General features: G+C 60.2%; 46 protein-coding genes and 2 pseudogenes. 24 read left to right on the top strand and 24 right to left on the bottom strand.

All coding sequences use genetic code 11. The annotated features are described in order from the left end of the window. Positions 1-2,117: malate synthase G (locus tag ACIQVE_RS00175; RefSeq protein ID WP_402803375.1), on the top strand; the 2,117-nt coding region annotated here is incomplete at its 5' end. A 274-nt stretch (positions 2,118-2,391) separates the two neighbouring features. Here the strand turns inward: ACIQVE_RS00175 and ACIQVE_RS00180 are convergent. Further along, on the bottom strand, positions 2,392-2,838 hold the full coding sequence (locus ACIQVE_RS00180; RefSeq protein WP_402803377.1) for a response regulator: 447 nt from the start codon (positions 2,836-2,838) through the stop codon (positions 2,392-2,394). 253 nt (positions 2,839-3,091) lie between these two features. Here ACIQVE_RS00180 and ACIQVE_RS00185 point away from each other — a divergent pair, with 253 nt between their 5' ends. From ACIQVE_RS00185 to ACIQVE_RS00220, 8 genes are all read left to right on the top strand, one after another. Next, a complete protein-coding gene (locus ACIQVE_RS00185) occupies positions 3,092-5,032 on the top strand; it encodes a putative nucleotidyltransferase substrate binding domain-containing protein (RefSeq protein WP_402803379.1) in 1,941 nt (646 codons plus the stop codon). Continuing rightward, positions 5,029-5,736 carry a PolC-type DNA polymerase III gene (locus ACIQVE_RS00190; protein ID WP_402803381.1) on the top strand — a complete coding sequence of 236 codons (708 nt, stop codon included), beginning with the start codon at positions 5,029-5,031 and terminating at the stop codon, positions 5,734-5,736. The genes ACIQVE_RS00185 and ACIQVE_RS00190 overlap by 4 nt, the downstream gene beginning before the upstream one ends. 359 nt (positions 5,737-6,095) lie before the next feature. Continuing rightward, a complete protein-coding gene (locus ACIQVE_RS00195) occupies positions 6,096-6,614 on the top strand; it encodes an RNA polymerase sigma factor (protein ID WP_402803383.1) in 519 nt (172 codons plus the stop codon). Beyond that, positions 6,611-7,585, top strand: a complete 975-nt coding sequence (locus ACIQVE_RS00200) for a FecR domain-containing protein (RefSeq protein WP_402803385.1) — start codon at positions 6,611-6,613, stop codon at positions 7,583-7,585. Before ACIQVE_RS00195 ends, ACIQVE_RS00200 begins: the two co-directional genes overlap by 4 nt. A gap of 266 nt (positions 7,586-7,851) precedes the next feature. Beyond that, the gene (locus ACIQVE_RS00205) at positions 7,852-10,290 is read left to right on the top strand and encodes a TonB-dependent siderophore receptor (protein ID WP_402803387.1); all 2,439 of its coding nucleotides are present in this window, start codon (positions 7,852-7,854) and stop codon (positions 10,288-10,290) included. Positions 10,291-10,481: 191 nt separating this feature from the next. Next, positions 10,482-11,612: a PepSY-associated TM helix domain-containing protein gene (locus ACIQVE_RS00210; protein ID WP_402803389.1), complete on the top strand. Its 1,131-nt coding sequence runs from the start codon at positions 10,482-10,484 to the stop codon at positions 11,610-11,612. Continuing rightward, positions 11,609-11,788: a hypothetical protein gene (locus ACIQVE_RS00215; protein WP_402803391.1), complete on the top strand. Its 180-nt coding sequence runs from the start codon at positions 11,609-11,611 to the stop codon at positions 11,786-11,788. The genes ACIQVE_RS00210 and ACIQVE_RS00215 overlap by 4 nt, the downstream gene beginning before the upstream one ends. Positions 11,789-12,064: 276 nt before the next feature. After that, on the top strand, positions 12,065-12,694 hold the full coding sequence (locus tag ACIQVE_RS00220) for a glutathione S-transferase (protein WP_402803393.1): 630 nt from the start codon (positions 12,065-12,067) through the stop codon (positions 12,692-12,694). Between the two features lie 343 nt (positions 12,695-13,037). Here the strand turns inward: ACIQVE_RS00220 and creD are convergent, their stop codons facing one another. The 4 genes from creD to ACIQVE_RS00240 all read right to left on the bottom strand — a co-directional run bounded on the left by creD (position 13,038) and on the right by ACIQVE_RS00240 (position 17,190). Beyond that, positions 13,038-14,408: a cell envelope integrity protein CreD gene (gene creD / locus ACIQVE_RS00225; protein WP_402803395.1), complete on the bottom strand. Its 1,371-nt coding sequence runs from the start codon at positions 14,406-14,408 to the stop codon at positions 13,038-13,040. A gap of 109 nt (positions 14,409-14,517) precedes the next feature. Further along, positions 14,518-15,936, bottom strand: coding sequence for a two-component system sensor histidine kinase CreC (gene creC / locus ACIQVE_RS00230; protein WP_402803397.1), 1,419 nt, complete (start codon positions 15,934-15,936; stop codon positions 14,518-14,520). Then, the gene (gene creB / locus ACIQVE_RS00235) at positions 15,936-16,616 is read right to left on the bottom strand and encodes a two-component system response regulator CreB (RefSeq protein ID WP_402803399.1); all 681 of its coding nucleotides are present in this window, start codon (positions 16,614-16,616) and stop codon (positions 15,936-15,938) included. The genes creC and creB overlap by 1 nt, the downstream gene beginning before the upstream one ends. Before the next feature lie 67 nt (positions 16,617-16,683). Further along, positions 16,684-17,190 (bottom strand): ATP-dependent zinc protease, encoded by a 507-nt coding sequence (locus ACIQVE_RS00240; protein ID WP_402803401.1) that lies wholly within the window; start codon positions 17,188-17,190, stop codon positions 16,684-16,686. A gap of 321 nt (positions 17,191-17,511) precedes the next feature. Here ACIQVE_RS00240 and ACIQVE_RS00245 point away from each other — a divergent pair, with 321 nt between their 5' ends. Next, a complete protein-coding gene (locus ACIQVE_RS00245; RefSeq protein WP_402803403.1) occupies positions 17,512-18,399 on the top strand; it encodes an acyltransferase in 888 nt (295 codons plus the stop codon). A 1-nt stretch (position 18,400) separates the two neighbouring features. On the opposite strand, the gene ACIQVE_RS00250 is transcribed toward ACIQVE_RS00245, so the two are convergent. Continuing rightward, positions 18,401-18,958 carry a DUF2780 domain-containing protein gene (locus ACIQVE_RS00250; RefSeq protein WP_402803405.1) on the bottom strand — a complete coding sequence of 186 codons (558 nt, stop codon included), beginning with the start codon at positions 18,956-18,958 and terminating at the stop codon, positions 18,401-18,403. Between the two features lie 148 nt (positions 18,959-19,106). Between ACIQVE_RS00250 and ACIQVE_RS00255 the strand changes: the two are divergent. Continuing rightward, positions 19,107-19,741 (top strand): annotated as a pseudogene (locus ACIQVE_RS00255) (sigma-70 family RNA polymerase sigma factor). After that, on the top strand, positions 19,738-20,412 hold the full coding sequence (locus ACIQVE_RS00260; protein WP_402803407.1) for an anti-sigma factor domain-containing protein: 675 nt from the start codon (positions 19,738-19,740) through the stop codon (positions 20,410-20,412). The pseudogene ACIQVE_RS00255 and the gene ACIQVE_RS00260 overlap by 4 nt, the downstream one beginning before the upstream one ends. Before the next feature lie 43 nt (positions 20,413-20,455). On the opposite strand, the gene fdhA is transcribed toward ACIQVE_RS00260, so the two are convergent. The 8 genes from fdhA to ACIQVE_RS00300 all read right to left on the bottom strand — a co-directional run bounded on the left by fdhA (position 20,456) and on the right by ACIQVE_RS00300 (position 30,787). Then, on the bottom strand, positions 20,456-21,655 hold the full coding sequence (fdhA, locus tag ACIQVE_RS00265; protein ID WP_402803409.1) for a formaldehyde dehydrogenase, glutathione-independent: 1,200 nt from the start codon (positions 21,653-21,655) through the stop codon (positions 20,456-20,458). Between the two features lie 201 nt (positions 21,656-21,856). Next, positions 21,857-22,714: a formyltetrahydrofolate deformylase gene (gene purU / locus ACIQVE_RS00270; protein WP_402803411.1), complete on the bottom strand. Its 858-nt coding sequence runs from the start codon at positions 22,712-22,714 to the stop codon at positions 21,857-21,859. A gap of 248 nt (positions 22,715-22,962) precedes the next feature. Next, entirely contained in the window at positions 22,963-23,595 is a 633-nt protein-coding gene (locus tag ACIQVE_RS00275; protein ID WP_402803413.1) for a sarcosine oxidase subunit gamma, read from the bottom strand. A 181-nt stretch (positions 23,596-23,776) separates the two neighbouring features. Beyond that, a complete protein-coding gene (locus ACIQVE_RS00280) occupies positions 23,777-26,794 on the bottom strand; it encodes a sarcosine oxidase subunit alpha (RefSeq protein WP_402803415.1) in 3,018 nt (1,005 codons plus the stop codon). Continuing rightward, a complete protein-coding gene (locus ACIQVE_RS00285; protein ID WP_402803417.1) occupies positions 26,791-27,120 on the bottom strand; it encodes a sarcosine oxidase subunit delta in 330 nt (109 codons plus the stop codon). Before ACIQVE_RS00285 ends, ACIQVE_RS00280 begins: the two co-directional genes overlap by 4 nt. A 156-nt stretch (positions 27,121-27,276) precedes the next feature. Then, the gene (locus ACIQVE_RS00290; RefSeq protein ID WP_047303829.1) at positions 27,277-28,527 is read right to left on the bottom strand and encodes a sarcosine oxidase subunit beta; all 1,251 of its coding nucleotides are present in this window, start codon (positions 28,525-28,527) and stop codon (positions 27,277-27,279) included. Between the two features lie 20 nt (positions 28,528-28,547). After that, positions 28,548-29,801: a serine hydroxymethyltransferase gene (gene glyA, locus ACIQVE_RS00295; protein WP_402803419.1), complete on the bottom strand. Its 1,254-nt coding sequence runs from the start codon at positions 29,799-29,801 to the stop codon at positions 28,548-28,550. A 275-nt stretch (positions 29,802-30,076) separates the two neighbouring features. Further along, a complete protein-coding gene (locus ACIQVE_RS00300) occupies positions 30,077-30,787 on the bottom strand; it encodes a TraX family protein (RefSeq protein ID WP_402803421.1) in 711 nt (236 codons plus the stop codon). A gap of 127 nt (positions 30,788-30,914) precedes the next feature. Here ACIQVE_RS00300 and ACIQVE_RS00305 point away from each other — a divergent pair, with 127 nt between their 5' ends. Further along, positions 30,915-31,955, top strand: coding sequence for a low specificity L-threonine aldolase (locus tag ACIQVE_RS00305; protein WP_402803423.1), 1,041 nt, complete (start codon positions 30,915-30,917; stop codon positions 31,953-31,955). Between the two features lie 269 nt (positions 31,956-32,224). Next, positions 32,225-33,049: an SDR family oxidoreductase gene (locus tag ACIQVE_RS00310; protein WP_402803425.1), complete on the top strand. Its 825-nt coding sequence runs from the start codon at positions 32,225-32,227 to the stop codon at positions 33,047-33,049. Between the two features lie 220 nt (positions 33,050-33,269). On the opposite strand, the gene gbcB is transcribed toward ACIQVE_RS00310, so the two are convergent. Next, positions 33,270-34,370, bottom strand: coding sequence for a glycine-betaine demethylase subunit GbcB (gene gbcB / locus ACIQVE_RS00315; protein WP_402803427.1), 1,101 nt, complete (start codon positions 34,368-34,370; stop codon positions 33,270-33,272). Between the two features lie 295 nt (positions 34,371-34,665). On the opposite strand from gbcB, the gene gbcA reads away from it, so the two are divergent. Next, positions 34,666-35,961, top strand: coding sequence for a glycine-betaine demethylase subunit GbcA (gbcA, locus tag ACIQVE_RS00320; RefSeq protein WP_402803429.1), 1,296 nt, complete (start codon positions 34,666-34,668; stop codon positions 35,959-35,961). Between the two features lie 1,011 nt (positions 35,962-36,972). Here the strand turns inward: gbcA and ACIQVE_RS00325 are convergent. From ACIQVE_RS00325 to ACIQVE_RS00350, 6 genes are all read right to left on the bottom strand, one after another. After that, positions 36,973-37,743 carry an electron transfer flavoprotein subunit beta gene (locus ACIQVE_RS00325; protein WP_402803430.1) on the bottom strand — a complete coding sequence of 257 codons (771 nt, stop codon included), beginning with the start codon at positions 37,741-37,743 and terminating at the stop codon, positions 36,973-36,975. Positions 37,744-37,752: 9 nt separating this feature from the next. After that, positions 37,753-38,973 (bottom strand): electron transfer flavoprotein subunit alpha/FixB family protein, encoded by a 1,221-nt coding sequence (locus ACIQVE_RS00330; RefSeq protein ID WP_402803433.1) that lies wholly within the window; start codon positions 38,971-38,973, stop codon positions 37,753-37,755. Beyond that, positions 38,973-40,922 carry a dimethylglycine demethylation protein DgcB gene (gene dgcB, locus ACIQVE_RS00335; RefSeq protein ID WP_402803435.1) on the bottom strand — a complete coding sequence of 650 codons (1,950 nt, stop codon included), beginning with the start codon at positions 40,920-40,922 and terminating at the stop codon, positions 38,973-38,975. Before dgcB ends, ACIQVE_RS00330 begins: the two co-directional genes overlap by 1 nt. Positions 40,923-41,084: 162 nt before the next feature. After that, positions 41,085-43,145, bottom strand: a complete 2,061-nt coding sequence (dgcA, locus tag ACIQVE_RS00340; RefSeq protein WP_402803437.1) for a dimethylglycine demethylation protein DgcA — start codon at positions 43,143-43,145, stop codon at positions 41,085-41,087. 15 nt (positions 43,146-43,160) lie between these two features. Further along, complete coding sequence (locus ACIQVE_RS00345) at positions 43,161-43,691, bottom strand: DUF5943 domain-containing protein (RefSeq protein WP_005792152.1); 531 nt, start codon at positions 43,689-43,691, stop codon at positions 43,161-43,163. 105 nt (positions 43,692-43,796) lie between these two features. Beyond that, positions 43,797-44,774, bottom strand: coding sequence for a dipeptidase (locus ACIQVE_RS00350; RefSeq protein WP_402803440.1), 978 nt, complete (start codon positions 44,772-44,774; stop codon positions 43,797-43,799). Positions 44,775-45,008: 234 nt separating this feature from the next. Here ACIQVE_RS00350 and ACIQVE_RS00355 point away from each other — a divergent pair, with 234 nt between their 5' ends. Beyond that, positions 45,009-45,410, top strand: coding sequence for a lysozyme inhibitor LprI family protein (locus ACIQVE_RS00355; RefSeq protein ID WP_402803442.1), 402 nt, complete (start codon positions 45,009-45,011; stop codon positions 45,408-45,410). 47 nt (positions 45,411-45,457) lie between these two features. Continuing rightward, the gene (locus tag ACIQVE_RS00360; RefSeq protein WP_402803444.1) at positions 45,458-45,874 is read left to right on the top strand and encodes a DUF3010 family protein; all 417 of its coding nucleotides are present in this window, start codon (positions 45,458-45,460) and stop codon (positions 45,872-45,874) included. A gap of 138 nt (positions 45,875-46,012) precedes the next feature. Here ACIQVE_RS00360 and ACIQVE_RS00365 read toward each other — a convergent pair whose 3' ends face one another. Continuing rightward, a complete protein-coding gene (locus ACIQVE_RS00365; RefSeq protein WP_402803446.1) occupies positions 46,013-46,957 on the bottom strand; it encodes a GlxA family transcriptional regulator in 945 nt (314 codons plus the stop codon). 192 nt (positions 46,958-47,149) lie between these two features. On the opposite strand from ACIQVE_RS00365, the gene choX reads away from it, so the two are divergent. The 5 genes from choX to ACIQVE_RS00390 all read left to right on the top strand — a co-directional run bounded on the left by choX (position 47,150) and on the right by ACIQVE_RS00390 (position 51,611). After that, positions 47,150-48,094: a choline ABC transporter substrate-binding protein gene (choX, locus tag ACIQVE_RS00370; protein ID WP_402803448.1), complete on the top strand. Its 945-nt coding sequence runs from the start codon at positions 47,150-47,152 to the stop codon at positions 48,092-48,094. A 74-nt stretch (positions 48,095-48,168) separates the two neighbouring features. Next, positions 48,169-49,056, top strand: a complete 888-nt coding sequence (locus tag ACIQVE_RS00375) for a 3-keto-5-aminohexanoate cleavage protein (protein ID WP_402803450.1) — start codon at positions 48,169-48,171, stop codon at positions 49,054-49,056. 213 nt (positions 49,057-49,269) lie between these two features. Further along, positions 49,270-50,235: an L-carnitine dehydrogenase gene (locus tag ACIQVE_RS00380; RefSeq protein WP_402803452.1), complete on the top strand. Its 966-nt coding sequence runs from the start codon at positions 49,270-49,272 to the stop codon at positions 50,233-50,235. A gap of 241 nt (positions 50,236-50,476) precedes the next feature. Next, positions 50,477-50,953 (top strand): thioesterase family protein, encoded by a 477-nt coding sequence (locus tag ACIQVE_RS00385; RefSeq protein WP_402803455.1) that lies wholly within the window; start codon positions 50,477-50,479, stop codon positions 50,951-50,953. 394 nt (positions 50,954-51,347) lie between these two features. After that, the gene (locus ACIQVE_RS00390; RefSeq protein ID WP_402803458.1) at positions 51,348-51,611 is read left to right on the top strand and encodes a hypothetical protein; all 264 of its coding nucleotides are present in this window, start codon (positions 51,348-51,350) and stop codon (positions 51,609-51,611) included. A 114-nt stretch (positions 51,612-51,725) separates the two neighbouring features. On the opposite strand, the gene ACIQVE_RS00395 is transcribed toward ACIQVE_RS00390, so the two are convergent. Together ACIQVE_RS00395 and ACIQVE_RS00400 are read right to left on the bottom strand one after the other, a co-directional pair. Next, the gene (locus tag ACIQVE_RS00395) at positions 51,726-52,829 is read right to left on the bottom strand and encodes a GlxA family transcriptional regulator (RefSeq protein ID WP_402803460.1); all 1,104 of its coding nucleotides are present in this window, start codon (positions 52,827-52,829) and stop codon (positions 51,726-51,728) included. A gap of 607 nt (positions 52,830-53,436) precedes the next feature. Then, positions 53,437-54,813 carry an L-serine ammonia-lyase gene (locus ACIQVE_RS00400; RefSeq protein WP_402803462.1) on the bottom strand — a complete coding sequence of 459 codons (1,377 nt, stop codon included), beginning with the start codon at positions 54,811-54,813 and terminating at the stop codon, positions 53,437-53,439. Between the two features lie 433 nt (positions 54,814-55,246). Between ACIQVE_RS00400 and ACIQVE_RS00405 the strand changes: the two genes are divergently transcribed. After that, positions 55,247-56,197, top strand: a complete 951-nt coding sequence (locus tag ACIQVE_RS00405; RefSeq protein WP_402803464.1) for a choline ABC transporter substrate-binding protein — start codon at positions 55,247-55,249, stop codon at positions 56,195-56,197. Between the two features lie 77 nt (positions 56,198-56,274). Continuing rightward, positions 56,275-56,795: pseudogene (locus ACIQVE_RS00410) on the top strand (ABC transporter permease subunit); the annotation flags it as partial.

Consider the following 56,795-nt stretch of genomic DNA (forward strand, 5'->3'; position numbering starts at 1 on the left):
ACAACGAAGCCATTCCCGGTACCGGCCTCACCGCCGACAAATTCTGGGAAGGTGCCGACAAGGTCATTCACGACCTGGCACCGAAGAACAAAGCCCTACTCGCCAAACGCGATGACTTCCAGGCTCGCATTGATGCCTGGCATCAGGAACACGCGGGCCAGGCGCACGACGCCGTGGCCTATAAAGCCTTCCTGCAAGAAATCGGTTATCTGCTGCCAGAAGCGGCTGATTTCCAGGCAACGACGCAAAACGTCGATGACGAAATCGCCCGTACCGCCGGCCCGCAACTGGTTGTGCCGGTGATGAATGCGCGCTTTGCCCTCAACGCCTCGAACGCCCGCTGGGGTTCGCTGTACGACGCCCTCTACGGCACCGACGCGATCAGCGAAGACGGTGGCGCGGAAAAAGGCAAAGGCTACAACAAGGTGCGTGGCGACAAAGTCATCGCCTTCGCCCGTGCGTTCCTCGACGAAGCCGCGCCACTGGCTGCCGGCTCTCATGTCGATTCGACCGGCTACAAGATCGCTGACGGCAAACTCGTGGTCACCCTCAAGGGCGGCAGCAACAGCGGCCTGCGCGACGACGCTCAACTGATCGGCTTCCAGGGCGATTCCAATGCCCCGATCGCGATCCTGCTGAAAAACAACGGTCTGCATTTCGAAATCCAGATCGATGCCAGCACCCCGGTAGGCCAGACTGACGCTGCCGGCGTCAAAGACGTGCTGATGGAAGCGGCGCTGACCACCATCATGGACTGCGAAGACTCCGTGGCTGCCGTCGATGCCGACGACAAAGTGGTGATCTACCGCAACTGGCTCGGCCTGATGAAGGGCGATCTGTCGGAAGAAGTCGCCAAGGGCGGCCAGACTTTCACTCGCACTATGAACCCGGACCGCAGCTACACCACGGTCGATGGCGGTGAAGTAACCCTGCATGGCCGCTCGCTGTTGTTCGTGCGCAACGTCGGTCACCTGATGACCATCAACGCGATCCTCGACAAAGACGGCAACGAAGTGCCGGAAGGCATCCTCGACGGTCTGATCACTTGCCTCGCGGCAATGCACAACCTCAACGGCAACACCTCGCGCAAGAACACTCGCACTGGCTCCGTCTACATCGTTAAACCGAAGATGCACGGCCCGGAAGAAGCGGCGTTCACCAACGAGCTGTTCGGTCGTATCGAAGACGTGCTCGGCTTGAAACGCAACACCCTGAAAGTCGGGATCATGGACGAGGAGCGCCGTACCACGGTCAACCTCAAGGCCTGCATCAAGGCGGCCAGCGAGCGCGTGGTATTCATCAACACCGGTTTCCTCGACCGCACCGGCGACGAAATCCACACCTCCATGGAAGCCGGCCCGGTTGTGCGCAAGGCGGATATGAAGGCGGAAAAATGGATCGGCGCCTACGAAAACTGGAACGTCGATATCGGTCTGAGCACTGGCCTGCAAGGTCGTGCACAAATCGGTAAAGGCATGTGGGCAATGCCCGACCTGATGGCGGCGATGCTCGAACAGAAAATCGCTCACCCGATGGCCGGCGCCAACACCGCTTGGGTGCCATCGCCGACCGCCGCCGCGCTGCACGCGCTGCACTACCACAAGGTCGACGTGTTCGCCCGTCAGGCCGAGTTGGCCAAACGCGCTCGCGCCTCGGTGGACGACATCCTGACCATCCCGCTGGCGGTCAACCCGAACTGGACGCCAGAGCAGATCAAGAACGAACTGGACAACAACTCCCAGGGTATTCTCGGCTACGTGGTGCGCTGGATCGACCAGGGTGTTGGTTGCTCGAAAGTGCCGGACATCAATGACGTCGGCCTGATGGAAGACCGTGCAACGCTGCGTATCTCCAGCCAGCACATCGCCAACTGGCTGCGCCACGGTATCGTCACCGAAGCGCAAGTGATGGAAAGCCTCAAGCGCATGGCGCCGGTGGTTGATCGTCAGAACGCCAACGACTCGCTATACCGTCCGCTGGCACCGAACTTCGACAGCAACATCGCCTTCCAGGCGGCGGTCGAACTGGTGATTAAAGGCACCAAACAGCCGAACGGTTATACCGAGCCGGTCCTGCACCGTCGTCGTCGCGAGTTCAAGGCTGCCAACGGCCTGTAATTTTGCGTAGATGCCGGACATGAAAAAGCCCTGATCGAAAGATCAGGGCTTTTTTTTGGGTTCGGTTTGGCATTTGTGGTGTGGCTGGGATCCTACCCCCTCACCCCAGTCCTCCCGAAACGTCGGACCGCCCCCAAGGGGGCGAGGGGGAAGGGAGCCAATCTTCATGCTGTTCAAACCGGAGCTCGACCGAAAACTTTCAGGTCGGTGTACCTCGAACATTCACCGCGGTCAGTCCCCTCTCCCCCCGGGAGAGGGCTAGGGTGAGGGGCTTCTAGGGCTCAATCCCCAATTCATGCTTCACCAACCCCAGCAACTTGCCCGTATCAATCGGCTTGAGCAGAAAGTCCACAACACTCAAATGCATCGCCGCGATCGCGTCCTTCACATCAGCATCACCCGACACAATGATGATCGGCATCGCCGCCCTCACCGATTCGCGCACCTGACGAATCAGATCCAGCCCGTCGATATTGCCCATGCGCAAGTCAGTGATGACCAGCCCGATCGAAGGTTTCTCATCCAGCATTTTCAGTGCAGTTTCGCCACTGGCGGCGGTCATGCAGCGAATGCCGTCCAACGCCAGAATCTCCGCGAGCAGCTCGCGGGCGTCCTTGTCGTCATCGACGATCAGTACGCGCTGCGGCGGCAGGTCGGGTTCGAGCATGACAGCGCTGAGCGCTTCACGCTCGGCGTCGCTCAAAATATCGTGGTCGGACATGGCGTTCTCTACGTTTCCAAATCAATCACCTGGCACAGTCGTCAGACATCGCTAAGCAGAACTTCAATGTGCACTTCGTCGGATTTATTTCCAATAGCTGAGCGTGCGAATTTCCGACTGAATTTGTAGGTCACTTCCCAAATACGCCCAACGGCATCGCCAACCTAGACTTACGTCCAATGGGCACCCCGGCCGCAGGGGTCGACCATGGCTGCAACGATCCGACAACAACAATTCGAAAAAGACTGCGGTAATGGTTATGAGTAAAGCGGACGCCTTCACCCAGGCAGGGAAAACCGCGGTGTTGCAGAACATTCAGGGCACTCTGCAATTCCTCCAGCGCTTCCCGCCCTTCAATCAGATGGAACACGCCCACCTCGCCTACCTGGTGGAGCAGTGCCAGTTGCGCTTCTACGGTCAGGGCGAGAGCATCATCAAACCCGCCGACGGCCCGGTGGACCATTTCTACATCGTCAAACAGGGCCGCGTGGTCGGCGAACGTCCGCACACGGCCAAGGGCGGCACTGAGACCACGTTTGAAATCACCACTGGCGAATGCTTTCCATTGGCTGCGTTGCTGGGTGAGCGGGCAACGCGCACCGAGCATCTGGCCGGTGAAGATACTTTCTGCCTGCAACTGAACAAACAGGCATTCATCAAACTGTTCGCCCTCTCCAACACCTTTCGCGACTTCGCCTTGCGCGGGGTCAGCAGCCTGCTTGATCAGGTCAATCAGCAAGTCCAGCAGAAAGCCGTGGAAAATCTCGGCACCCAGTACTCGCTGAACACCCGCCTCGGCGAGTTGGCGATGCGCCATCCGGTGACATGCAGCCCCGAAACACCACTGCGTGAAGCGGTGAAGTTGATGCACGAGCAACAGGTCGGCAGCATCGTCGCGGTGGATGAGCAGAAGGCGCCGCTGGGCATTTTCACTCTGCGCGATCTGCGCCACGTGGTGGCCGAAGGCGTCGGCGATTTCAGCGAAGCCATCGAGCGCCACATGACCCGAGCGCCGTTCTATCTTTCACCGGATCACAGCGCCTTCGATGCCGCGATTGCCATGACCGAACGGCACATCGCCCACGTCTGTCTGGTCAAGGATCAGCGCCTGTGTGGCGTGGTGTCCGAACGCGATCTGTTTTCCCTGCAACGGGTGGATTTGGTGCATCTGGCCCGGACCATCCGCAGCGCTCAACGCGTCGAACAACTGGTGACCCTGCGCGGCGAAATCGGCCAATTGGTCGAGCGCATGCTGGCTCACGGTGCGTCCTCGACGCAGATCACGCACATCATCACCCTGCTCAACGATCACACCGTGTGCCGGGTGATCGAACTGACCCTCGCGGAACGAGGTGATCCCGGCGTGCCGTTCAGTTGGCTGTGTTTCGGCAGTGAAGGCCGGCGCGAGCAAACGCTGCACACCGATCAGGACAACGGCATTCTGTTTGACGCACGCGATGCGGCGCATGCAGCGGAGATTCGCGGCAAGCTGCTGCCGATTGCCCAGCAGATCAACCAGAGCCTGGCGCTGTGCGGCTTCACGCTGTGCAAGGGCAACATCATGGCCGGCAACCCCGAACTGTGCCTGTCCCGGGCGGAATGGGCACGGCGTTTTGCTTCGTTTATTCGTGAGGCGACGCCAGAGAACCTGCTGGGGTCGAGCATCTATTTCGATCTGCGCGTGGTATGGGGCGATGAACAGGGCTGCGCGCAATTGCGCCGGGGGATTCTCGACCAGGTCGGCGACAACCGTTTGTTCCAGCGCATGATGGCCGACAACGCCCTGCGCAATCGCCCGCCAGTGGGGCGCTTCCGCGAGTTTGTACTGGCGCGCAAGAACGGCGAAAAAGCCACCCTCGATCTGAAAGTCCAGGGCTTGACGCCGTTCGTGGATGGCGCCCGATTGCTGGCGCTGGCCAACGGCATCGATACCAACAATACGTTGGAACGCTTCCGTCAGTTGGTGGAGAAGGAAATCATCGAGCGACTCGACGGCGCGGCCTATGAAGAGGCTTATCACTTCATTCAGCAAACGCGCATGCAGCAGCATCAGATCCAGAGCCGGGAGAACCTGCCGTATTCCAACCGGGTCGATCCCGACAGCCTCAACCATCTGGACCGGCGCATCCTGCGTGAATCCCTGCGTCAGGCCCAACGCCTGCAAAGCAGCCTGACGTTACGGTATCAGTTATGAGCCTGTTTTCGTGGCTGCGTCCGGCCGGCCCGGTAGTACCGGCGGATCTACAACAACGTCTGGCGAAGCTGCCGGCGATCCATGAGCTGGGCGATTGCAGCCTGCGCGAACAACGCTGGGTGGTGCTCGACCTGGAAACCAGCGGGCTGAACCTGAACAAGGATCGGCTGTTGTCGATTGGCGCCGTGGTGATCGAGGACGGTGCCATCGACTTCAGCCAGCAGTTCGAACGCACGCTGCAATGCCCGCAGGTGAAACTCGGCCCCAGCGTGTTGATTCATGGCCTGGGGCCGAATGCGATTGCCGCCGGCAGCGACCCCGCCGAGACGCTGGTGGAGTTCATGGAGTTTGTCGGTGACAGCCCGGTGTTGGCGTTTCATGCACCGTTCGATCAGCACATGCTCGGGCGGGCGCTGAAGGAACATCTGGGGCACAAACTGCAGCATGTGTTTCTGGATGTCGCCGACATTGCGCCGCTGGTGTGCCCACAGGCGAACATTCGCGAGGCCGGGCTGGATGAATGGATCGACTGGTTCAAGCTTGAGGTGTTTGAGCGACATAACGCGAGTGCTGATGCGCTGGCGACGGCGGAACTGGCGTTGATACTTTTCAGTCGGGCGCGGGTGCAGCAGATTCATAGTCCGCTGAACTTGCAGCAGCGCTTGAGCCAGTGGAAGCGCCGGCAGCAGGCGCCTTCTTTCTAGACCTTCTTCAAAATCAAAAGCCCCTCATCGGAACGCCGCCCGCCCAGCCCTCTCCCCGAGGGAGAGGGGGCCGACCGAGGTGTCTTGAGCTATCCATTGACCTGAAAGTACGCGGCGATTATGGATTAGCCACGGCATCAGATCTGGGCCGATCATGGATTCGGCACAGCCCGTTCAGGTCGGCGTATTTCTGAAGCATCCCCCAATCAGTTCCCTCTACCTCTGGGAGAGGGCTAGGGTGAGGGCCGCCGTTGCCGTTGACCGCCAACCCGACCAGTGGCCAATTGCTAACCATTCCCACCTCTGCCACAATCGCGAACAATTCGCGTTAGTTAATATTTCCCAATCGGTGATGTCCGGTGTCGTCAGTCCCAAGCCCTCACAGTGAGCTCGTCGGTGCGATGTATCGCGACCATCGCGGTTGGCTGCTGGCGTGGCTGCGGCGCAATGTGGCGTGTCCGCAGAGGGCCGACGACCTGAGCCAGGACACTTTCGTGCGTTTGCTCGGCCGCGATGAACTGCTGACACCGCGCGAGCCCCGGGCCTTTCTGGTAGCAATCGCCAAAGGGCTGCTGTTCGACTACTTCCGCCGCGCGGCGCTCGAACAGGCCTACCTCACCGAACTGATGCTGATCCCCGAAGGCGAGCATCCGTCGGTCGAAGAACAGCAACTGATCCTCGAAGACCTCAAGGCCATCGACCGCCTGCTCGGCAAATTGTCGACCAAGGCCCGCGCCGCTTTCCTTTATAACCGCCTCGATGGCTTCGGCCATGCCGAGATCGCCCAGAAGCTCGGCGTATCGGTACCGCGCGTGCGCCAGTATCTCGCGCAAGGCATTCGTCAGTGCTACATCGCGCTGTACGGTGAGCCGATATGAGCCCGGCCAGTTCCAGACCAGTTCCAGCGCATGTGCTGGACGCGGCGATTGCCTGGCAACTGACTCTCGATTCCAGCAGTCCGCTGGAGCGTGAAGAATTCGCCAAGTGGCATGCGGCCCATGAAGAACATGCCCGCGCCTGGCGCCAGTTGGGCATGCTCGATCAGCGCTTCAGCGTCGCCAAAGGGCCGGCCCGCAGTGCGTTGCTGCAGTCGCGCGAAAGCATTCGCCGCCGCGTACGCAAATTGGGGAGTGGTGTGGCCAGCGTTGTCGCGGTGGTGGGTCTGGCCTTGTTTGCCGGTGAACGCTATCTGCCGCTGGATTACTGGCTGGCCGACCAGCGTACCGCCACCGGCGAACAGCGCACTGTGCGGTTGGCCGACGGCACTTTGCTCAACCTAAATACCCACAGCGCGGTGGACGTGCGTTTCGATGACAAGCAGCGCCTGATTGTTTTGCAGGAAGGCGAAATCCTCATCGAAACCGCTCACGGCGACACGCGACCTTTTATTGTCGAGACCCGTGAGGGCAGCATGCGCGCGCTCGGTACACGGTTTCTGGTCAAGCGCGAGGAACAAGGCACGCGCCTTAGCGTGCTGCAGTCGGCCGTGGCAGCACACACACAGTCGAATCCTGAAGAACAAATCCTGCGCGAGGGCCAGCAAGTGCTGCTGCGCAGTGACGGGCTAGACTCGATTGTCGCCCTCAATCCCGGCGCGGATGCCTGGACGCGCGGGATGCTGGTGGTCGACAACGCGCGACTGAGCGATCTGGTGCATGAACTGGGTCGCTATCGCCGCGGGCATTTGGGTGTGGCACCGGAAGTGGCCGATTTGCGCATTACCGGCAGCTTCCCATTGCATGACACTGATAAAGCCCTGAGTGCGCTGCTGCCGACCCTGCCGGTGCAGATTGAGCAGCACACGCCGTATTGGGTCACCGTCGCGAAGGCTGAGCCAAAGCCTGATTGATGCGGTGCCTGAGCGGCCGCCATCGCTGGCAAGCCAGCTCCCACAGGATTCTGCGGTAAACGTTAATACTGAGTACAGCAATGGAAACTGTGGGAGCTGGCTTGCCAGCGATGAGGCCGCCAGCTGCTTAAAAAAACAAGGGTTGCCCCAAGCATCAGCAGCCCCACTTCAAGTAAATCGAAATTATTTTCATCCAGCCCTATCACTTTTTGATTTTCATCCGGCACACAGGCAATTGAGAAATATTTTCATTCAGGAGCCGCCGTATGTCCCGTTCGCTAGACACCTTGTTGCGCCCCAGTCTGTTGGCAGTCGCCATCGCGCTCAGCGCGCCGCTGATCAGCAGCCCGTTGCTCGCCGCTGAACAAGCGTCCAGCGTTCGCGCGTACAACCTGCCGGCCGCGCCGCTGTCGACCACACTGAACCAGATCGCCAGCCAGGGCGGCCTCGCGCTGTCGCTGAACCCGGCGCTGGCGGCGGGCAAGACCTCGGCGCCCGTGAGCGGCCAGTACGACGCCGCCGGCGCTTTGCGTGTGGCCCTGCGTGGCACCGGCCTGCAACTGGAACAAAGCAGCACCGGCACGTACACATTGGTGGCCGTACCGGAAGGCGTGATGGCGCTGCCGGAAACATCGGTCATCGGTGTGGAAAACCTGGAAACAGCCTGGAGCCCGGTTGAAGGCTACACCGCCACCCGCACCGCCGCCGGCAGCAAAACCGACACCGCGCTGGCCGAAGCGCCACGTTCGATCTCGATCGCCACCCGCCAGCAAATGGAAGACCGTGGCGTGCACAGCCTCGATGATGCCGTGCGCTACATGCCGGGCATCACCGCCAGCAGCTACGGCAGCGACACCCGCGCCGACTGGCTGCGCGTGCGCGGCTTCGAACCGACCCAGTTCCTCGATGGCCTGCCGCTGCCAAAAGGCGTATACGCCAACCCGAAACAGGAAACCTGGAACCTCGACCGCCTCGCCCTGCTGCGCGGCCCGGCTTCGTCCGTCTACGGCCAGACCCCTCCGGGCGGTTTGCTGGACATGGTCAGCCGTCGCCCAAGCGATGTCGCCAGCAGCGATGTTCAGTTGCAGTACGGCAGCGACAATCATCGCCAGATCAACTTCGCCAGCACTGGCAAGATCGACGAGGCCGGTCAATTTCTGTATGGCATCAGCGGCGTGGTGCGTGATGGCGGGACACAGATCGACCACATCGATGACAAGCGCTACAACATTGCGCCGAGCCTGACGTGGAACATCGACGAAGACACCAGGCTCACCCTGTTGAGCCAGTTCACCCGAGACGATACCGGCGTCACCAGTCAGTTCTACCCGATCCAGGGCACCAAGATCGACATGCCGTTCGGCAAGATTTCCCACCACAAGAACCTCGGCGATCCTGACTACGATTTCTACGACCGTACCTACTACGCACTTGGCTATGCCTTTGAACATCGCCTCAACGACGTGTGGCAGTTCAAGCAGAACCTGCGCTACACCAAGTCGGATCTGTCGTTCCAGACCGTGACCGTCAACAGCTACAACACGCAATTCGCCGGTTACACGGTTGACGATCAAGGCAACGTTGGTCGCGGTACCACCAACGTCGATGAGGACATCAGCCAGTTCGCCGTGGACAACAACTTCCAGGCCGACTTCACCACTGGCGATATCCGCCATACCCTGCTGCTCGGTCTGGATCATCAGCGCAGCAACACTAATTACACGTCGATCTTCGGCACCGCGCCGAGTATCAACGTCAACAACCCGATCTACGGCCAGCCAATCGTGCGTCCGGCGCGCTCCACTGCGTTCTACGACTACAACCAGAAGACCTACCAGACTGGTCTGTACGTGCAGGATCAAATGGCCCTCGATCAATGGCGCCTGACCCTCGGCGGCCGTGAAGACTGGGTGCACACCAGCACTCAGTTCATCAACAAGGGCGACGCCACCAACACCCAGCGCGACAAGGCGTTCAGCGGCAATGCGGCGCTCAGCTATGTATTCGACTCGGGCTTCGTGCCGTACCTGTCGTACGCCGAATCCTTCCAGCCGACCACTGGCGCCGACGCAACGTCCACCGGTTCGCTCAAGCCAACCGAAGGCAAGCAATGGGAACTGGGGATCAAGTACCAGCCGCCGGGCAGCAAAACCCTGCTGAGCGCCGCTATATATGACCTCACCCAGAAAAACGTCGCGGTCAACACCTTCGTCGACGGCGTATCGATCACCAGCCAGACCGGCGAAGTGAAAGTCAAAGGCCTGGAGCTGGAGGCGGTTTCCGACGTCACCGAGAACCTGAAAGTCATCGCCGCCTACACCCTGGCCAAGTCCGAAGTGCAGAAAGGCGCCGATAAAGGCAATCGCCTGCAACTGATGCCGAACCAGCAGGCTTCGTTGTGGACCGACTACACCTGGCACACCGGTGTGCTTGATGGTTTCGGCGTGGGTGCCGGCGTGCGTTATACCGGCAACACCTACGGTGACAAAGCCAACACCTGGCTGGGCAAGGCGGATGCTTACACCGTGTTCGACGCGAGCGTGCATTACGACCTCGGCCGCTTGGACAACAGCCTCAAAGGTGCATCGCTGGCACTCAACGCGACCAACCTGTTCGACAAGGAATACATTTCCACCTGCGACAGCTTCTACTGCTACTACGGCGACACGCGCAGTGTCGTCGCCAGCGCCACTTACAAGTGGTAAGCGACTGAGCTGAAACAGGCCCTTTACCCTCTGCAAGGGCCTCTTCGCGAGCAAGCTCGCTCCCACAGGATTTGCGCCTTTTCAAAAATGGCGCATGACTCTGTGGGAGCGAGCTTGCTCGCGAAGACGGCCTGTCAGACGACAAAGATCCGTCTCCTGTGGACGGCTTTGGTGTTTTTGAAGGTCATGAAATGAAAAGCAAAACAATCCGCCGCTGGTCGTTCATCCACACCTGGACCAGCCTGATCTGCACCGTGTTTTTGCTGATGCTGGCCCTGACCGGTTTGCCGTTGATCTTCCATCACGAGATCGAACACGCGCTGGGCGATGCGCCCGAGATGCGCGAGATGCCGGCCGACACGCCGCACCTGAATCTGGCGCAACTGGTGCAAGCCGCCGAAAAACATCGCCCTGACGACGTCGTGCAGTACTTCGGTTTCGAAGACGATGAGCCGAACGCCGTGCTGACGATCATGGCGAAAACCGCCGGCACCGAGCCGAACTCCTCGCACACCTTCATGCTCGATGCGCGCACCGGCGAAGCGCTGGAGACCCCTTCGGCCAACGGCGGTTTGATGCTTTTTATCCTGCGCCTGCACGTCGACATGTTCGCCGGGCTGCCGGGCAAACTGCTGCTGGCGTTCATGGGTTTGCTGTTCGTAGTCGCGATTGTTTCGGGGACGGTGTTGTACCTGCCGTTCATGCGCCGGTTGAAATTCGGCACCGTGCGCCAGGATAAATCCACGCGCCTGCGCTGGCTCGACCTGCATAACCTGATCGGCGTCGTCACCCTGACGTGGGCTCTGGTGGTGGGCGTAACCGGCGTGATCAGCGCCTGCGCCGATCTGCTCATCGCGGCCTGGCGCAACGATGCACTGACCGCACTGATCGCTCCTTATCGCGATGCACCGCCACTGACGCACCTGGCGCCGGCCACCCGCTTGATCGACATCGCCAGCGAAGTCGCCCCCGGCATGAAGCCGGATTTTATTGCCTTCCCCGGCACACGCTTTTCCAGTGAGCACCATTATTCGGTGTTCATGAAGGGCGGCACGCATTTGACGTCGCACCTGCTGACGCCTGTGCTGATCGACGCCACCACCCTGAAAGTCACCGCCGTGGCCGAACGCCCGTGGTACATGGACGCCATGGGCATGTCGCAGCCGCTGCACTTTGGCGACTACGGCGGCATGCCGATGAAAATCCTCTGGGCAGCGCTCGATGTGCTGACAATCATCGTGCTCGGCAGTGGCGTGTACCTTTGGATAGTGCGACGCAGGGCGGCCAAGCCTGTGCTGGAAACGGCGGAGGCCTCTGCATGAAGCCGCGTCAGTCGAATTTCTGGAAGGTGTTCAGCACGCCGCTGGTGATTGCGCTGCTGAGTGCGGCGGGATTATTTGCGGCGTTGTTGGGGGATGGCATCTGGGATGCGTTGAGCTGGGTAGGGCTGGGTGTTCCGGCCTTTTTGGCGATGAAGGGATTGCTGCGGCGCGGGTGATTTTTATGTTGCCGGGGATGACCTCATCGCTGGCAAGCCAGCTCCCACAGTGATCTCCAGTGAACCCGGAATGTATGTGTGTGTTGACCACAAAACCTGTTAGAGCTGGCTCCCATGGCGATCTCCAGTGACCCCGGAATGTGTGTTGACCATAAAACCTGTGGGAGCTGGCTTGCCAGCGATGGCGATCTCCAGTGCACCATCAAATCCCTCGCCAGCCATGCGGGTTCTGACTAGTCTGACCTCCTGTTCTTCGACGACCACCGAGGTTTGCCAATGTCCGCTCCCAGCATGACCCTGTTCCACAACACGCTCTCCCCGTTCGTACGCAAAGTGATGGTGTTGCTGCACGAGACCGGTCAGCAGGATCGCGTTGCGTTGCAGGACTGTGTCCTCAGCCCGGTCAGCCCGGACGCGGCACTCAACGCTGACAACCCATTGGGAAAAATCCCGGCCCTACGCCTGGCCGACGGCAACGTCATCCATGACAGCCGCGTCATCCTCGAATACCTCGATCACCAGCATGTTGGCAACCCGCTGATCCCCCGCGAAGGCTCGGCCCGCTGGCGGCGCCTGACCCTGGCCTCGATGGCCGACGGGATCATGGATGCTTCGGTGATGGTGCGTTATGAGCTGGTGCTACGCGCGCCAGAGAAACACTGGGACGAATGGCTCGAAGCGCAACGCGAGAAAATCCGCCGCACCCTGAATCTGCTGGAGAACGACGCCATCGCCGAGCTGACCAGCCACTTCGACATCGCCGCGATCAGCGTGGCCTGTGCCCTGGGTTATCTCGACCTGCGCTTCCCGGATCTGGGCTGGCGCGAGGCCAACCCGCAACTGGCCAACTGGTTCTTTGAAGTCAGTCAGCGACCGTCCATGATCGCGACCATGCCCAAGCCTTAAATCTGCGGTGCCTGTTCCGGCCTCATCGCTGGCAAGCCAGCTCCCACAGTGGATTTGGGTGAAACAGAGATATCTGTTTCATCACAGGACCTATGGGAGCTGGATGTGACAAAGAAATCTGTTACACCACAGATCCTGCGGGATCCGGGGGTGACAGAAAGATCTGCTACACCACCGCTCCTGTGGGATCCGGGGGTGACAGAAAGATCTGCTACACCGCCGCTCCTGTGGGAGCTGGCTTGCCAGCGATGGTACCCACTCGGTTCCACAGGCAAAAACCCGATAATCCGCGTCACCAACTCATCCTTCCACCGCTGATCCTCACGCAAGCCCAGCGACCGGCTCATTGCATCGCCTCCACATCAAACTCCAGCGGTTTGGCGGGTTTCTGCCCGATCCCGTACCAATCCAGTTTACGCGTCAGCACCATGAACACACCCAGCAAGCCAAACAGCAGCAGCGAGCCCATCAGCAGCGCGTAATCCTCGGCACTGAGCAAGCCATAGAGCAAGCCATACAACGCCGCCAACCCCGCCGAAAAACTCAGACCGTGACGCACGCTGTGCAGCACATGGCAGACATAGAACCCGATCAACAACACACAACCGCTGGCCGACAGCAGATACGCCGGGCCAAAGCCGATGTGTTCCGACAGCGACAGCAACAACAGATAAAAGAACGCCAGCGCCACACCCACCAACGCGTACTGCACCGGGTGCACCGCCAGGCTCTTGAGCACTTCGAACAGGAAGAAACCGGCGAACGTCAGCACGATGAACAGCAATGCATATTTGATCGCCCGGTCGCTTTTCAGGTACTGATCCACCGGGTCGATGAAGCTCACGCCAAAGCTGCGGCCATTGAACGCGTCACAATCTTTGCTGCTGATACAGCGGCTCATGGCGTCCTGCAGGTTGGTGGAGAAGAACGTGGTCTGCCAATCGGCGCTGAAACCGGCGTCACTGATTTCGCGTTTGGCCGGCAGGAAGTTGCCGATAAAACTCGGATGCGGCCAGTTGGCGGTGAGGCTTACGCTGCTGCTCTTGCCCACCGGCAGCACTTGCAGGGAACCGGTGCCTTGCAGGCGCAGGTCGAAGCCGAACGCCAGTTCCGTGGTTTTGCTGGTGTCGAGCAGCGGCAGCGTCACCCGTACGCCTTCGCCGAGCCAACCGACCTGCGTACCGGGCACGAAGTCCAGGCGCTGGCCGTCGAGTTCAAGTTTCAAGGCGTTTTCGATGCCGCGAATGTCGCTGATGCCGACCGCGAGAAACGGTGCATCGAACTGGTAGTCGACGAAGTCTTCCTTGATGCCCAATTGCGCCGGCAGGGAGAAATGCCCGTTGATGCGGTTATCGGCGTGGAACAGCCGCGCCTCGTAAATACCCCGGGCGCGCAGTTCGGTTTGCACCTGACCATCGAGTTCGAAGCGTTCCGGCAGGAAGTACAAACGCCCGCGCTCTTCGCCCGGTTCGTCGTAACGCTTATTGGTTTTGTCGTTGATTTTCCAGTTGTGCACCACTTTGCGATACGGCACCACCATCACCGGCCCGCTCAGTTGTTGGCTGTAACTGGAGCTGCGGGCGATGTCTTCGAGCACACCGTCACGCAGTTGCTGGCGATCATCGATGACGCCGTCGATCATCAGCAACGGCACCAGCAACAGCAGGATCAACAGGCCAATGGCCCCGAATTTTATGGTCAGATTCTTGTTCATGGGACTCTCCCTGTTTTGATGGGCAGAGTCTGGTTGGGCTGTGTGGGGGGAATGTGGGGGAAGTATGGAGATTGTGTGGAGACATTAGCGGCCCTATCGCGCCTCGGTTTCAGGACAGACGCAGTTTCACTTCCACACCACCCTCAACATTGCGAATGCTCATCGAACCGCCATGCAACTTGACCACTTCTTCAACGAAGTTCAGCCCAAGCCCGGTGCTCTTGCGCCCACTGTCCGGACGCGGCAGCGAGTAAAAACGTTCGGTCAAACGCGGTAAGGCGTAATCAGGAATCGGCGCTGTTTCATTGAACAAGCGGACTTCAATCTGCTCCCCCAACCGCTCGGCACTGAAGCGCAGCAGCCCCTGGCGCGGGGTGAAGTCCAGCGCATTCTCCAGCAGATTGCCCAACGCCTGACGCAACAGAAACGGCTCGCCAATCAGCAACAGATCCGCCGCAATCGCCTGTTCAACGCGCAACTGTTTGCCTTCAATCCGCGCAGCCTGCCCCTGCAACAACTCATCGACCAACACCGCCAGCGGCACGGCGACACGCTCTTCCAAACCCTGACGCTGTTCCACTTGCGCCAGATTCAGCAAGCGCTCGATCAACTGCTGCATCCGCGCACTTTCGCTGTCGATGTTGCTGACAAACCGCAGGCGCTGAGCCGGCGCCATTTCACCTTGCAACAACTCCGCCGCGCCACGAATCGCCGCCAGTGGACTTTTCAGCTCATGGGTCAGCGTGTGCACGTAACGCTCGACGTAGGCTTTGCCTTCCAGTTGCGTGCGCATCTGCTCGACCGCTGTAGCCAGTTGCTCCAGCTCACCGCCGCGATAATGCGGTACTTGCACCCGTCGCCCTTCGCTGACGGCTTGCGCGTAACCGGTCAAGCGATGCAGCGCGCGGCTCAGCCACCATGACAGCAAGGCGCCGAACAACAAACCGAGTCCGATCAACCCGGCGCCGTAGAACAACAACCGACGCTCGGTGCGATCGACATACGGCTGCAATGAGCTGTTGGGTTTGGCCACCGTCACCACACCGATGATCTGCCCGTTGTCACGAATCGGCGCGCCGACGTGCATCACCGAAGAACTCGGGTCATCCGCATCACTGCGGCTGGAGCGTGCACCGTACTCACCGCGTAAAGTCAGGTAGACGTCGTTCCAGCGCGAATAATCTTGCCCCACCGCCACGCCATTGGAGTCCAGCACAACGATGCCCTTGGCGTCGGTGACGTAGATGCGGTGGTTGACCTGGTTCTTCGGCAAGCCCCAGATCGTCGCTTGCGGCTGGCGTTCGCCGTAAGCACGGAGCAACTGCGGCCAGCGATTCTCACTGAGAGTGCCGGCCTTGAAATCGTCGCGAAGTATTTCAGCCATCAGGTTGGCGGTGTCGACCAGGGTTTCTTCGGTGGACTGACGCACGCCGGGGCGGATTTCTTCCATCACGGTGTTGAGTACGAAGTAACCGGTCAGGCCGACAAACAGCACATACACCAGAAAAATCCGCAGGCCCAACGACATCAGCTATGCCCCGGGCTGTAGCTGTAACCGAGGCCGCGATGCGTTTGGATCGGCTCGGCTTCAGCGCGTATCAGGCGCAGTTTGGCGCGCACACTTTTGATGTGGCTGTCGATGCTGCGCTCGTAACCGGCGTCGGCCGCCACGCCCAGCGCATCGAGTAATTGCTCGCGACTGAACACGCGTTCCGGTTGTTCGAGCAGGCATTGCAGCAGGCGGAATTCGTGGCGGGTCAGGCTTAATATCTGCCCACGATAGCTGATCTGTACGCGCTCGGGATCTATGCGAAACAGTGCCGAAGTGGCTTCGATGACCGGGCGCGGTGCCATACGCTTGAGGATTGCCCTCACCCGCGCCGCGACTTCCCGCGGGCTGAACGGCTTGACCACGTAGTCGTCGGCGCCGATCTCCAGCCCCACCACGCGGTCGATTTCGGCATCGCGGGCACTGAGGAACAGCACCGGCACTTCGCTGAAGCGTCGCAGCTGTTTGCACGTCTCAAAGCCGCTAATGTCCGGCAGGCCGATGTCGAGGATGATCAGATCGGCCGGCGTCTGCCGTTGATGCGCAAGCGCTGCCTCACCGAGGCTCACCCACGTGGTGGTGAACCCCTCGCCCTGCAAGGCAAAAATCAGCGTGTCGGCAATCGCCGCTTCGTCTTCGACAATCAGGATATGAGGCATGGCATCCGAGCCCGTGGTTGAGTGCGCGAACGGTGCCCCAAGCGTGCTGCTACGTCAATGAGACCACTTAGCAGTCAGGCTTATCAGCCGTGTAACGACGCGCCGGATTTACTGCCGCGTCAAACTCACGCAAGGCCTTGGCACCGATCAGCAGCGGATAGTTGAATTTGCTGCGGTCAGTCAGGTTGACCTCGACGGTACGCTTGACGTTACCCAGGCACAGTTCCAGATCGACCACCGGGCGCTTGGCAGGGTCGGCGCCGTCACGCTCTTCGTCGTCCTCATCTGAACGGCTTTTGATCTTGCTGATGCGCGCGACCTTGTGTTCGTAGACTTTGTTGCTGGCGTCCTTGGTGGCGAGGCGGAAACGCACCCAGTTCTCGCCGTCACGGGTGAAGGTCTCGATGTCTTTGGCCGACAGCGAGGCAGTCAGCGCGCCGGTGTCCATCTTGGCCTTGAGCACTTCACCACCGATTTCCGGCAGCGCGATGTATTCGTAGCGCCCGTACAGGGTCGGCTCGGCGGCTATGACCGGCAGAGCGACGAGGGCAAACAGTGCAAGGAGGGATTTCACGTAAGGGGCTTCCTTGGGAAATGAGGGCGGTGAACGTGGGATTTTAGACAGCCTTCGGGCAATTCGTTCGCCCTGAAATCGCATCGCTGGCAAGCCAGCTCCCACAGGTTTCCCTGGTGTGTACAAAATTTACATTCACGGAAGATCCCTGTGGGAGCTGCGGTGCGACGATTCGACTTGCCAGCGATGAGGCCAGCACTGCCAACACAATAATTGGCTCCAGCATAGCGCTACAAAAGTGAAACATTCGTCAGCGCAGATTTGGCCTGTCGCCCTAAGCTGCTTATCATGGCGAGCACATCCGTCTTCATAGAGTTGCTTATGCGCCGCCTGCTCACCGGCTGTTTCGTCACCCTTCTGCTGTTGCTCAACACCCTGATCCTGATCGGGCCGTTGCTGGTGTTTGCCCTGCTCAAATTGGTTGCGCCCGGCCGCTGGCGCGATTATGCGTCGGCAGCGGTGATGTGGATCGCTGAAACCTGGGCGGAAATCGACAAGCTGATTTTCCGCCTGTGCATCCCGACTCACTGGGACATTCGCGGCGGCGAAGATCTGCGCGGCGACACCTCGTATCTGGTGGTCAGCAACCATCAGTCGTGGGTCGATATTCCGGCACTGATCCAGGCCCTCAACCGACGCACGCCGTTCTTCAAGTTCTTCCTCAAGAAGGAACTGATCTGGGTGCCGTTCCTGGGCCTGGCCTGGTGGGCTCTGGATTACCCGTTCATGAAGCGCTACACCAAGGCGTTTCTGGCGAAGAACCCCGAGCTGGCCGGCCAGGATCTGGAAATCACCAAAGCCGCCTGCGAGCTGTTCAAGCGTCAGCCAGTGACGGTGGTGAATTATCTGGAGGGCACCCGCTACACCGCAGACAAAAGCGCTCAGCAACAGTCACCGTTCAAGCATTTACTCAAGCCCAAGGCGGGTGGTGTGGCGTTTGTATTAGCGGCACTGGGTGAACAGCTGGATGCGATTCTCGACGTCACCGTGGTTTATCCACAGCAGAAAATCCCGGGATTCTGGGACTTGATCAGCGGCGGCGTACCGCGAGTGATCATCGACATCCAGACTCGCGAGCTGGACCCCGCGCTTTGGCAGGGCGATTACGCAAATGATCCGGTGTTTCGCGAGAAGGTCCAGAACTGGGTCAACCAGCTCTGGACGCTCAAGGATCAGCGCATCACCGAGTTACGGGGCGAGCGTTTCTGATTCAGCTACCGGTGCCGGTGCCCCAGATGCTGCCCAGGCTGCTCAACAGCGAACCGCCGACGCCCTGCTGACCCAGATATTGCAGGATCACCGGGGCAAACTGACCGATCATGCCGGTGTCCATGCCCAACGCACTGAACGCACTGTTCAGGTCATTGGTGTCCTTGACGTTGCCCAGCGCATTTTCCAGCCCCGCCGACTTGCCCGACGAGCCGAGCAAACCGCTCAACGCCGCAAGATTACCGGCCCCGCCCGAGAGCTTGTCGATGCCCGGCACTTCCTTGGCCAACTGCGAATAGTCAGTGCTGCTCATCTGATTTTTCGCCAGGCCCAGCATCGCACTGGTGCCGCCGACGGCTTGCTGCGGCGTGACATCCAATGCGCTAAGCGCGCTCAACAGACCGGCGGTTTCCGAGGTCGGCGCCGCTGCGGCAGCCTTGTCACCGCCCTGCATGCCCGAAACCGCCCCTGCTACATCGTTGAGGCTGAAACCGGCAAGCGCGGGGCCTGCCGCCAGCGCCATCAATGAGGCCAAGGCAAAACCGCGTGCAATCTTCATTCAGACATCCTCTTGTGGCATGAGAACCACCCTTCGCGGGCGGTGAAAACTGCCTTTTTGACCCGAAGTCCACCGGCATGTTCCGAAGCAGTGCATCCATATTTAACGCGCGTGCGTATATAAATCGTGAAAGACGAGAGTGCACGCGATGAATGGCACGACCGCTGGTGCTGGACTAGCCTGTGAACAACCCGCGATCAGGGCCGTCGTACTGCCATGGCCTGGAGATTTGTCATTAGCATCGCCGATACCGATCAGCTCAGGCAGTTGCTGGCCCAGTGTTCACTGGGTGACCGCCGTGCCTTCGAAACGCTGTACCGCAGCGTCGGCCCGCGCCTGCATGGAGTCGCGCTGCGCTTCATGGGCCGCGCGGACCTGGCCGAAGAAGTCGTCCAGGAAAGCTTTGTGCGCATCTGGAACAACGCCTCGCGCTATGAAGCGCATTTGTCGGCGCCGATGACCTGGATGATCAACATCACCCGCAATCAAGCCATCGACCAGTTGCGCAAACACCGCGACCGGCCGCTGACCGACCTGGAACAGGACGCCTTGGCGGACGAAAGCCCCTCGGCCCACGACCAGTTGAACAGCGATCGCGAAGCTCGCGCGCTGAACCGCTGCCTGGACACCCTCGAAGGCATGCAACGCCAGTCGATCTCCGTGGCGTACTTTCAGGGCTTGTCTTGCTCGGAACTGGCCGATCATTTGTCCGCGCCGCTGGGCTCGGTCAAATCATGGATTCGCCGTGGCATGGAACGCCTGCGCCGGTGTCTTGAATCATGAACTACCAGACCCCCGCCCTGCGCCGCGCCCTCGCCGCCGATTACGCGATCGGCTTGATGTCTGCGCCCGCACGCCGGCGCTTTGAACAACTATTGCTGGATGACGCGGCCCTGCGTGCGGAACTGGCGAACTGGCAGGAAAGCCTCGCCAGTCTGACCGACGGGTTGCCCGAGCATCCTTTGCCGGAGCGCGTGTGGCACGGCATCACCACGCGGGTCGAACCGCAAACCCTGCACCTGCCCGAGAAGCGTCCGTTCTGGAACTGGCTGCGCGCCACCGCCGCAGCGTGTTCACTGGTCGCCTTGGTGTTCCTCGGCTCGCTGTACAACCGCGACGACGCCCGCTACGAAGCAACCCTGCTGAGCGCCGACGCGCAACCGGCGTTGAAGGTCGAAGCGCACGAGGATTATCTGCAGATCGAGCCGCTGACATTGGCCGCGGTAGGGCCTGATCGCAGCTTGGAGTTGTGGGCGATTCCAGCGGATGGCAAGCCGATCTCGCTGGGTGTGATCCCTGCGGGTGGCAAAGGCAAGGTTGAGTTGAATGACGCGCAGAAGGTGTTGATCGGCAAGCCGATTGCGTTGGCGGTGAGTCTGGAGCCTAAGGGTGGTTCGTCGACTGGGCAGCCGACTGGGCCGGTGCTTTATCAAGGGGGGTTGGCGGCGCTTTAATAACGGCAGATCAAAAGGGCGACCCGAAGGTCGCCTATTTTATTTACGCCGCACTGAACATCTTGTGCGGATCAATCACAAACTTCTTCGGCACACCGGCATCGAACTCGCCATACCCTTCTGGCGCCTGATCGAGGCTGATGACCTGCACGCCCACCACTTCGGCAATGTTGATGCGATCCCACATGATCGCCTGCATCAGTTGGCGGTTGTATTTCATCACCGGGGTCTGGCCAGTGTGGAAGCTGTGGGACTTGGCCCAGCCCAGGCCGAAACGAATGCTCAGGCTGCCCATTTTCGCAGCGGCGTCGACGGCGCCCGGATCTTCGGTGACGTACAGGCCCGGGATACCGATCTTGCCCGCCACGCGCACGACGCCCATCAGCGAGTTGAGTACGGTGGCAGGCGCTTCGTGTTTCACCCCGTCATGGCCGTGGCCACGCGCTTCGAAGCCTACGGCGTCCACCGCGCAGTCCACTTCCGGTTCACCCAACAGTGCAGCGATCTGCTCATGCAACGGCGTGTCCAGCGACAGGTCGGCGATCTCGAAACCCTGCGCCTTGGCGTGTGCCAGGCGCACGGTATTGACGTCGCCGATGATCACCACTGCTGCACCGAGCAGTCGCGCCGATGCGGCAGCGGCCAGACCCACAGGACCGGCGCCCGCAATGTACACGGTGCTGCCCGGGCCAACGCCGGCCGTCACTGCGCCGTGATAACCGGTTGGCAGAATGTCGGAGAGACAGGTCAAGTCGCGGATTTTTTCCATCGCACGATCACGGTCAGGCAACTTCAGCAGGTTGAAATCGGCGTACGGCACCAAGGCGTATTCGGCCTGACCGCCCGTCCAGTCGCCCATGTCGACATAACCGTAGGCACCGCCCGGACGCGCCGGGTTGACGCTGAGGCAAACGCCGGTGTGCATTTCCTTGCAGGAACGGCAGCGCCCGCAAGCCACGTTGAACGGCACGGAAACCAGGTCACCGATTTTCAGGTTTTCGACGTCGGAGCCTTTTTCGATCACCTCGCCGGTGATCTCGTGACCCAGCACCAGGCCGGTCTGCGCCGTCGTGCGGCCGCGCACCATGTGTTGGTCGGAGCCGCAGATGTTGGTGGACACCACACGCAGGATCACACCGTGTTCGATCTTCCTGCCGCGCGGGTCCTGCATTTTTGGATAGTCGATTTTCTGTACTTCGACTTTGCCGCCGCCGAGATACACCACACCACGATTGCCAGACATGCTTTCACCTCGCTGTTGTTTTTATGGAACCGCGTTGCCCAGGCAGGCAGCGCGTTGAATGCTCGGGTTATTGCTTGTTGGTTTTGCGTTGTCAGTTATGGCTTCATCGCTGGCAAGCCAGCTCCCACAGTGATTTCGGGTGGCCACAGGATTTGTGAACGGCATAAAACCTGTGGGAGCTGGCTTGCCAGCGATGGCGATCTAAAGAACGACCGTGCGATTGGCGTTCAAAAACACTCGTCTTTCGATGTGATATCCCACGGCTCGCGCCAAGGTGAGGCCCTCAATATCCCGCCCCTTGGCAATCAAATCCTCGGGGTAATGGCTGTGATCCACCGCCTCGACCCCCTGGGCAATGATCGGCCCCTCATCGAGGTCGTTGTTGATGTAATGCGCCGTCGCGCCGACCAGCTTCACGCCCTTGTTGTAGGCCTGGTGATACGGCTTGGCGCCCTTGAAGCCCGGCAGCAGCGAGTGATGAATATTGATCGCCTTGCCGTCGAGCTTGCGACACAACTCCGGAGACAGCACTTGCATGTAGCGGGCGAGGATCACCAGTTCGGCGCCGGACTCTTCGATCACCTGCCAGACCTGTCGCTCTTGCGATGGTTTGTCATTCGGATCGAGGGGGAAGTGGTAGTAAGGAATCTGGTGCCAGTCGGCCAGCGGCTTGAGGTCCGGGTGATTGGACACCACCGCCGCGACGTCCATCGACAATTGGCCGATGCGCTGGCGGTAGAGCAAGTCGTTGAGGCAGTGATCAGCCTTGGAAACCATGATCACTACTTTCGGCCGGTAGTTCGGCACGGTCAGCTCGAAGATCATGCCAAACGCCTGACCGCGTTCGGCGAGGCCGGCGCGAAAGGCTTGTTCATCGAAGCCGTCGGGCTGGCGAAATTCCACGCGAATGAAGAAACGGCCCGAGAGCCGGTCATCGAACGAATGGTGCTCGGTGACGTAGCAACCCTGCTCGAACAGAAAACGCGTCACCGCGTCCACGGTGCCGAGAACGCTGGGGCAGTCGGCGGTCAGAATCCATGTGTCTGGGGCGCGGCTCATGGTGCGGTGACTCCTGTTCTTTGTCCGGGGTGTCAGGTTTTCCCCTCACCCTAGCCCTCTCCCGGAGGGAGAGGGGACTGACCGAGTTGTTCTTTCGAGTTACGCCGACGTGAAATACCGAGTCGAACTCAGGCTCGAAAAAACACACAATTCTGCTCCCTTCCCCCTCGCCCCCTTGGGGGAGAGGGTTGGGGTGAGGGGGAAAAAATCTCCCGCCCTACACGCAAGCAAGCTCAACGAAATTCACTTCAAGCCTGAACACTCAAGCCGTACTCAGCCGAAGCATCCTGCAACCACAACCACCAATAATCCGAGAAGCTGCGGCGAATCAGCAGTTCCCAGGTGTCTTCGGCGGTATGGCGAATCATCAGCTGCGACTTGGCGAACACCGTGCCCACAGCCTTGCCCACCGGGAAGCTGTTCGGATGTACGTCGTAACTGGTCGACTTCATCAGCACCTGACGAACATTCGGCCCGCTCAATTCGAGCAGTTGCTGGCCGCCGCTGACGTTGACGATCGCAATGTGCAGATCGCCCAGCGCTTCGCGCAATTTCTGTTCAGCGGCGAGTTCTTCACCGCTCGGCACGATCAGCAGCCACTCATCCGGACCCATCCATTGCAGGCTGGTTTCGCCTTTGACGATCACGCTCAGGGCGCCGGGCAATTCGATGCCCAAGGCCTTGTGCACACCGGCAGCGAGCGCTGGATCATGGCCGTCGCCACGAATAGTGAGGTGGCCGAGAAGTTTGCGCTCACGCACGATCACGCCGGCGTTCTTGCGGCCCTTGCCAACCAGGCTGGCGAGGTCGGCATGGTGCAGCGACGACTCGGCCCTGGCCCCGGTGGTTGGGCGTTGTTGGTACACGTTGGCTGTGGTCATAAAGCACCTTTATCAATTCTGTTGGTTCCGGCCCTTGTGGTGGCTGCTCTGCCGCCTTCGCGAGCAAGCTCGCTCCCACACGGGGCCGATGCCTGACACAAATTCCCTTGACGACGCCGACCCTGTGGGAGCGAGCTTGCTCGCGAAGGCGATATCAGCCAACCCACAGGAGTCGAGGTCATCAAATGTTCTGCCGATCACCCTTCGGATCGAAGAACACCGAAGAAACAATCTCCGCCTCGATCACGCTGCCATCGGCCAGCGGTGCAAACACCCGCTCACCGAGACGCTTCAGACCGCCCTTCACCACACCCATGGCAAACGAATAACCGAGGGAGTTGTGCGCGTAGCTGGAAGTCACGTGGCCAACCATGGTCATCGGGATCGTCTGTTTAGTGTTGAACACCAACTGCGCACCTTCCGGCAGCCATTTGGTCGGATCGATCGGCTTCAGGCCCACCAACTGTTTGCGCTGATCACGCACGCAGTCTTCACGGTTCATGCCGCGCTGACCGATCCACGAGAACGGTTTAGTGCGACCGACGCACCAGCCCATGTTCAGGTCGTCCGGGGTCATCGAGCCGTCAGTGTCCTGGCCGACGATGATGAAGCCCTTCTCGGCGCGCAGGACGTGCATGGTCTCGGTGCCGTACGGCGTCAGGTTGTACTGCTTGCCGGCCTCGACGATTTTCTCCAACACGCCCATGGCATAGTCGGCCTGCACGTTGACTTCGTACGACAGCTCACCGGTAAACGAAATACGGAACACCCGCGCCGGTACGCCGCCGACCTCGCCTTCTTTCCAGGTCATGAACGGGAACGCTTCGTTGCTCAGATCGATGTCGGTGACAGCGCTGAGCAGCTTGCGGCTGTTCGGGCCGGACAGGGTCATGGTCGCCCAGTGGTCGGTGACGGAGGTGAAGTACACCTTCATGTCCGGCCATTCGGTCTGGTGGTACAGCTCCAGCCATTGCAGCACGCGCGCCGCGCCGCCAGTGGTGGTGGTCATGACGAAATGGTTGTCGGCCAGACACGCCGTCACACCGTCGTCGAAGACCATGCCATCTTCCTTGCACATCAGGCCGTAGCGAGCCTTGCCCACGTCGAGCTTGGTCCAGGCGTTGGTGTACACACGGTTAAGGAACTCGCGGGCATCCGGGCCTTGAATGTCGATCTTGCCCAGCGTCGAGGCGTCGAGCAGGCCGACGCTGTCGCGCACGGCTTTGCATTCACGCTTCACGGCGGCATGCAGGTCTTCACCGTTTTTCGGGAAATACCACGGGCGCTTCCACTGGCCGACGTCTTCGAACTCGGCACCGTTTTTCAGGTGCCATTGATGCAGCGCGGTATAACGCACCGGCTCGAATATGTGCCCGCAATGGCGGCCGGCTATCGCGCCGAAGGTCACTGGCGTGTAGTTCGGGCGGAACATCGTGGTGCCCATCTGCGGGATGGTCACGTTCAGCGAACGGGCGGCGATGGCCAGACCGTTGACGTTGCCGAGCTTGCCCTGATCGGTGCCGAAGCCAAGCGCGGTGTAGCGTTTGACGTGCTCGACCGACTCGAAACCCTCGCGGGTCGCCAGTTCGATGGCGGCGGCGGTCACGTCGTTTTGCAGGTCGACGAATTGCTTCGGCGCCCGTGCAGTGGTCTTCTCATGCGGCACCTGGAACAGCGCCAGGGTCGGTTCTTCGTGACGGCTCAAGGCTTTCGGCAGCACGCCTTCTACCGTCTGGAAACCGGCTTCGGCAGCGGCGCGCACGCCCCCTTCAAAACCGTCGGCCAGTGAATCACCGAGACCGTAAACGCCGTTTATGCCGCCGACGCACACGCGTTTCTGCGGTGCTTCGCCCGGTACGAAACCGAGGATGTCTTCACGCCAGGTCGGCTTGCCGCCCAAGTGCGAGGCCAGGTGAACCACCGGGCTGTAGCCGCCGGAGCTGGCGACCACGTCGCAGTCGAGCCATTCGCCCGGACTGGTCACGGCGTGCGCTTTGACATCAATCGCGGCCACTCGCGCAGCGCTGACGCGCTTGCTGCCACGAGTCTCGATCACGGCGCTGCCGGTAAGGATTCGGATGCCTTTGGCGCGTGCTTCTTCAACCAAGGCGCCACGCGGATTGCTACGAGCATCGGCGATGGCCACCACTTGCAGACTGGCGTCGAGCCAATCCAGAGCAACGCGATAGGCGTGATCGTTGTTGGTCGACAAGACAAGCTTTTTGCCCGGTGCCACGCCGTAACGGCGCACGTAAATCGACACCGCACCGGCGAGCATGTTGCCCGGTACATCGTTGTTGCCATAGACCAGCGGACGCTCGCAAGCGCCGGTGGCCAGCACCACACGCTTGGCGCGAACCCGGTGGATGCGCTGACGCACCTGACCGATTGGCGCACGGTCGCCGAGGTGATCGGTGAGGCGTTCGTGAATGGTCAGGAAGTTGTGGTCGTGGTAACCGTTGACCGTGGCGCGCGGCAACAGCAGCACGTCCGGGGTGTCCTTCAATTCGGCGATAACGCTGGCGACCCACTCGGTAGCCGGTTTGCCGTCGAGGCTTTCGCGCGAATCGAGCAGGCTGCCGCCGAACTCTTCCTGCTCATCGGCGAGAATCACGCGAGCACCACTGCGCGCAGCCGCCAGTGCAGCAGCGAGACCGGCCGGGCCGCCGCCGACAATCAGCACGTCGCAGTGCTGGTTCATGTAATCGTAGGTGTCCGGGTCGTTCTCGGTCGGCGAGCGGCCCAGACCTGCAGCCTTACGAATGTACTTCTCGTAAGTCATCCAGAACGATTGCGGGTACATGAAGGTTTTGTAGTAGAAACCCGGCGGCATCAGCTTGCCGCCGACCTTGCCGAGAATCCCCATCATGTCGTTGTTGACGCTCGGCCAGCCGTTGGTGCTGGTGGCGACCAGGCCTTGATACAACGCCTGTTGCGTGGCGCGCACGTTGGGGATCTGCGTGGCTTCGGTTGCGCCGATCTGCAGCACCGCGTTCGGCTCTTCGGCACCGGCGGCGAAGATGCCGCGCGGGCGCGAATACTTGAAGCTGCGACCGATGATGTCGACACCGTTGGCGATCAGCGCGGCGGCCAGCGAGTCGCCTTCAAAGCCTTTGTAGCTCTGGCCGTTGAAGGTGAAGCTCAGCACTTTGTTGCGGTCGATCCGTCCACCGTTGGACAGGCGATTGGTCTGGCTCATACCTTCTCTCCCAGCGCCGTCGTGGCTGTTTTCGCAGCGTCAGCCTTGTCGGTGAATTGCGGCGTGGTGCCGATCTTGTAGGTTTCGAGAATTTCGTAGGTCACGGTGTCGCGGGTGACGTTGAAGTACTGGCGGCAACCGGCGACGTGATCCCACAGCTCGTGGTGCAGACCGCGCGGGTTATCGCGGAAGAACATGTAGTCGCCCCACTCTTCATCAGAGCAAGCGCTCGGATCCAGTGGACGCGGAATGTGCGCCTGGCCGGATGCGTGGAATTCCTCTTCGGAGCGCAGCTCGCCGCAGTGAGGACAGAAGATATGCAACATGGGGATTTCTCCTATCAAGCGCCGTGAAAACGTAGCGAGCGAAGGCAAGACAAGGCAAAAACTGGGGAGAAAGCGGAGCTTAGTTTACTAAGTGAGCATTTCGAGCCAGTTTTTAACGCCGTATTGCCGAGCGCAGTAGTTTTCATGGGGCCTTTGTTAGTGGGCGACAGCCGCAGCGCCATGTTCATCGATCAACGCACCGTTGTGGAAACGGTCGATGGAGAAAGGTGCGGCCAATGGGTGCATTTCACCCTTGGCCAGGCTCGCGGCAAATACGTTGCCCGAACCAGGTGTTGCCTTGAAGCCGCCGGTGCCCCAACCGCAGTTGAAGAACATGTTTGGTACCGGGGTTTTCGAAATGATTGGGCAGGCATCCGGGGTGGTGTCGACGATGCCGCCCCACTGGCGGTTCATGCGTACACGGGACAACACCGGGAACATCTCAACGATGGCCTGAATGGTGTGTTCGATCACCGGATACGAGCCGCGCTGGCCGTAGCCGTTATAGCCGTCGATACCAGCGCCGATCACCAGGTCGCCTTTGTCGGACTGGCTGATGTAACCGTGCACGGCGTTGGACATGATCACGCTGTCGATGATCGGTTTGATCGGCTCGGACACCAGCGCTTGCAGCGGGTGGGATTCGATTGGCAGACGGAAACCGGCGAGTTTGGCCATGTGCCCGGAATTACCGGCCGTCACCACGCCGACGCGCTTGGCGCCGATGAAGCCTTTGTTGGTTTCGACGCCGATGCACACGCCGTTTTCCTTGCGGAAGCCGATCACTTCGGTCTGCTGGATCAAGTCCACGCCGAGGGCGTCGGCCGCACGCGCGAAGCCCCACGCTACGGCATCGTGACGGGCGACGCCGCCGCGACGCTGAACGGTTGCGCCCAGTACTGGGTAGCGGGTGTTTTTGGAGCAGTCGAGGTACGGAATCTCGTTGGCGACTTGCTCAGTATTGAGCAACTCGCCATCGACGCCGTTGAGGCGGTTGGCGCTGACCCGACGCTCGGAATCACGGATGTCCTGCAAGGTGTGGCACAGGTTGTAGACGCCGCGCTGGGAGAACATCACGTTGTAGTTCAAGTCTTGCGACAGGCCTTCCCAGAGTTTCATCGCGTGTTCGTACAGATGCGCCGACTCGTCCCACAAATAGTTGGAACGCACGATGGTGGTGTTGCGCGCAGTGTTGCCGCCGCCCAGCCAGCCCTTCTCGACCACGGCGACGTTGGTGATGCCGTGTTCTTTCGCCAAGTAATAAGCAGTTGCCAGACCGTGCCCGCCGCCGCCGACGATGACCACGTCGTAGACCTTTTTAGGGGTCGGCGTGCGCCACATTTTCTGCCAGTTTTCGTGGTGGCTGAGCGAGTGTTTGAAGAGGCCGAAGCCTGAATAGCGTTGCATAGTCATGTACTCCAGAACGCTCAGCGATAAACCGGGAAGTTAGCGCACAGGGCCGAAACCTGCTGGGCAACATTGGCCTCGACATCGGCATCGCCGTGGTTGTCGAGGATGTCGCAGATCCAGCCGGCCAGCGTCACGCATTGGGTCACCTTGAAGCCGCGCGTAGTCACCGCCGGGGTGCCGATGCGCAGGCCGGAGGTCACGAACGGCGACTGCGGATCGTTCGGTACGGCGTTCTTGTTGACGGTGATGTGTGCACGGCCGAGCGCGGCGTCGGCATCTTTGCCGGTCAAGCCCTGACGGATCAGGCTGACCAGGAACAAATGGTTGTCAGTGCCGCCGGACACTACATCGTAGCCACGTTTGATAAACACGCTCGCCATCGCCTGAGCGTTGTCGATCACTTGTTGCTGATAAGCCTTGAAGCCAGGCTCCAGCGCTTCCTTGAAGCACACGGCTTTACCGGCAATGACGTGCATCAGCGGGCCGCCCTGAGCACCGGGGAACACCGCGGAGTTGAGCTTCTTTTCAATCTCTTCGTTGGACTTGGCCAGGATCAAACCGCCACGCGGACCGCGCAGGGTTTTGTGCGTGGTGGTGGTGACCACGTCGGCGTACGGCAGCGGATTCGGGTACAGACCGGCGGCGACCAGACCGGCAACGTGGGCCATGTCGACGAACAGCAGCGCACCGACCTTGTCAGCGATCTGGCGGAAGCGCGGGAAATCCAGAGTTTTCGAGTAAGCGGAGAAACCGGCGACGATCATTTTCGGCTGGCACTCGACGGCCAGACGCTCGACTTCGTCGTAATCGATCAGCCCGGTTTTGGTGTCGATGCCGTACTGCACGGCGTTGTACAGCTTGCCCGAGGACGACACTTTGGCGCCGTGGGTCAGGTGACCACCGTGGGCCAGGCTCATGCCCAGAATGGTGTCGCCTGGCTGGATCAGCGCGAGATAGACGGCGCTGTTGGCCGAGGAGCCGGAGTGCGGCTGGACGTTGGCGTAATCGGCGCCGAACAGTTGTTTGGCGCGCTCGATGGCCAGCGCTTCGACTTTATCCACATGCTCGCAGCCACCGTAGTAGCGCTTGCCCGGATAGCCTTCGGCGTACTTGTTGGTCAGGCCGCTGCCCTGGGCTTGCATGACGCGCTTGCTGGTGTAGTTCTCTGACGCGATCAGCTCGATGTGATCTTCCTGACGTTGCTCCTCGGCATTCATCGCCGCCAGCAGTGCATCGTCGTAACCCTGGATCTGGTCTTGCTTGCTGAACATCGCGTCTCTCCCAGCGGCGGCGGTGCGCCATTCGTCTCGGTAAGGCACCTGCGTGCCCTTTGATGCTGATGGTATGACCGGCGCAGACAGCTCAAATGCCTACGGACGCCACGCAAAGGTGCGTTTACGACATGGCGGGAAATGGACACAACAGACTCGATATTGAAAACACTGGAGATCCCTGTGGGAGCTGGCTTGCCAGCGATGGCGGTGTCACATCCAGCATTGATGGCGGCTGACCCACCACTATCGCTGGCAAGCCAGCTCCCACAGGGTCAAGCGGCGATCTGGCGAATAAGTAGTAACAGCAGGAAATGCGCGGGATACAGGGCGTAGGCCCAGCGGCGCATGGGTGGCGGTTGGGCCGTTTGGGCGTGTCGCAAAAGAAACATTCCAAGCAATGGCGCAATCAGGCAAACGATGAGACCGAAGATCGCCAGCTCATTGCCGAACCGCACCGATTCGAACAACACCCGCCACTGATTCGCCGCCAGGCACACCAGACCCGGCAACAGGCTGAAATACCATTGCCGACGAATCACCAACAACGTCGCCAGCGGCAGCAAAACACCAAACAAACCGAACATCAGCCGTTCCGAGAACAGCGCCGAAAGCAGCAACGCGCCAGCGCCGAGCAGGCGCGATGCCAAGGCCCGATCCTGCCAACCGCGCGCCACCAGCAACCCCAACGCCAGCGTCGGCATGACGTTCAAAGTGTCGGGATCAGGAATGTAAAACCGATACGGAATCTCGCTGACCAAACTGAACAGCAGCAGCCAGCCCAGATACCGCCACTCGGTCTTGCGCGCGCCAGCACGATCAAGATTCGCCGCCATCACCAGACAAAACCACGGAAACGCAAACCGCCCCGGCACATACAGCCAATCGACGGAGAACCCGACATATCGCAGGTGATCGAACAACATGCTCAACAGCGCCAGCCACTTGAGCAGATCCAGCGCGCCGTCGCGTTTACTCACGTGCATAATCGGGCCACAAACTGGTAATTTTCTGACAGCGACATCTCGTGTGCTCCCCGGAAGATCTTCGGTAAAGTGCGCACCATCATTGACCAACGAAGCGCCACAAGCGTTTCGATCACGGAAGCCGGCCATGACCGACAAGAGCCAACAATTCGCCAGCGACAACTATTCCGGTATCTGCCCTGAGGCCTGGGCTGCCATGGAACAGGCCAACCACGGCCACCAACGCGCTTACGGCGACGATGAATGGACCGCCCGCGCGGCCGACCATTTCCGCAAACTGTTCGACACCGATTGCGAAGTGTTCTTCGCCTTCAACGGCACCGCCGCCAACTCGCTGGCCCTGTCGTCGCTGTGCCAGAGTTACCACAGCGTGATCTGCTCGGAAACCGCCCACGTCGAAACCGACGAATGCGGCGCCCCGGAGTTTTTCTCCAACGGTTCGAAACTGCTGATCGCCGGCACTGAAAACGGCAAGATCACCCCAGCCTCGATCCGCGAAGTCGCGCTCAAGCGTCAGGACATTCACTACCCGAAACCACGCGTCGTGACCCTGACCCAGGCCACAGAAGTCGGCAGCGTTTATACCCCGGAAGAAATCCGCGCCATCAGCGCCACCTGCAAAGAGCTGGGCCTGAACCTGCACATGGACGGCGCGCGTTTCTCCAACGCCTGCGCGTTCCTCGGCTGCTCGCCAGCGGATCTGACCTGGAAGGCCGGTGTTGATGTGTTGTGTTTTGGCGGCACCAAAAACGGCATGGCGGTCGGTGAGGCGATTCTGTTCTTCAACCACAAACTGGCCGAAGACTTCGATTACCGCTGCAAACAGGCCGGGCAACTGGCGTCGAAAATGCGCTTTCTGTCGGCACCGTGGGTCGGCATCCTCGAAAACGACGCCTGGCTCAAATACGCCCGCCACGCCAACCACTGCGCACTACTGCTGGCCGAACTGGTCAGCGACATTCCGGGAGTGGAATTGATGTTCCCGGTGCAGGCCAACGGCGTGTTCCTGCAACTGTCGGAACCGGCGATCGCCGCCCTGACGGCGCGCGGCTGGCGCTTCTACACCTTCATCGGCAAGGGCGGCGCGCGCTTCATGTGCTCGTGGGACACCGAAGAAGAACGCGTACGGGAATTGGCCCGCGACATCCGCGAAGTGATGTCCGCCTGACGCTAATCCCCTTTAGAAGGGAAGGATCGCCCTGTGGCGAGGGGATTTATCCCCGTTGGGTCGCGCAGCGGCCCGAAAACCTGAGAACGCGGTTTTCCAGTAGAGACCGCATTAGTCGGTCTTGGGCCTGCTGCGCAGGCCATCGGGGATAAATCCCCTCGCCACAAAATCCCCTCACCATAAGGTTCACCCCACCTACCGCGCTTTCTGCTTGGTCTACATTGTCTGTCGAGCCCTCCGCTCACATAACAATAAGCAGGAGCATCGGCATGTCGCTAAAAGGCAAAACCCTGTTCATCACTGGCGCCAGCCGTGGCATTGGCCGTGAGATTGCGCTGCGAGCCGCGCGGGACGGGGCCAATATCGTCATTGCGGCGAAGAGCGCCGAACCTCACGCCAAGTTGCCCGGCACCATCCACAGCGTCGCCGCAGAGGTCGAAGCGGCGGGTGGCAAAGCCTTGGCCCTGCAAGTGGATGTGCGTGATGAAGACGCGGTGCGCCAGGCCTTGGCTCAGGCCAACGAACATTTCGGCAGCATCGATGCGCTGGTGAACAACGCCGGGGCGATCAAGTTGACTGGTGTGCAACACATCGAGCTCAAGCGTTTCGACCTGATGCACCAGATCAACACCCGCGCAGTGCTGCTGTGCAGCCAGGCCGCCCTGCCCTATCTGAAGAAATCCGCTGGGCACATTCTCAACCTGTCGCCGCCGCTGAATCTGGCGACCAAGTGGTTTGCCCAGTACAGCCCGTACACCGTGACCAAATACGGCATGAGCATGCTGACGCTGGGCATGAGCGAGGAGTTCGCCAACTACGGGATCAGCGTCAATTCACTGTGGCCACAGACGATGATTGCCACGGCGGCGATTGAGTTTCAGTTGGGGAGTCGGGAGTCGTTCAAGCATGCGCGCACGCCTGAGATCATGGCGGATGCGGCGTATGTGATTTTGAGCAGCAGCAAGCGGCAGATCACTGGGCGGTTGCTGATTGATGAAGAGATTTTGCGCGAGAGCGGAGCCACGGACTTCGACCACTATCGTTTTGAAGCGGGCGGTAGCGCGGCGTTGATGACGGATTTGTTTGTCGACTGAAAGAGCCCCTCACCCTAACCCTCCCGAAACGTCGGACCGCCCGGAGGGAGAGGGGACTGATTGGGGAATGCTCAATGATTACGCCGACCGGAAACTGCTTTGCCGAATCCATAATCGACTCGATATCTCAGGTCGATGTACCTCGACAAAACAACTCGGTCAGTCCCCTCTCCCTCTGGGAGAGGGTTAGGGTGAGGGGCTTTTGAATGTTGCGCGGACTTCAGAACTCAATCCGCACATCCCCCTTCGGCACGCTGCAGCAAGACAAGATAAACCCTTCCGCCTCATCGTCCTCAGTAATCCCGCCGTTGTGCTCCATCTCCACTTCGCCGCCCAACTTAAGCACCTTGCACGTCCCGCAAATCCCCATGCCGCAGGCTTTCGGAATCATCAGCCCCAGCTTGGCCGCCGCCGCATGCACCGTTTCGCCCGGGGCCACACGGATGCTCTTGCCGGATGCGGTGAATTCCACCTGATGCAGATCCGCCGCATCGACTTCCGGTGCGTCCGCTGCCTGCTCGGCTTGCTCCACAGCATCGGCGCGAGCCTCGGGGGGCGTGGCGCCGAAGGACTCTTCGTGGTAACGCGACATGTCGTAACCGGCGGCTTCGAGCAAGCGCTTGACCGCGGTCATGTACGGCGTCGGCCCGCAGCAGAACACTTCGCGCTCGAGGAAGTCCGGCACCATCAATTCGAGCATCTTGTGATTGAGGTAACCGCGATAGCCGGCCCACGGCTCACCCAAACCATGTTTCTCGCAAATCAGGTGCAGGCTGAAGTTGTCGATCCGCGAGGCCATGTGTTCCAGCTCGCGGTGGTAAATGATGTCTTTGGGCGAGCGCGCGCTGTGGATAAACGTCATGTCCACGTTGGCGTTGGTGTCGTAGAACCAGCGCGCCATCGACATGCATGGCGTAATACCCACGCCGCCGCTGAGGTACAGGACTTTCGGGCTCGGATAGTCCATGGCATTGAACAGCCCGACCGGCCCGTGCACCGCCAGTTCCTGGCCCTCGTGAAGCGTGTCGTGCAGCCAGTTGGAGACCTTGCCGCCCGGCACCCGTTTGATCGTCACCGAAAAGCTGTAAGGCACCGACGGCGAACTGGAAATGGTGTAGGAACGCATGATCGGCTGGCCTTCGATTTCCAGCTCCAGGGTCACGAACTGCCCGGGCTTGAAGAAGAAAAGGATCGGCTGGTCGGCCATGAAACAGAAGGTGCGCACGTCCCAGGTTTCCTGGATGACTTTGACGCAACGGACAATGTGTCGACCATTGGCCCAGGTCTGGGTGGTGACCGGATTCAGGAAGCTGTTGGACATGCTGTTCTCCACGGCCGACTGTCGGCCTCATGTCGGCGATTCTGCGTATAGCGCAGACCGTCCGTTTACCTATCCGCGACATTGACATACTTATCGCGACCAGCCCCCAACCACCGGGGGTTGCGCGTCGGGAACAGATTGCATCATGTCGCCCATGGATAAGGTTCACGGCAGCGCCGGCCCCACACTCGCCTCACACCAAGACGAATTCTTTACACCTTGCGTAGCAACCCTTTGCAGCACACCTGATTAGCCACTTTCGCCGGCCACGCAGATGGCCATGAGGATCACATCGATGGACGTCACCGCAAAAATAAGCCTGGGCGATCCGCTGGAACCCGCACGCAAGGCCACCGCCCAAATGTTGCAGGAGCGCGAGCGCACCTTTTCGCTGCCGCAACCGTTCTACAGCGACGAGCGGCTGTTCGATATCGACATGCAGGAGATTTTCCAGAAAGAGTGGTTGATCGCCGGCATGACCTGCGAGATCCCGGCCAAGGGCAACTACCTGACGCTGCAGATCGGCAAGAACCCGATCATCGTCATCCGTGGCGCCGAGGGTGTGGTGCATGCGTTCCACAACGTCTGCCGCCACCGCGGTTCACGCCTGTGCACCAGCGAGAAGGGCAAGGTCGCCAAACTGGTCTGCCACTACCACCAGTGGACCTATGAGCTGGACGGTCGCCTGCTGTTCGCCGGCACCGAAATGGGCGCCGACTTCGACATGAAGCAATACGGCCTCAAACCGGTAAACGTGAAGACTGCCGGCGGCTACATCTTCATCAGCCTGGCGGAGAATCCACCGGCCATCGATGACTTCCTGTCGACGCTGAACCACTACATGGAACCGTACGACATGGAGAACACCAAGGTGGCGATCACCACCACCTTGATCGAAAAGGCCAACTGGAAACTGGTGCTGGAAAACAACCGCGAGTGCTACCACTGCAACGCCTCGCATCCGGAACTGCTGAAAACCCTGCTGGAGTGGGACGACGTCACCGACCCACGCGCCGATCAGGCGTTCAAGGATCACGTCGCCGCGTCTTCCGCCGCTTGGGAAGCCGAGAAAATTCCTTATGCCCACGCCAGTTTCGGCCTGCGCAACCGCATCGTGCGTATGCCGCTGCTGAAGGGCACCGTGTCGATGACCCTCGACGGCAAACAGGGCTGCGCCAAGCTGATGGGGCGGATCAAGAACCCGGATCTCGGTTCGATGCGCATCCTGCACTTGCCGCACTCGTGGAACCACTGCATGGGCGATCACATCATCGTCTTCACCGTGTGGCCGATCAGCGCGCAGGAAACCATGGTCACCACCAAGTGGATCGTCCACAAGGATGCGGTGGAAGGCGTCGATTACGACGTCGAACGCATGCGCCAGGTGTGGGACGCGACCAACGATCAGGACCGGCGGCTGGCCGAAGAGAACCAGCGCGGGATCAACTCCACCGCCTATCAACCCGGGCCGTACTCGAAGACGTATGAGTTTGGTGTTGTGAATTTTGTCGATTGGTACAGCGAGCGGTTGTTGAGCAACCTTGGGGCTGAGCCTGCGCCTTATCTCAAGGGCGTGCCCGTACAAGGATAAAAAGCATCGCTGGCAAGCCAGCTCCCACAGGGTTCTGCGGTGTACACATAGGTTGTGAGCGCCGCCAAAACCTGTGGGAGCTGGCTTGCCAGCGATGGCGTCCTGATATTCACCTCTGGTCTCCATTGGATGAATTCTGATCAATCACCTCTCACACCTTACCCACCAAGCCCCCCCAGCCTTCCGCGAACAACTTATCCACATACCCACCCACAGCAAATGGGGACAACTGTGGATGACTCGAAAAATATCCCACTGATTTGCAAAGAAAAACCGTGACTTATCCAGAAGTACGGTTTGCCATGGCCATTGAGTGTTTTTTGATCACATCTCTGTATGCCACGGTTTGTATGGCTTGCAGAGGGTGGCGAACACCTTATCCACAGAAGCACCAACAGAGAACGGGGGTAACTTTTGCTGCGCTGTGGAAAACTGCTGGAGACCTTGAAAAATCAGGCATTCGGGAAGGGTTATGGCCGTCAAAGCAAGGAATTGGTCAGTTTTTAATCAGCAACCTACAAGCCACGCTTTACGTGGCTCTCAGAGGAGAGCGAACATCTTATCCACAGAAGCGCCAACAGAGATCGGGGGTAACTTATCCGTTCGCCTGGGGAAAAAAGCCCATAAAAACCGCCACTTATACTGGTTGTTTTTTGATCGCAGGCCTGAAAGGCTTGATTGACGTGGGGTGCAGGGATAGGCGAACACGTTATCCACAGATTCGCCAACAGGGATTGTGGGTAAAACGGCTTGCCCTCACCCCAGCCCTCTCCCGGAGGTAGAGGGGGCCGACCGAGTTGCCTGTTTGAGGTACATCGACCTGAACCTCCAATGTGATCTCAGGTTGGCCAAGCCAAAGTCACAGCGACAGTCGCAGGTCGATGTGGATGTGGATGTGGATGTGGATGTGGATGTAGATAGGTCACGGCAGTGACGCAGGTCGATGCAAATGGCCAATGCAACTCGGTCAGTCCCCTCTCCCTCCGGGAGAGGGCTAGGGTGAGGGGCTCTTCAGCGGACAACGCCCTCTTCGATCAGCAGTTTGAGAATCGCTTCAGCCCCGGCCTGCGCCGTAACACCTTTGAGCACCTGCCCACCACCGCCACTGGCTTTGGCAGTAGCAGCCTTCATCCGATCAGCGCCGCTTTTGGCCTTGATCACCTTCAACCGTTTTGGCCGAGGTTTGGCCGGTTGCAGCGTGGCCACAGACAAAAGTTCATCGTCGACAATCTCGACGTCATCAGCCTCCAGCATCCCACGCCGCGCCGGCCCATACGCACTCTGCCTCGGTTTCGGCGCAGCGTTATCCACAGTTGCCAGAAACGGCAGCTTCACCTTCAACCGCCGCCGCTGCCCACGCGGCAATGCTTGCAACACCAGCGCCGAGCCATCATTGATCGACTCGACCTGCGCCAACCCCACCACCAATGGCCAGCCCAACCCTTCGGCCAGCAGAAACGGCAACATTCCCGAACCTTCACCGGTTTCCGCCTGGCTCCCCGTCAGCACCACTTGAGCACCGGCCTCACGCAGGTAAGCCGTCAGCGCAGGCAGCGCATCCGCGCCTGCCGGTTGCTCCAGCACATGCATCTGCTCCAGCCCCATGCCCAGATAGGCGCGCAACGCCGGTTCGGCAACATCGCCGGCGTGCAGCACTTGCAGGTTATCCCCAGCCAGTTGCAGCCCCAGCTCTACGGCTCGCGCATCCTGTTCGGCGCGGCGTGGGCGCCCCGAGGTTGGGTGGGCGCCGATTGAAACCAGACTGATGATTTTCGTGTTCATAGCGTTTCCTTAAGCCGCATCGCGCTTGGCGTCGTTGCGGTAAGCCGCCACCGCCGCAATCAAGGCTTGAAGAATCTCCGCGCTCTCACCGATCACCGACAGGTCGGCACGTTTGATCATGTCGCAACCCGGATCGAGGTTGATCGCCACCACTTTGTCGCAGGCGCCAATGCCTTGCAGATGCTGGATCGCCCCGGAAATCCCCACCGCCACGTACACCCGCGCGGTAACCCAGGTGCCGGATGCGCCGACCTGCCGATCACGCGCCATGAAGCCGTCATCCACCGCCACCCGCGACGCGCCTTCGGTGGCGCCCAGTGCGGCGGCAGTCTGGTGGAACAGCGCCCAGTCGTTGACGCCGTTACCACCGGAGAAGATGAACTCGGCTTCAGCCATCGGAATCGCCGCCGGGTCCACCGCCACGGCACCGAGATCCTCGATTCGCGACAAGCTGCGCACGACACTTGTGGGTAACTCCACGGCCAACGCTTCGTGACGGGTTTCGCTGACCGGTTCGGCGCATTCGGCCGAGGCCAGAATCAATCGCGCCACCGGCCGTGCCAGGTCTTGCAGGCCCGCACCGGCGCGGCCAATGCATTCCTGATCCTTGACCTGCCAGACCCGTGTCGCTGGCCGCTCGCCCAATGCAGCTGCGAAACGTCGGCCGAGTTCACCGCCACCGCTGCGACTGTCTGGCAGCAGCCAGTGACGCGGGCTGAACTGGTTATCCACAGCCCGCAAACCCTGCACTCGTTGTTCCGGTGCATAACCGTTGAATTGCTCACCATCGAGCACCAGCAAGCGATCAACGCCCGCCGTCGCGAAAGCGCTTTCCTTGTGTTCACCAAAGACCACGGCCAACACCGCGCCATCCTTGCCGGCCAACTCATGGGCAAGACCCAGCAAGTCGCGGTCGTGACTGCTCAAGCGGCCGCCGACCATGTCCGGCACCACGCTGATGTAAAACGCCGGGGCCGGCACTTGATGCAGTGGTAATTGCACTTCTACAGCGGCAGAACGTTTAGTCGCCCCGCCCTGTTGCGCGCCGCTTCGGTCAATACGCTTGATGCCGTTGGGGCCGATGAAACCGATGCCGTGCAGGTTTTTACGGATGACGCCGTTCGGCCCCATCCAGCTGTGTTGTGCCGGTTGCATGGCAGCGTGCAGCGGATGCAGGCGGTTGCGGGCAATCCATTCGGCGCGCGGATCGCGGCGGATAATGTCGCTCATCAGTGGGCCTCCGCAGGTTCACGTTTGGCTGGGCTGGCCGGTTTGCTCGGTGCGGCGTCTTCCAGCAACGCGTCGGCCACAAGCTCCGCAATGTCCTTGATCAGCGGACGCGGTTCGACCACGCCTTCGAGCATCGCCGTGCACTGTGGACAACCCACGGCCACCAGTTCAGCGCCGGTCTCGCGGATATCGTCCATGCGCATGTCGGGGATGCGCTGCTTGCCCGGAATGTCGGTGATCGGCGCGCCACCACCGCCGCCGCAGCAACGCGAACGAAAGCCCGAACGTTGCATCTCTTTGACTTCAATACCGAGCGCACGCAGCACCTCACGCGGCGCTTCGTACTCGCCGTTGTAGCGGCCGAGATAACACGGATCGTGATAGGTCACGCTGTTGCCTTTGTGCTGACCGAGATTGAGCGCGCCGGCCTGAATGATTTCCGCCATGTAGGTGCTGTGGTGCTGCACCAGGTAGTGGCCGTCGAACGCGCCGTATTCGTTTTTCAGCACATGGAAACTGTGCGGATCACAGGTGACGATGCGATTGAAGCTGTACTTGGCCAAGGTCTGGATATTGCGTTTGGCGAGCTGCTGGAACGTCGCTTCGTCGCCGAGACGGCGGGCCACGTCGCCACTGTCGCGTTCTTCGAGGCCAAGCACGGCGAAGTCGATTTTCGCCGCTTTCAGCACTTTGACGAAGGCGCGCAAGGTGCGTTGATTGCGCATGTCGAAGGCGCCGTCGCCGACCCAGAACAACACGTCGGTAGATTTCTTTTCGCTGAGCAGATTGAGGTTCAGGTCCGCCGCCCAATTCATTCGCCCGCCCGGTGCAAAACCGCCAGGGTTGTCGGTGGCGATGAGGTTTTCCAAGACTTCGGCGCCCTTGTTCGGGGTCGCGCCTTTTTCCAGAGTCAGATGGCGGCGCATGTCGACGATGGCATCGACGTGCTCAATCATCATCGGGCATTCCTCGACGCAGGCGCGGCAAGTGGTGCACGACCATAGGGTATCGGCATCGACCAGACCATTGACGATCGGTTGATGCGGATTACCTGAATGCTCGCCGATTGGTTTGCCTGGATACGGGCTGCCAGCAAACTTGGCGTCGGTGCCGCCAGCCAGACCGACGACCATGTCCTGAATCAGTTTTTTCGGGTTCAACGGTTGGCCGGCGGCGAATGCCGGGCACGCGGCTTCGCACTTGCCGCACTGCACACAGGCGTCGAAACCGAGCAATTGGTTCCAGGTGAAATCCTTGGGTTTTTCCACGCCCAGCGGCGCAGTTGGATCGTTGAGATCCAAAGGCTTCAAACCGGTGGAACGGCCGCCGCCAAAACGTTCGGCGCGACGGTGCCAAGCCAGATGCAGAGCACCGGCGAAGGCGTGCTTCATCGGCCCGCCCCAGGTCATGCCGAACAGCAATTCCGACACGCCCCACAGCACGCCAATCCCGAGAATTACCGCCAGCAACCAGCCGCCGAAGTCCTGCGGCAGAATCCCGGCCACCGGCAAGGTCACCAGAAAAAACGACGCCGAGAACGCCAGCAGGCTTTTCGGCAGGCGCATCCACGGGCCTTTCGACAGCCGCGACGGCGGGTTGCGCCGACGCATATAAACGAAGATCGCGCCGACGAACATCACTGCCGACATCAGCAGCAAGGCGTAACCGAGGATGCGGTTATGCAGGCCGAAGCCGTGCACCAGAATCGCCAGCGCAATCGACGCCACCGCGCCGCCGGCCGTGGCCACGTGGGTATTGGCGATGTATTTATCCCGCGCCACCACATGGTGCAGATCGACCATGTAGCGCTTGGGCATGGCGAGCAGGCCGCCGATCAGATCGACCTTCGAGGCCCGGCCCCGACGCCACATCGCCACCCGCCGCAGCGCGCCTAGAACCGCGAGGCCCAGGGCTGCGAACAACAGGATTGGAAGAAGGGTGTTCAACATAGGTGTTGCTCCCAAAGACTTCGAGTCTTACAGGTCGAGGTGCCTTACTCGGTCCCTGTGGGAGCGGGCTTGCCCGCGATTGCATTCTGTCAGTCACATTTGCATCGACTGACCCACCGCTATCGCGGGCAAGCCCGCTCCCACAGGGTTATGTGCAAGCCGTTAAAAGTCTTTACACAGTCTGAGTGCGTCGTAGATCGCGGCGTGGGTGTTGCGCTGCGCCACGCAGTCGCCGATGCGGAACAACAAGTAGTCGTCACCAGTGGTGCTCAGCGATGGCTGCGGCTTGATCGCAAACAACGCGTCGATGTCGATCTGGCCCTTGTTGCGCGATCCTTCCTTGAGCCCGTAGTACAGCTCTTCGTCCGGACGCACGCCGTTTTCCACCACCACCTGATCGACCACCCGTTCCTCTTTGGCACCGGTGTATTCGTTCTCCAGCACCGCGATCAGTTTGTCGCCTTCGCGGTAGACCTTCTCCAGCATCATGTCGCCGGTCATGATCACTTCTTTCGGGTACATGCTGCGGTAGTAGGTCGGGAACGACGTACCGCCGATGGCCACGCCCGGTTTGATGTCGTCGGTGACGATCTCGACCTGGCTGCCCTTGTCGGCGAGGAAGTCGGCGACCGACATCCCGGTGAATTCACAAATGGTGTCGTAAACCAGCACGTTCTTGCCAGGCGCAACCTTGCCGTCGAGCACGTCCCAACTGCTGACCACCAGCCCTTCGGCCGCGCCCCAGTGTTCGTTCTGCTCAAGGAACGGATGACCGCCAACCGCCAGCACCACCACGTCTGGACGCAAGTCCATGATCGTGGCGACATCGGCTGCAGTGCCCAGACGCAGGTCGACTTTCAGCCGGGCCAGTTCCAATTGGAACCAGCGGGTGATGCCGGCGATCTGGTCGCGTTGCGGTGCTTTCGATGCAGTGGTGATCTGCCCGCCAATGAAATCTTTCTTCTCGAACAGCGTCACGTCGTGGCCGCGTTCAGCGGATACCCGCGCCGCTTCCATCCCGGCCGGGCCGGCACCGACGACCACGACTTTGCGCTTAACACCGGTGGATTTTTCGATGATGTGCGGCACGCCCATGTATTCACGGGAGGTCGCGGCGTTCTGGATGCACAGCACATCCAGCCCTTGGTACTGACGGTCGATGCAATAGTTGGCGCCGACACACTGTTTGATCTGGTCGATCTGGCCCATCTTGATCTTGGCGATCAGGTGCGGATCAGCGATGTGCGCGCGGGTCATGCCGACCATGTCGACGTAACCGCCCTCGAGAATCCGCGTGGCCTGGTTCGGGTCCTTGATGTTTTGCGCATGCAGGACCGGCGCTTTCACCACCTCTTTGATCCCGGCCGCCAAATGCAAAAATGGCTCCGGTGGATAACTCATATTGGGGATAACGTTGGCCAGGGTGTTGTGGGTGTCGCAACCCGAACCGACCACGCCGATGAAGTCGAGCATGCCGGTGTCGTCGTAGTACTTGGCGATCTGTTTCATGTCCTCGTGGGACAGGCCGTCCGGGTGGAATTCGTCACCGCACAGACGGATACCGACGCAGAAATCGTCGCCGACTTCCTTGCGCACAGCCTTGAGCACTTCAAGGCCGAAACGCATGCGGTTCTCGAAGCTGCCGCCCCATTCATCGGTGCGCTTGTTGACGCGCGGGCTCCAGAACTGGTCGATCATGTGCTGGTGCACGGCGGACAGCTCGACGCCGTCCAGACCACCGGCCTTGGCGCGGCCAGCGGCAGTGGCGTAGTTGCCGATCACCCGCCAGATTTCTTCCGGCTCGATGGTTTTGCAGGTCGCGCGGTGTACCGGCTCACGGATGCCCGACGGTGACAGCAGGGTCGGCCAGTGTTCGCCGTCCCAGCGCGAGCGACGGCCCATGTGGGTAATCTGGATCATAATCTTGGCGCCATGCTTGTGCATGGCGTCGGCCAGGTTCTGGAAATGCGGGATGATCCGGTCGTCCGCCAGGTTCACCGATTTCCACCAGCCTTGCGGGCTGTCGATGGCCACGCTGGACGAACCGCCGCAAATCGCCAAGCCGATACCGCCCTTGGCTTTCTCTTCGTAATACTTGACGTAGCGGTCGGTGGTCATGCCGCCGTCGGTCGCGTAGACCTCGGCGTGCGCGGTGCTGAGCACACGGTTGCGGATGGTCAGTTTGCCGATCTGGATCGGCGCAAACATTGCTTCGAAAGCCATGGCGGGTTCCTCGACTTACAACGGCTTGACGGTGAACAAGCCGTCGTCGTGGCCTTCTTCGGAGCCACCGTAAACTTGCTCGGCAACCGTGCGAATCTTGCTGCCGCGAGCCTCAAGAATCTGATCCATCGCGCCGGCAAACCAGCCGGTAAACATGTAGTCGACCTTGCGCCCAACCTTGCCGTAGACGTAGACGAACGCCGAGTGTTCGAGCTTGACGCTGGCAGTGCCTTTATCGAGGTCGATGTCCTGAATCTTGAACAGGCCCCAGCCGCGCTGCGACAGACGCTTCATGTAATGTTCGAACACCGCGACGCCTTCCAGGCCATGGCATTCAGCTTCTTTTTCACACCAGTGCCAGGCGGACTTGTAGCCGGCCTTGTAGAGGATCTCGGCGTAGGCGTCAGCGCCCAAAACCTCTTCGATGCCCATGTGGTTGTTGACGAAAAAGTGGCGCGGCACGTAGAGCATCGGCAGGGCGTCGGAGGTCCAGACACCGGTTTCGCTGTCGACTTCGATTGGCAATTGCGGGGCGATCTTGGCCATGGAAACTAAACTCCGGAAAAATTTGCATTCAGTGTTGGCCGCAGCCCTCACCCCAGCCCTCTCCCGCAGGAGAGGGGGCAGTTCGGCGGCGGTCTTTGGAAAGCGTTACTCGCCCCAGACGTCTTTAAGGACGTTGACCCAGTTTTCGCCCATGATCTTGCGCACCACACGTTCGGGATGGCCGCGCTTGAGCAGGGTTTCAGTCAGGTTCGGGAATTCGCCGACGGTGCGGATGCCCAGCGGGTTGATGATCTTGCCGAAGCTGGTCAGACGGCGGGCGTAGCCCTTGTCGTGAGTCAGATATTCGAAGAAGTCCTGACCATGACCCTGAGTGAAGTCGGTGCCGATGCCGATGGCGTCTTCGCCGACGATGTTCATCACGTATTCGATGGCTTCGGCGTAGTCGTCGATGGTCGAATCGATGCCCTTGGCGAGGAACGGCGCGAACATGGTCACGCCGACAAAACCGCCGTGGTCAGCGATGAACTTCAGTTCTTCATCGGACTTGTTGCGCGGGTGCTCTTTAAGCCCCGACGGCAGGCAGTGGGAATAGCAGACCGGTTTTTTCGATTCGAGGATGACTTCCTCGGAGGTCTTGGAACCGACGTGGGACAGGTCGCACATGACGCCGACGCGGTTCATCTCGGCGACGATTTCGCGACCGAAACCCGACAGGCCGCCATCACGTTCGTAGCAGCCGGTGCCGACCAGATTCTGGGTGTTGTAGCACATCTGCACGATGCCGACGCCGAGTTGCTTGAACACCTCGACATAGCCGATCTGGTCTTCAAACGCGTGAGCATTCTGGAAGCCGAAAAGGATGCCGGTCTTGCCCTGCTCCTTGGCCTTGCGGATATCGGCGACGGTGCGGACGGGGATCACCAGGTCGCTGTTCTCGCGGATCAGCTTCTGGCTGGCGGCGATGTTGTTGACGGTCGCCTGAAAGCCTTCCCACACCGACACAGTGCAGTTGGCCGCCGTCAGACCGCCCTTGCGCATGTCTTCGAACAGCTCGCGGTTCCATTTGGCAATGATCAGACCGTCGATAACGATGCTGTCGGCGTGTAATTCGGCTGGGCTCATCAGGCGTCCCCTTATTGGCAATTCATGCGCCGAATCGTCTGCCGGCGCTTTGGGGCCAGCATATGCCTCGGTGCAGGGGCGACCGGGTGCAAAAACGACAGGGGAATTGCCGAAAGCGTCAATCCGCGACAAAGGGTCGTCAGGCGGCCCGACCAGCCACCTGTTCAAGCCCGCCAGCTTGAGCCAGAATCCCACGCATCTTGGATACATCACTGGATGAGAGCGGCGACCTCAATGAAATCGATCTTCCTGGCCCTGGCACTGATTGCGACCGGCGTACACGCCGCCGAAGAGTCCGACAACAACCCGTGCGACGCAGTCGAAAACGACGTGCAGACCCTGGAATGCTCGACCTACAGCCGCACCACGGCCGAAGACCTGCTCAAAGACAACTACACCAGCCTGTCCGAACGCATGCAAACGGCGTACGGCAAGAACCCGACGCAACTGGCCGACATCACAGCCAAACTCAAGACAGCTCAGCAGCAATGGCTGAAGACCCGGGATGCGGATTGCGCGGTGGAAGCCTTCCCGGCGACGGATGGCAGCAAGGCGTTCAAGATTGCACAGAACGATTGCGTGGCGCGGATGAGTGATGAGCGGTCGGAGTTTTTGGAGTCGATCGGGCAGGAGTGAGCGTCTGAGCTGTAAGCTGCACTTCTATAGCTAATCAAGGGACACCCATGAACATCTGCGGCATTGAAATCAAAGGCAGCGAAGCGATCATCGCCGTGGCCGCTCTCGACGGTTCGACCCTGAGCCACATCCCTCTCGCCACCAAGAAAATCGCCCTCGACGATGACGACGAGGCGGCCAATGTAAAGCTGTTCGCCGCGCAGGTGGCGTCGTTTGTGCGCGAGAATTCGGTTGACCGAATTGCGATCAAGAAGCGCAGCAAGAAGGGTGAGTTCGCCGGTGGGCCGACCACGTTCAAGATCGAAGGCGTGTTTCAGTTGCTCGACGGTTGTGAGGTGACGCTGCTGTCGCCGCAAACGATCAATGCCCAGGCCAAGAAGCATAATTTCGAGCTGCCGGGGACGCTGAACAAGTATCAGCATGAGGCTTACAAGGCTGCGTGCTCGGCGTTGGTTAAGAAGTAAACAAGACTTACAAGCTCAGCAGATCCTGTGGGAGCGAGCTTGCTCGCGAAGACGGAGTGTCAGGCAACTGGTTTGTTGAATCATCTACCGCATTCGCGAGCAAGCTCGCTCCCACAGGTTAATTCACTGACTTCAAGATCAGGCCTGTACGGTACGGCGATCCTCGCGAGGACAACGCGCAAACCGTACCCGATAGCTACGGGTGAAATATGACGGCGATTCAAACCCGCACGCGATGCTCACCTCCAGCACGCTCATGTCGGTCTGGCGCAGCAACTGCCGAGCCTTCTCCAGCCGCAATCGCAGGTAGAAATTGCTCGGTGTATCGTTCAGATGCAGCCGAAACAACCGCTCCAGTTGTCGCCGCGTCACCTTGATTGATTCCGCCAGCGCCAGCGTGGTCAGCGGCGGCTCGCTGTGCTGTTCCATCTCACCGATCACGTGCACCAGTTTCTTGTTGCTGATGCCGTAACGCGTGGCGACTTCCATGCGCTGGTGGTCTTTGCGCGGGCGGATGCGGCCGAGCACAAACTGCTCGCTGACCTGAATCGCCAGTTGCGGGTCGTGGGCCTGGGCGATCAAGTCGAGCATCAGATCGATGGAAGCGGTGCCGCCGGCCGAGGTGATGCGCCGCCGGTCGATCTCGAACAGTTCCTGCGTCACGCTGAGCTGTGGATAAGATTCCTTGAAGGCGTCGATGGCTTCCCAGTGCAGGGTCAGGCGATGACCCTCGAGCAGGCCCGCCTCGGCGAGGACGAAACTGCCGGTGTCGATGGCGCCGAGGGTGACGCCTTCGTTGTCCAGTCGGCGCAGCCAGTGTTCCAGAGCAGGGGTGGCGAATTTCAGCGGTTCGAATCCGGCGACCACCAACAGCGTCGCGCCTTTCTTCAGCGGCTCCAGCGCTGCGTCGGCGTTTACCGACATGCCATTACTCGCCAACACTGCCCCGCCATCGGCGCTGAGCACATGCCAACGGTACAGCTCACCGCGAAAGCGGTTGGCCACCCGCAGCGGTTCGATCGCAGAGATAAAGCCGATGGCGGAGAAGCCCGGCATCAACAAAAAATAGAAATCCTGGGACATGGGCGCACTCGGTTGGCGGGTAGCGTGGCTCGTTGATACGCCGATTGTCGTCGGCGTTCAAGCGTATAGGTCGCTACAGTGCAAGTGCCAGTCGCCGTAGTGCGCTTTCACGGGCGCATTGCTGCGTAACTTTGCATCACCGACGCACCAGACGCCGGAAACCACAATAAACGACCTGCCGAGGAACCCGACATGAAACGACTGATCAGCAGCTGTGTTCTTGCACTCAGCGGTACCGCTTTCTTGAGCGCCAGCGTCATGGCGGCCGAACCCGCATCGTGCCAGAACGTGCGCATGGGCGTGGTCAACTGGACCGACGTGATCGCCACCAGTGCCATGACCCAGGTCCTGCTCGACGGCCTCGGCTACAACACCAAACAAACCAGCGCATCCCAGCAAATCATCTTCGCCGGGATCCGCGATCAGCGTCTGGACCTGTTCCTCGGCTACTGGAACCCGTTGATGACGCAGACCATCACCCCGTTCGTCGACGCCAATCAGGTCAAAGTCCTCGAAGCGCCAAGCCTGAAAGATGCCCGCGCCACCCTCGCCGTACCGACGTATCTGGCTGATAGGGGCCTGAAAACCTTCGCCGACATCGCCAAATTCGAGAAAGAACTGGGCGGCAAGATTTACGGCATCGAGCCAGGCTCGGGCGCCAACACCCAGATCAAAGCGATGATCGCCAAGAACCAGTTCGGCCTCGGCAAATTCCAGTTGGTCGAATCAAGCGAGGCCGGCATGCTCGCCGCCGTTGACCGCGCCGTGCGCCGCAAAGAGGCCGTGGTGTTCTTCGGCTGGGCGCCGCACCCGATGAACGTCAACGTGCAGATGACTTATCTGACTGGCAGCGAAGACGCCCTCGGCCCGAACGAAGGCATGGCCACCGTGTGGACGGTCACGTCGCCGAAGTACGCCGAACAGTGCCCGAACATCGGTCGCCTGCTGAGCAACCTGACCTACACCGCCGAAGACGAGAGCCGGATGATGCAGCCGTTGCTCGATCACAAGGACGCCTTCGAGTCCGCAAAGCAATGGCTCAAGGATCACCCGCAGGACAAGCAGCGCTGGCTCGAAGGTGTGACCACGTTCGACGGCAAACCGGCAGTTGAAAACCTGAAACTGACCAGCAAATAACCCACCACGAATCACCGCTTCGCAGCCCGAAATGGGCTGCGGACAGACCCATCACGCCTGAAGGAAACCGCACCATGAACCACGACGTCATCATCACCTGCGCACTTACCGGTGCTGGCGACACGACCGCCCGCAGCCCTCACGTGCCGGTCACCCCGAAACAGATCGCTGCGACCGCCGTGGAAGCCGCCAAGGCTGGCGCCACCGTGGTGCATTGCCATGTGCGTGACCCGCAGACCGGCAAGTTCAGCCGCGACGTGGCGCTGTACCGTGAAGTGATGGAGCGGATCCGCGAGGCGGACGTCGACATCATCGTCAACCTCACGGCCGGCATGGGCGGCGACCTGGAAATCGGCGCTGGCGAGAACCCGATGGAGTTCGGCCCGAACACCGATCTGGTGGGCCCGCTGACCCGTCTGGCCCATGTTGAAGCGCTGCTGCCGGAAATCTGCACCCTCGATTGCGGCACCCTGAACTTTGGCGATGGCGACACCATTTACGTGTCCACACCGGCGCAACTGCGTGCGGGTGCCAAGCGCATTACCGAACTCGGGGTGAAAGCCGAATTGGAAATTTTCGATACCGGTCATCTGTGGTTCGCCAAGCAGATGATCAAGGAAGGTCTGCTCGATAACCCGCTTTTTCAGCTGTGCCTGGGCATCCCGTGGGGCGCGCCGGCGGACACCACCACCATGAAAGCCATGGTCGACAACCTGCCGGCCGACGCGGTTTGGGCTGGCTTCGGTATCGGCCGGATGCAGATGCCGATGGCGGCGCAAGCGGTGCTGCTCGGCGGCAACGTGCGGGTCGGTCTGGAAGACAACCTGTGGCTGGACAAGGGTGTGCTGGCGACCAACGGCCAACTTGTTGAGCGCGCCACCGAGATCCTCAGCCGCCTCGGCGCCCGCGTGCTGACCCCGGCTGAAGGTCGCCAGAAAATGGGCCTGACTCAGCGCCGGTAAACCTCACCCCCTTTTCACCTTGTGTAATGAAATTTGTGGTGAGGGGATTTATCCCCGATGGGTGGCGCAGCCGCCCCAAAACCCGACACCCCGGTGTATCAGACATACCGAGCGTGCTGGTTTTACGACTGCTGTGCAGCCGATCGGGGATAAACCCCCTCGCCACAAGGGACAGGTTCACGAGGGATCACCGAACCTTTTCAGGAAGTCACCATGAGCTTTATCACCGAAATCAAAACCTTTGCAGCCCTTGGCAGTGGTGTCATCGGCAGCGGCTGGGTCGCTCGTGCCCTCGCCCACGGCCTCGACGTGGTGGCCTGGGACCCGGCGCCCGGCGCTGAAGCGGCACTGCGCAAACGCGTGGCCAATGCTTGGAGTGCGCTTGAGAAAAACGGTCTCACGCCGGGTGCTTCGCAGGATCGTCTGCGCTTTGTCGCGACCATCGAAGAGTGCGTGCGTGATGCTGATTTCATTCAGGAAAGCGCTCCGGAACGTCTGGAACTGAAACTGGAATTGCACAGCAAAATCAGCGCATCCGCCAAACCAAACGCGTTAATCGGTTCCAGCACTTCAGGCCTGCTGCCGAGCGAGTTCTACGAGAGTTCGACCCACCCGGAACGCTGCGTGGTCGGCCATCCGTTCAACCCGGTTTACCTGCTGCCCTTGGTGGAAGTGGTCGGCGGCAAGAACACCGCGCCTGAGGCCGTGCAAGCGGCGATGAAAGTCTACGAATCCCTCGGCATGCGTCCGCTGCATGTGCGTAAGGAAGTGCCTGGATTCATCGCCGACCGTTTGCTCGAAGCGCTGTGGCGCGAGGCGCTGCACCTGGTCAACGACGGCGTCGCGACCACGGGCGAGATCGACGATGCGATCCGTTTTGGTGCGGGGCTGCGCTGGTCGTTCATGGGCACGTTCCTGACTTACACGCTGGCCGGTGGTGATGCCGGGATGCGCCACTTCATGTCGCAATTCGGCCCGGCGTTGCAGTTGCCGTGGACCTATCTGCCAGCGCCGGAACTGACTGACAAGTTGATTGATGATGTGGTCGATGGCACCAGCGATCAGCTTGGCGAACGCAGCATTTCTGCGCTGGAGCGCTATCGTGATGATTGCCTGCTGGCGGTGCTTGAGGCGGTGAAGACCACCAAAGAGAAGCATGGGATGGCGTTCAGCGAGTGATGTGTTTGGCATGACAGTGAGGCCCTCACCCTAGCCCTCTCCCAAGGGTAGAGGGGACTGACCGAGGTGCTCTTGCGAGCTACACCGACTTGCACCACCGAGCCGAACTCAAGTTTTGAATCGCATAAAGATCGGCTCCCTTTCCCCCTCGCCCCCTTGGGGGCGGTCCGACGTTTCGGGAGGGCTGGGGTGAGGGGGTTGCTTTTGATCTTCACCACAAACCTTCTGCCGGAACCCAACCATGCCCGCCCTCACCACCTACCAAACCAAAATCATCCCCGACTGGGTCGACTACAATGGCCACCTGCGCGATGCCTTTTACCTGCTGATTTTCAGCTACGCCACCGATGCCCTGATGGATCGCCTCGGCATGGACAGCAACAACCGCGAAGCCAGCGGCCACTCGTTGTTCACCCTCGAACTGCACCTCAACTATCTGCATGAAGTGAAGCTCGACGCCGACGTCGAAGTACACACGCAAATCATCGGCCACGACAGCAAACGTCTGCACCTCTATCACAGCCTGCACAAAGTCGGTGATCCCCAGGAACTGGCCGGCAACGAGCAAATGTTGCTCCACGTTGATCTCGCCGGTCCGCGCTCGGCACCGTTCAGCCTCGACACGCTGAGCCGCCTGCAAGCCATCGTCGCCGAGCAAACCGATCTGCCCGCCCCCGCTTGCATCGGCCGCGTCATCGCCCTGCCGCCTGCCCGATAAACCGCGTCGCCGTTCATCGCGGGCAAGCCCGCTCCCACAGGTTTTGGGTCAGACCACATTTTTGTGATCGACCCCGAACCCTGTGGGAGCGGGCTTGCCCGCGATGGCGTCCACAAAAGCAACTCAGACTTCCTGATTCACAGACAAAAAAAGCCCCGATTCCAGCCGTGACAGGATCGGGGCAGAGGCTACTGTTGAGGAGCTGCGATGCGAGGGTGACCAAACCTTCGTGTTGCAAGCTGAGTCCAGTGTGCCTACTCCGCTGCACAGCGAGTTAGCCGAAAACGACCTGTTCATAGCCGTCGCGGCCACTGCGACAAATCGCTCTTGCCGTCACTTCACCCGCCTACCAGAATCGAACCACGACCTCCGTTGCCGAAGAAGGATTCGCCTCATGATGTACGCCGACTTGATTGATCAGGAAGACCTGTTGGGCCAGCTCAAGGCATTGGGATTCGAGGTGCCGCCGGGCGCTACTGCAGAGCAGGCATGCGAATACGCCGTGCGTGGTCTGGACGATGTTCGGGCGAATACGTTGAGGGCTATGGTCAAGCAGATGTACACCAGCAGTGCGACGATTTTGCCGGCGGTGCGTGAGGCTTTTGACAAGCAGTTGCTACCGGCACTGGCGCAATATCAGCAGACCCGCAACGCCTGATAGTCCGTCATCGCTGGCAAGCCAGCTCCCACAGTGTTTTGTAGTGAACACCACACTTGTGTCCAACACAGATCCTGTGGGAGCTGGCTTGCCAGCGATGAAGATGACTCGGTTTCAGAGCCTTACACTGGCAAACGTCGATTCATTACGCGCCTGACTCAACGCCGACATCGGCCCCGACAGCGGCGCCATCACGATCGCTTGCGGCAGCGGCAGCATCGCCACTTGCTGGGTGGTGTTGGACCCTACGCGCTCGTCACGCGGCGGAATGCCGAAGTATTCGCGGTAGCACTTGGAAAAGTGCGGCGTCGACACGAAACCGCACACCGACGCCACTTCGATGATCGACATCGGCGTCTGCTTGAGCAATTGCCGGGCGCGGATCAGGCGCAGCTTGAGGTAGTAGCGCGAAGGCGAGCAGTGCAGGTATTTCTGGAACAGGCGCTCGAGCTGACGACGCGACACGGCGACGTACACCGCCAGTTCATCGAGGTCGATTGGCTCTTCCAGATTGGCTTCCATCAGCGCGACGATTTCCTGCAATTTCGGCTGGTTGGTGCCGAGCATGTGCTTGAGCGGCACGCGCTGGTGATCCTGCTCGTTGCGGATGCGCTCGTAGACGAACATTTCCGAGATCGCGGCGGACAGTTCACGGCCATGATCACGGCTGATCAGGTGCAGCATCATGTCCAGCGGCGCGGTGCCGCCGGAGCTGGTGAAACGGTTGCGGTCGAGGGTGAACAAACGGGTGCTCATCGCCACGCGCGGGAAAGCTTCCTGCATCGCCGCCAGACATTCCCAGTGCACGCTGCAATCGAAACCGTCGAGCAGGCCGGCGCAAGCCAGCGCCCAACTGCCGGTGCACACGGCGCCGAGACGCTTGGACTGACGCGCCTGGCTTTGCAGCCACGAGACGTGTTCACGGGTAACGGTGCGTTGAATGCCGATGCCACCGCAGACGATCACGGTGTCCAGCGGCGGCGCTTTGTGCATGGAGGCGTCGGGGGTGATTTGCAGACCGTCACTGGCCCACACCTGGCCGCCATCGACGGTGAGGGTGCTCCAGCGATACAGCTCGCGACCGGACAATTGGTTGGCCATGCGCAGGGGTTCGACTGCGGAGGCCAGAGAAATCAGCGTGAAATTGTCCAGCAGCAGAAAGCCGATGGATTGAGGCGCACGGTTCTGGGGTTGGGCCCCGGAGTTGAACGACGTCATCGCGGTATCTCCTCACACAAAGCGGGTGATGGCCTCAGGCGGAGGCTCTTGTTATTGCCGCGTTCTCGCGTGGGAGACGGGCTTTGTTATGACAGAGCAATTGCCATGCCTAAATTGAATGCGCGTTCAATAACTCCTGAAAACGACGTCGCGACGTGTCTATTCGAGACTCCGACGAAAGGTGTTTCGAAGTGCCATCAACGACGGCACAAGCCCTGCCCCGTTGCGTGTGAGCATATCGGTAGCACTTGTGGGAACTGGCCTGCGCGCGATTGGCGAGGAGTGTCACCGCAGGCACGGGTGACGGGCGGTAGCAGGCGTTGATTGCGCGTAACAGGTGGGAAAGACTCTTATCTGATTGCGACGCGCTAAAAGGTGGCGCACTGGGTTGGGTGTGTTCAGTTAGCGAGCAGTTTTGACTGGTCTGGCTCTCCACCCTTTCCAAATCAAACATAAATCCTGTGGCGAGGGGATTTATCCCCGATCGGCTGCGCAGCAGTCGTAAACCCATTCACCGCGGTGTGTCAGGCAAAACTCGATTGCAGGACTTGGGGCCGCTTCGCAGCCCATCGGGGATAAATCCCCTCGCCACAGGGGCACCTCGGTCTCAGCACTCAACGGCACTGACCGCCAAACCACCGCGCGATGTCTCTTTATATTTGTCATGCATGTCGGCGCCGGTATCACGCATGGTGCGGATCACCCGGTCCAGCGAGATAAAGTGCTGACCATCGCCACGCAGCGCCATCTGCGCCGCGTTGATCGCTTTCACCGCCGCAATTGCATTGCGCTCGATGCACGGCACTTGCACCAGCCCACCCACCGGATCGCAGGTCAGCCCAAGGTTGTGCTCCAGGCCAATTTCCGCCGCGTTGCACAGTTGCTCAGGCGTGGCGCCAAGAATTTCCGCCAGCCCCGCCGCCGCCATCGCGCACGCCGAGCCGACTTCACCCTGACAACCGACTTCAGCACCGGAGATCGAAGCATTCTTCTTGCACAGAATCCCCACTGCCGCCGCGCCGAGTAAGTAGTCGACGACATTGGCGTCAGTCACCGCCTCGCTGAACTTCATAAAGTAGTGCAATACCGCCGGAATGATCCCCGCCGCGCCATTGGTCGGCGCCGTGACCATGCGCCCACCCGCGGCGTTCTCTTCATTCACGGCGAGGGCGAACAGGTTGACCCACTCCATCGCGCTCAGCGTCGAACCAATCACATTCGGCTTGCCCAGTTCCTGCAAGCTGCGGTGCAACTTCGCCGCGCGCCGACGCACATTCAAACCGCCGGGCAAGATGCCCTCGTGCTTTAGGCCCTGCTCGACGCAATCCTGCATCGCCCGCCACAGCTTCATCAGCCCGGCGCGAATCTCTTCTTCACTGCGCCAGACTTTTTCGTTAGCAAGCATCAGCTCAGCGACACGCAGGTTGTGCTTCTTGCACAGTTCCAGCAGCTCGACGGCGCTGGAAAAGTCATAAGGCAATTCGGTGCGATCCAGATCAACCACGCCGCTGGACGCCTGCGCTTCATCCACGACAAATCCGCCACCGACCGAATAGTAGGTGTCGCGATGCAGCTCGCCGTGATCGCCTTCGGCAACCAGGGTCATGGCATTGGGATGGAACGGCAGATTTTCGTCGATCAGGCGCATGTCGCGGTCCCAGACAAACGGCACCGACAAGCGACCATCCAATAGAAGCGTGTGGGTTTCACGCAGGGCCTGAATGCGCGGGCCGATCTGCGACGGGTCGATTGCGTCCGGCCATTCGCCCATCAGGCCCATGATCACCGCATTGTCGCTGCCGTGACCGATACCCGTGGCAGACAGCGAACCGAAAAGCTGAACCTCGACCCTCCGCACCTGTTCCAACTGATGCTTGTCGCGCAGCGATTCGACAAACAACGCCGCAGCGCGCATCGGCCCGACGGTGTGCGAACTGGAAGGGCCGATGCCGATTTTGAACAGGTCGAAAACGCTGATAGCCATGTTGCAGAGCTCCTGAGGATGCCGATCCGGGGCGCGAAGCGCCCGCTGGCGCAGCTGCTACGCTCAAGCAGCGATCCGCCGGAATGCCCGCATCATCAGGCTTTTTTCGGCTCGCACGGCGTCTGACACCGACGCACTCATGTCCACTAACGCCGCGCCTGTTTTCACGCTCAATTGCGCCGTTTTTATGCAGTCCAGATGGCCAGACCGGGCTGAAAAAAGCTGTAAACGACGTCACTGACACTGGATGCGACCATCCCTGTACTGGATACGACCCCCCCTGTAGGCGTCAGATTTTCACTGGTACATGATCGTTATGACTCGATTGCAAGGCGACGTGGTAGAGCTGTCTCCAGAACGCCATCCAACCGCAACCCATAAGTGCGGTGGTCCAGTCGGAACACTGCCAAAAAAAACACCAAGGAGTCCATCCATGAAAGGTTCCCCGTCGTTGTTGTTGGCCGCCATGCTGAGTCTGCCGTTACTGGCGCAAGCTGCAGAACCGGCACAGTGCAGTACCGTGAATTTCTCCGACGTCGGCTGGACCGACATCACCGCCACCACCGCCACCACCTCCGTCGTTCTCAACGCCCTCGGCTACAAGACCAAGACCACCATGATCTCCGTGCCTGTGACCTACAAGTCGCTGGCCGACGGCAAGAACATGGACGTGTTCCTCGGCAACTGGATGCCGACCATGGAAAACGACATCAAGGCCTACCGCGAAGCCGGCACCGTGGAAACCGTGCGCACCAACCTTACGGGCGCCAAGTACACCCTCGCCGTGCCGCAAGCCCTGTATGACAAAGGTCTGCATGACTTCGCCGACATCGCCAAATTCAAGAAAGAACTCGACGGCAAAATCTACGGCATCGAGCCTGGCAACGACGGCAACCGCCTGATCCAGAGCATGATCGACAAAGATGCTTTTGGCCTGAAAACCGCCGGTTTCAAAGTCGTCGAATCGTCTGAAGCGGGCATGCTCTCGCAGGTTGACCGGGCTTCGCGCCGTGGCACCGAAGTGGTGTTCCTCGGCTGGGCGCCGCACCCGATGAACAAGCGCTTCAAGATTCAGTACCTGACCGGCGGCGACGAATTTTTCGGCCCGGATTTCGGCGCCGCCACTGTGGCAACCAACACCCGCAAGGGTTACGCCACGGAATGCAGCAACGTCGGTCAGTTGCTGAAGAATCTGGAATTCACCGTCGACATGGAAAGCGAACTGATGGGCAACATCCTCGACGACAAGATGAAGCCTGACGCGGCCGCCAAGGCCTGGCTGAAAAAGAACCCACAGGTGCTCGATACCTGGCTCGCTGGCGTGACCACCATTGACGGTAAACCAGGCCTGGAGGCCGTGAAGAGCAAGTTGAGTCAGCCTTGATTTAAGAAGCACCGCTTATGCCGGGTGAGCTAGCTCACCCGGGCTGTTTATTTCCTTGCATGCGGACGTTCACTACCATGCTGATTGATCAGAAAATACCTTTAGGCCAGTACATCGCGGGCTTCGTTGAATGGTTGACGCAACACGGCGCCAACACCTTCGACGCAATCGCCGTGACGCTGGAAACGATGATCCACGGCGTGACGTTTGCGCTGACCTGGTTCAACCCGCTGGTCTTGATCGGCCTCATCGCCCTGCTCGCGCATCTGATCCAGCGCAAATGGGGACTCACCGCATTTGTAATTGCTTCCTTCCTGCTGATCCTCAACCTGGGGTATTGGCAGGAAACCATGGAAACCCTCGCCCAGGTGTTGTTCGCCACCTTTGTCTGCGTGCTGATCGGCGTGCCGCTGGGCATCATCGCCGCGCACAAACCGATGTTCTACACGGTGATGCGTCCGATACTCGATCTGATGCAGACCGTACCGACCTTCGTTTACCTCATTCCTACCCTGACCCTCTTCGGGCTGGGTGTGGTGCCGGGCCTGATCTCCACGGTGGTGTTCGCCATCGCTGCGCCGATCCGCCTGACCTATCT

The sequence above is a fragment of the Pseudomonas sp. NPDC098747 genome, assembly GCF_044760045.1.
Taxonomy (GTDB): domain Bacteria; phylum Pseudomonadota; class Gammaproteobacteria; order Pseudomonadales; family Pseudomonadaceae; genus Aquipseudomonas.

What these genes read in the sequence shown, in the direction of transcription:
- ACIQVE_RS00180 (WP_402803377.1), bottom strand. Translation starts at nt 2,838, where the DNA reads ATGTCCGACCACGATATTTTGAGCGACGCCGAGCGTGAAGCGCTCAGC.
- ACIQVE_RS00185 (WP_402803379.1), top strand. Translation starts at nt 3,092, where the DNA reads ATGGTTATGAGTAAAGCGGACGCCTTCACCCAGGCAGGGAAAACCGCG.
- ACIQVE_RS00190 (WP_402803381.1), top strand. Translation starts at nt 5,029, where the DNA reads ATGAGCCTGTTTTCGTGGCTGCGTCCGGCCGGCCCGGTAGTACCGGCG.
- ACIQVE_RS00200 (WP_402803385.1), top strand. Translation starts at nt 6,611, where the DNA reads ATGAGCCCGGCCAGTTCCAGACCAGTTCCAGCGCATGTGCTGGACGCG.
- ACIQVE_RS00205 (WP_402803387.1), top strand. Translation starts at nt 7,852, where the DNA reads ATGTCCCGTTCGCTAGACACCTTGTTGCGCCCCAGTCTGTTGGCAGTC.
- ACIQVE_RS00210 (WP_402803389.1), top strand. Translation starts at nt 10,482, where the DNA reads ATGAAAAGCAAAACAATCCGCCGCTGGTCGTTCATCCACACCTGGACC.
- ACIQVE_RS00215 (WP_402803391.1), top strand. Translation starts at nt 11,609, where the DNA reads ATGAAGCCGCGTCAGTCGAATTTCTGGAAGGTGTTCAGCACGCCGCTG.
- ACIQVE_RS00220 (WP_402803393.1), top strand. Translation starts at nt 12,065, where the DNA reads ATGTCCGCTCCCAGCATGACCCTGTTCCACAACACGCTCTCCCCGTTC.
- creD (WP_402803395.1), bottom strand. Translation starts at nt 14,408, where the DNA reads ATGAACAAGAATCTGACCATAAAATTCGGGGCCATTGGCCTGTTGATC.
- creC (WP_402803397.1), bottom strand. Translation starts at nt 15,936, where the DNA reads ATGTCGTTGGGCCTGCGGATTTTTCTGGTGTATGTGCTGTTTGTCGGC.
- creB (WP_402803399.1), bottom strand. Translation starts at nt 16,616, where the DNA reads ATGCCTCATATCCTGATTGTCGAAGACGAAGCGGCGATTGCCGACACG.
- ACIQVE_RS00245 (WP_402803403.1), top strand. Translation starts at nt 17,512, where the DNA reads ATGCGCCGCCTGCTCACCGGCTGTTTCGTCACCCTTCTGCTGTTGCTC.
- ACIQVE_RS00250 (WP_402803405.1), bottom strand. Translation starts at nt 18,958, where the DNA reads ATGAAGATTGCACGCGGTTTTGCCTTGGCCTCATTGATGGCGCTGGCG.
- ACIQVE_RS00260 (WP_402803407.1), top strand. Translation starts at nt 19,738, where the DNA reads ATGAACTACCAGACCCCCGCCCTGCGCCGCGCCCTCGCCGCCGATTAC.
- fdhA (WP_402803409.1), bottom strand. Translation starts at nt 21,655, where the DNA reads ATGTCTGGCAATCGTGGTGTGGTGTATCTCGGCGGCGGCAAAGTCGAA.
- purU (WP_402803411.1), bottom strand. Translation starts at nt 22,714, where the DNA reads ATGAGCCGCGCCCCAGACACATGGATTCTGACCGCCGACTGCCCCAGC.
- ACIQVE_RS00275 (WP_402803413.1), bottom strand. Translation starts at nt 23,595, where the DNA reads ATGACCACAGCCAACGTGTACCAACAACGCCCAACCACCGGGGCCAGG.
- ACIQVE_RS00280 (WP_402803415.1), bottom strand. Translation starts at nt 26,794, where the DNA reads ATGAGCCAGACCAATCGCCTGTCCAACGGTGGACGGATCGACCGCAAC.
- ACIQVE_RS00285 (WP_402803417.1), bottom strand. Translation starts at nt 27,120, where the DNA reads ATGTTGCATATCTTCTGTCCTCACTGCGGCGAGCTGCGCTCCGAAGAG.
- ACIQVE_RS00290 (WP_047303829.1), bottom strand. Translation starts at nt 28,527, where the DNA reads ATGCAACGCTATTCAGGCTTCGGCCTCTTCAAACACTCGCTCAGCCAC.
- glyA (WP_402803419.1), bottom strand. Translation starts at nt 29,801, where the DNA reads ATGTTCAGCAAGCAAGACCAGATCCAGGGTTACGACGATGCACTGCTG.
- ACIQVE_RS00300 (WP_402803421.1), bottom strand. Translation starts at nt 30,787, where the DNA reads ATGCACGTGAGTAAACGCGACGGCGCGCTGGATCTGCTCAAGTGGCTG.
- ACIQVE_RS00305 (WP_402803423.1), top strand. Translation starts at nt 30,915, where the DNA reads ATGACCGACAAGAGCCAACAATTCGCCAGCGACAACTATTCCGGTATC.
- ACIQVE_RS00310 (WP_402803425.1), top strand. Translation starts at nt 32,225, where the DNA reads ATGTCGCTAAAAGGCAAAACCCTGTTCATCACTGGCGCCAGCCGTGGC.
- gbcB (WP_402803427.1), bottom strand. Translation starts at nt 34,370, where the DNA reads ATGTCCAACAGCTTCCTGAATCCGGTCACCACCCAGACCTGGGCCAAT.
- gbcA (WP_402803429.1), top strand. Translation starts at nt 34,666, where the DNA reads ATGGACGTCACCGCAAAAATAAGCCTGGGCGATCCGCTGGAACCCGCA.
- ACIQVE_RS00325 (WP_402803430.1), bottom strand. Translation starts at nt 37,743, where the DNA reads ATGAACACGAAAATCATCAGTCTGGTTTCAATCGGCGCCCACCCAACC.
- ACIQVE_RS00330 (WP_402803433.1), bottom strand. Translation starts at nt 38,973, where the DNA reads ATGAGCGACATTATCCGCCGCGATCCGCGCGCCGAATGGATTGCCCGC.
- dgcB (WP_402803435.1), bottom strand. Translation starts at nt 40,922, where the DNA reads ATGTTGAACACCCTTCTTCCAATCCTGTTGTTCGCAGCCCTGGGCCTC.
- dgcA (WP_402803437.1), bottom strand. Translation starts at nt 43,145, where the DNA reads ATGGCTTTCGAAGCAATGTTTGCGCCGATCCAGATCGGCAAACTGACC.
- ACIQVE_RS00345 (WP_005792152.1), bottom strand. Translation starts at nt 43,691, where the DNA reads ATGGCCAAGATCGCCCCGCAATTGCCAATCGAAGTCGACAGCGAAACC.
- ACIQVE_RS00350 (WP_402803440.1), bottom strand. Translation starts at nt 44,774, where the DNA reads ATGAGCCCAGCCGAATTACACGCCGACAGCATCGTTATCGACGGTCTG.
- ACIQVE_RS00355 (WP_402803442.1), top strand. Translation starts at nt 45,009, where the DNA reads ATGAAATCGATCTTCCTGGCCCTGGCACTGATTGCGACCGGCGTACAC.
- ACIQVE_RS00360 (WP_402803444.1), top strand. Translation starts at nt 45,458, where the DNA reads ATGAACATCTGCGGCATTGAAATCAAAGGCAGCGAAGCGATCATCGCC.
- ACIQVE_RS00365 (WP_402803446.1), bottom strand. Translation starts at nt 46,957, where the DNA reads ATGTCCCAGGATTTCTATTTTTTGTTGATGCCGGGCTTCTCCGCCATC.
- choX (WP_402803448.1), top strand. Translation starts at nt 47,150, where the DNA reads ATGAAACGACTGATCAGCAGCTGTGTTCTTGCACTCAGCGGTACCGCT.
- ACIQVE_RS00375 (WP_402803450.1), top strand. Translation starts at nt 48,169, where the DNA reads ATGAACCACGACGTCATCATCACCTGCGCACTTACCGGTGCTGGCGAC.
- ACIQVE_RS00380 (WP_402803452.1), top strand. Translation starts at nt 49,270, where the DNA reads ATGAGCTTTATCACCGAAATCAAAACCTTTGCAGCCCTTGGCAGTGGT.
- ACIQVE_RS00385 (WP_402803455.1), top strand. Translation starts at nt 50,477, where the DNA reads ATGCCCGCCCTCACCACCTACCAAACCAAAATCATCCCCGACTGGGTC.
- ACIQVE_RS00390 (WP_402803458.1), top strand. Translation starts at nt 51,348, where the DNA reads ATGATGTACGCCGACTTGATTGATCAGGAAGACCTGTTGGGCCAGCTC.
- ACIQVE_RS00395 (WP_402803460.1), bottom strand. Translation starts at nt 52,829, where the DNA reads ATGACGTCGTTCAACTCCGGGGCCCAACCCCAGAACCGTGCGCCTCAA.
- ACIQVE_RS00400 (WP_402803462.1), bottom strand. Translation starts at nt 54,813, where the DNA reads ATGGCTATCAGCGTTTTCGACCTGTTCAAAATCGGCATCGGCCCTTCC.
- ACIQVE_RS00405 (WP_402803464.1), top strand. Translation starts at nt 55,247, where the DNA reads ATGAAAGGTTCCCCGTCGTTGTTGTTGGCCGCCATGCTGAGTCTGCCG.